Source organism: Longimicrobium sp. (assembly GCF_036399255.1).
In the GTDB taxonomy this organism is placed as follows: Bacteria; Gemmatimonadota; Gemmatimonadetes; order Longimicrobiales; family Longimicrobiaceae; genus Longimicrobium.
In genome coordinates this window covers 1-41,877 of record NZ_DASWNM010000138.1, presented here as the reverse complement: position 1 = coordinate 41,877, position 41,877 = coordinate 1, and the positions used below count along the sequence as shown (strand labels likewise).

At 69.5% G+C, this 41,877-nt stretch carries 36 protein-coding genes, 2 rRNA genes and 1 pseudogene; 12 read left to right on the top strand and 27 right to left on the bottom strand.

Features of this window, described 5'->3' with window-relative positions:
• Window positions 1-247: 247 nt before the first annotated feature.
• Together VGC13_RS25680 and VGC13_RS25675 are read right to left on the bottom strand one after the other, a co-directional pair.
• Window positions 248-1,645 carry a S8/S53 family peptidase gene (locus tag VGC13_RS25680; protein WP_331128174.1) on the bottom strand — a complete coding sequence of 466 codons (1,398 nt, stop codon included), beginning with the start codon at window positions 1,643-1,645 and terminating at the stop codon, window positions 248-250.
• Between the two features lie 346 nt (window positions 1,646-1,991).
• Entirely contained in the window at window positions 1,992-3,254 is a 1,263-nt protein-coding gene (locus VGC13_RS25675; RefSeq protein ID WP_331128173.1) for a P1 family peptidase, read from the bottom strand.
• Between the two features lie 351 nt (window positions 3,255-3,605).
• Between VGC13_RS25675 and VGC13_RS25670 the strand changes: the two genes are divergently transcribed.
• Window positions 3,606-4,409, top strand: a complete 804-nt coding sequence (locus VGC13_RS25670) for a DUF3800 domain-containing protein (RefSeq protein ID WP_331128172.1) — start codon at window positions 3,606-3,608, stop codon at window positions 4,407-4,409.
• Between the two features lie 199 nt (window positions 4,410-4,608).
• Here VGC13_RS25670 and VGC13_RS25665 read toward each other — a convergent pair whose 3' ends face one another.
• Entirely contained in the window at window positions 4,609-5,778 is a 1,170-nt protein-coding gene (locus tag VGC13_RS25665) for an acyl-CoA dehydrogenase (protein ID WP_331128171.1), read from the bottom strand.
• Between the two features lie 285 nt (window positions 5,779-6,063).
• On the opposite strand from VGC13_RS25665, the gene VGC13_RS25660 reads away from it, so the two are divergent.
• The 3 genes from VGC13_RS25660 (at window position 6,064) to VGC13_RS25650 (ending at window position 8,632) form a co-directional block, all read left to right on the top strand.
• On the top strand, window positions 6,064-7,242 hold the full coding sequence (locus VGC13_RS25660; protein ID WP_331128170.1) for a hypothetical protein: 1,179 nt from the start codon (window positions 6,064-6,066) through the stop codon (window positions 7,240-7,242).
• Window positions 7,243-7,490: 248 nt separating this feature from the next.
• The gene (locus tag VGC13_RS25655) at window positions 7,491-8,135 is read left to right on the top strand and encodes a type 1 glutamine amidotransferase family protein (protein ID WP_331128169.1); all 645 of its coding nucleotides are present in this window, start codon (window positions 7,491-7,493) and stop codon (window positions 8,133-8,135) included.
• Window positions 8,132-8,632 (top strand): MarR family winged helix-turn-helix transcriptional regulator, encoded by a 501-nt coding sequence (locus VGC13_RS25650; protein ID WP_331128168.1) that lies wholly within the window; start codon window positions 8,132-8,134, stop codon window positions 8,630-8,632. Before VGC13_RS25655 ends, VGC13_RS25650 begins: the two co-directional genes overlap by 4 nt.
• 560 nt (window positions 8,633-9,192) lie before the next feature.
• Here the strand turns inward: VGC13_RS25650 and VGC13_RS25645 are convergent.
• Window positions 9,193-9,531, bottom strand: a complete 339-nt coding sequence (locus VGC13_RS25645) for a hypothetical protein (protein WP_331128167.1) — start codon at window positions 9,529-9,531, stop codon at window positions 9,193-9,195.
• A gap of 538 nt (window positions 9,532-10,069) precedes the next feature.
• On the opposite strand from VGC13_RS25645, the gene VGC13_RS25640 reads away from it, so the two are divergent.
• Complete coding sequence (locus tag VGC13_RS25640) at window positions 10,070-12,475, top strand: aldehyde dehydrogenase family protein (RefSeq protein ID WP_331128166.1); 2,406 nt, start codon at window positions 10,070-10,072, stop codon at window positions 12,473-12,475.
• Window positions 12,476-12,616: 141 nt separating this feature from the next.
• On the opposite strand, the gene VGC13_RS25635 is transcribed toward VGC13_RS25640, so the two are convergent.
• From VGC13_RS25635 to VGC13_RS25615, 6 genes and pseudogenes are all read right to left on the bottom strand, one after another.
• On the bottom strand, window positions 12,617-13,030 hold the full coding sequence (locus VGC13_RS25635; RefSeq protein ID WP_331128165.1) for a type II toxin-antitoxin system death-on-curing family toxin: 414 nt from the start codon (window positions 13,028-13,030) through the stop codon (window positions 12,617-12,619).
• On the bottom strand, window positions 13,027-13,236 hold the full coding sequence (locus VGC13_RS25630; protein ID WP_331128164.1) for an AbrB/MazE/SpoVT family DNA-binding domain-containing protein: 210 nt from the start codon (window positions 13,234-13,236) through the stop codon (window positions 13,027-13,029). Before VGC13_RS25630 ends, VGC13_RS25635 begins: the two co-directional genes overlap by 4 nt.
• Window positions 13,237-13,449: 213 nt before the next feature.
• Window positions 13,450-13,947 (bottom strand): SH3 domain-containing protein, encoded by a 498-nt coding sequence (locus VGC13_RS25625; protein WP_331128163.1) that lies wholly within the window; start codon window positions 13,945-13,947, stop codon window positions 13,450-13,452.
• Window positions 13,948-14,052: 105 nt separating this feature from the next.
• Window positions 14,053-14,199: pseudogene (locus tag VGC13_RS33545) on the bottom strand (DUF4236 domain-containing protein); the annotation flags it as partial.
• 246 nt (window positions 14,200-14,445) lie between these two features.
• Entirely contained in the window at window positions 14,446-14,754 is a 309-nt protein-coding gene (locus tag VGC13_RS25620) for a DUF971 domain-containing protein (RefSeq protein ID WP_331128162.1), read from the bottom strand.
• Entirely contained in the window at window positions 14,751-15,905 is a 1,155-nt protein-coding gene (locus VGC13_RS25615; RefSeq protein WP_331128161.1) for a DUF2911 domain-containing protein, read from the bottom strand. The genes VGC13_RS25620 and VGC13_RS25615 overlap by 4 nt, the downstream gene beginning before the upstream one ends.
• Window positions 15,906-16,061: 156 nt before the next feature.
• Between VGC13_RS25615 and VGC13_RS25610 the strand changes: the two genes are divergently transcribed.
• A complete protein-coding gene (locus tag VGC13_RS25610; protein WP_331128160.1) occupies window positions 16,062-16,442 on the top strand; it encodes a hypothetical protein in 381 nt (126 codons plus the stop codon).
• 676 nt (window positions 16,443-17,118) lie between these two features.
• Here the strand turns inward: VGC13_RS25610 and VGC13_RS25605 are convergent.
• From VGC13_RS25605 to VGC13_RS25575, 7 genes are all read right to left on the bottom strand, one after another.
• Entirely contained in the window at window positions 17,119-18,030 is a 912-nt protein-coding gene (locus VGC13_RS25605) for an alpha/beta hydrolase (protein WP_331128159.1), read from the bottom strand.
• Window positions 18,031-18,063: 33 nt separating this feature from the next.
• The gene (locus VGC13_RS25600) at window positions 18,064-18,654 is read right to left on the bottom strand and encodes a TetR/AcrR family transcriptional regulator (protein ID WP_331128158.1); all 591 of its coding nucleotides are present in this window, start codon (window positions 18,652-18,654) and stop codon (window positions 18,064-18,066) included.
• A gap of 506 nt (window positions 18,655-19,160) precedes the next feature.
• Complete coding sequence (locus tag VGC13_RS25595; protein WP_331128157.1) at window positions 19,161-20,420, bottom strand: PDZ domain-containing protein; 1,260 nt, start codon at window positions 20,418-20,420, stop codon at window positions 19,161-19,163.
• Window positions 20,421-20,546: 126 nt separating this feature from the next.
• Window positions 20,547-21,116, bottom strand: a complete 570-nt coding sequence (locus tag VGC13_RS25590) for a hypothetical protein (protein WP_331128156.1) — start codon at window positions 21,114-21,116, stop codon at window positions 20,547-20,549.
• Entirely contained in the window at window positions 21,103-21,642 is a 540-nt protein-coding gene (locus VGC13_RS25585) for an RNA polymerase sigma factor (protein ID WP_331128155.1), read from the bottom strand. The genes VGC13_RS25590 and VGC13_RS25585 overlap by 14 nt, the downstream gene beginning before the upstream one ends.
• An 833-nt stretch (window positions 21,643-22,475) precedes the next feature.
• Window positions 22,476-23,243, bottom strand: a complete 768-nt coding sequence (locus tag VGC13_RS25580; RefSeq protein WP_331128154.1) for a hypothetical protein — start codon at window positions 23,241-23,243, stop codon at window positions 22,476-22,478.
• The gene (locus tag VGC13_RS25575) at window positions 23,243-24,370 is read right to left on the bottom strand and encodes an endonuclease/exonuclease/phosphatase family protein (protein ID WP_331128153.1); all 1,128 of its coding nucleotides are present in this window, start codon (window positions 24,368-24,370) and stop codon (window positions 23,243-23,245) included. Before VGC13_RS25575 ends, VGC13_RS25580 begins: the two co-directional genes overlap by 1 nt.
• A gap of 175 nt (window positions 24,371-24,545) precedes the next feature.
• Between VGC13_RS25575 and VGC13_RS25570 the strand changes: the two genes are divergently transcribed.
• Together VGC13_RS25570 and VGC13_RS25565 are read left to right on the top strand one after the other, a co-directional pair.
• Window positions 24,546-24,998 (top strand): DUF6174 domain-containing protein, encoded by a 453-nt coding sequence (locus VGC13_RS25570; RefSeq protein WP_331128152.1) that lies wholly within the window; start codon window positions 24,546-24,548, stop codon window positions 24,996-24,998.
• Between the two features lie 54 nt (window positions 24,999-25,052).
• On the top strand, window positions 25,053-25,505 hold the full coding sequence (locus VGC13_RS25565; protein WP_331128151.1) for a DUF6174 domain-containing protein: 453 nt from the start codon (window positions 25,053-25,055) through the stop codon (window positions 25,503-25,505).
• Between the two features lie 244 nt (window positions 25,506-25,749).
• Here VGC13_RS25565 and VGC13_RS25560 read toward each other — a convergent pair whose 3' ends face one another.
• The 5 genes from VGC13_RS25560 to VGC13_RS25540 form a co-directional block, all read right to left on the bottom strand.
• A complete protein-coding gene (locus tag VGC13_RS25560) occupies window positions 25,750-26,580 on the bottom strand; it encodes an ABC transporter ATP-binding protein (RefSeq protein ID WP_331128150.1) in 831 nt (276 codons plus the stop codon).
• 5 nt (window positions 26,581-26,585) lie between these two features.
• Window positions 26,586-27,371, bottom strand: a complete 786-nt coding sequence (locus tag VGC13_RS25555) for a hypothetical protein (RefSeq protein ID WP_331128149.1) — start codon at window positions 27,369-27,371, stop codon at window positions 26,586-26,588.
• 127 nt (window positions 27,372-27,498) lie between these two features.
• A complete protein-coding gene (locus tag VGC13_RS25550; protein WP_331128148.1) occupies window positions 27,499-29,319 on the bottom strand; it encodes an OmpA family protein in 1,821 nt (606 codons plus the stop codon).
• An 83-nt stretch (window positions 29,320-29,402) separates the two neighbouring features.
• A complete protein-coding gene (locus VGC13_RS25545; RefSeq protein WP_331128147.1) occupies window positions 29,403-30,449 on the bottom strand; it encodes a hypothetical protein in 1,047 nt (348 codons plus the stop codon).
• Between the two features lie 6 nt (window positions 30,450-30,455).
• Entirely contained in the window at window positions 30,456-31,163 is a 708-nt protein-coding gene (locus tag VGC13_RS25540; RefSeq protein WP_331128146.1) for a hypothetical protein, read from the bottom strand.
• Between the two features lie 1,324 nt (window positions 31,164-32,487).
• Between VGC13_RS25540 and VGC13_RS25535 the strand changes: the two genes are divergently transcribed.
• The 3 genes from VGC13_RS25535 (at window position 32,488) to VGC13_RS25525 (ending at window position 36,911) form a co-directional block, all read left to right on the top strand.
• A complete protein-coding gene (locus VGC13_RS25535; protein ID WP_331128145.1) occupies window positions 32,488-34,290 on the top strand; it encodes a stage II sporulation protein M in 1,803 nt (600 codons plus the stop codon).
• 81 nt (window positions 34,291-34,371) lie between these two features.
• Window positions 34,372-35,031 (top strand): carbonate dehydratase, encoded by a 660-nt coding sequence (gene can, locus VGC13_RS25530; protein WP_331128144.1) that lies wholly within the window; start codon window positions 34,372-34,374, stop codon window positions 35,029-35,031.
• A 926-nt stretch (window positions 35,032-35,957) separates the two neighbouring features.
• Window positions 35,958-36,911 carry a ring-cleaving dioxygenase gene (locus tag VGC13_RS25525; protein ID WP_331128143.1) on the top strand — a complete coding sequence of 318 codons (954 nt, stop codon included), beginning with the start codon at window positions 35,958-35,960 and terminating at the stop codon, window positions 36,909-36,911.
• A gap of 114 nt (window positions 36,912-37,025) precedes the next feature.
• Here the strand turns inward: VGC13_RS25525 and VGC13_RS25520 are convergent, their stop codons facing one another.
• Both VGC13_RS25520 and VGC13_RS25515 read right to left on the bottom strand, forming a co-directional pair.
• A complete protein-coding gene (locus tag VGC13_RS25520; RefSeq protein WP_331128142.1) occupies window positions 37,026-38,369 on the bottom strand; it encodes a sensor domain-containing diguanylate cyclase in 1,344 nt (447 codons plus the stop codon).
• A 301-nt stretch (window positions 38,370-38,670) separates the two neighbouring features.
• Window positions 38,671-39,774: an ATP-dependent 6-phosphofructokinase gene (locus tag VGC13_RS25515; protein ID WP_331128141.1), complete on the bottom strand. Its 1,104-nt coding sequence runs from the start codon at window positions 39,772-39,774 to the stop codon at window positions 38,671-38,673.
• Between the two features lie 173 nt (window positions 39,775-39,947).
• On the opposite strand from VGC13_RS25515, the gene VGC13_RS25510 reads away from it, so the two are divergent.
• Window positions 39,948-40,244, top strand: a complete 297-nt coding sequence (locus tag VGC13_RS25510; RefSeq protein ID WP_331128175.1) for a metal-sulfur cluster assembly factor — start codon at window positions 39,948-39,950, stop codon at window positions 40,242-40,244.
• 147 nt (window positions 40,245-40,391) lie between these two features.
• Here the strand turns inward: VGC13_RS25510 and VGC13_RS25505 are convergent, their stop codons facing one another.
• The 3 genes from VGC13_RS25505 to VGC13_RS25495 all read right to left on the bottom strand — a co-directional run.
• Window positions 40,392-40,895: a plastocyanin/azurin family copper-binding protein gene (locus tag VGC13_RS25505; protein WP_331128140.1), complete on the bottom strand. Its 504-nt coding sequence runs from the start codon at window positions 40,893-40,895 to the stop codon at window positions 40,392-40,394.
• A gap of 335 nt (window positions 40,896-41,230) precedes the next feature.
• Window positions 41,231-41,347 (bottom strand): 5S ribosomal RNA (rrf, locus tag VGC13_RS25500).
• A 129-nt stretch (window positions 41,348-41,476) separates the two neighbouring features.
• Window positions 41,477-41,877, bottom strand: a 23S ribosomal RNA gene (locus VGC13_RS25495); the annotation flags it as partial.

Genomic DNA, 41,877 nt, shown 5'->3' with positions numbered 1-41,877 from the left:
GCCTTCCGTGGTGGATTGCCCGACAGGAGTGCGGGAGTGCGGGAGTGCGGGAGTGCGGGAGTGCGGGAGTGCGGGAGTGCGGGAGTGCGGGAGTGCGGAAGGGAACCCCACAGCGGGCGCACGGAAAGATCCGTGCGCCCGCTGATGCGTTCAGGGGAAAGGCGTCGTGGCTGCCTGCTGTAACCTGTCCCCTGTAACCTGTCCCCTGTAACCTGTAACCTGTAACCTGTAACCTGTAACCTATCTTCTAGTATCCGCGCACGGCCTTGAGCGCGTTCATCAGGCCGTATCCCTGCTCGGAGTGGCGAGACGGATAGAACGACGCCGTCTGCTGCAGGCGCGCGCGCACCTGGTCGCGGGTCATGGTGGGGTTGCGGCTCCACACCAGCGCCGCGATGCCGCCCGCGACCGCCGTGGCGTTGCTGCTGCCGCCCATCCCCACGATGTCGGCCGTGTAGCGGCCGGTGCTGGGCACGTCCAGGTACGAGGTAAGCTCCACGTCGCTGCCGCGGTGAATGCCGCAGGGCACGCCGCCGCCGGGGTAGGTGATGCCCGTCACCGCCACCACCTCCGGCATGTCCGCCGGGAAGATGACGTTGCTGTCCAGGATGCCGTCGCCGCAGCCGCTGGTGCCCGCGGCGCCAAAGAACAGCACCTGCCGGCCGTAGTGCCAGTACTCGATCTCGTCCGACACCTGCCACAGCCAGTTGAGCGACTCCCACGCCATCACGATGACCTGCGCGCCCTGCTGGTTGGCCAGGCGCACGCTGGCCGCGGCGTCGCTGCTGTTGACCGCCGCCACGCCGCTGGCGTGCCGCACGCTCACCAGGCTGGCGCGGTAGGCGATGCCGGCCACGTTGCGCCCGTCCCACGGCGCGGCGATGATGCCGGCCATGCGGGTGCCGTGGCCGCAGTCGTCGTACACGCTGGGCTGCGACGAGATCTTCTGCAGGGTCAGCGTGCGGCCCGTGCTGGAGCCGGACGTGAAGGTGGTGGTGAACTGCCCCTGCCCCGACGAGATGCCCGAGTCGATGAGGCCCACCTTGATCCCCGAGCCGCTGCTGTAGCTCCACGCGGCGGGAATGTTCATCCCCGTGAACTTTTGCGAGTACACGTCGCCGGTGCTGGTGTACTGGCGGTCGCCCGTCCACGCGCTTCCCCAGCCGCACCCCCCCACGCCCGCGAACGGCGAAACTTCCTGCGCGACGATCACCGGTTCCACGTAGTCCACGAACGGCAGCCGGCGGATGGAAGCCAGCGCGGCCTGGTCGCTCAGGCGCACCTCGAGCCGCGGCAGAAGCTCGTCAGCCGCCAGCAGCTGCACGCCGCGCTGCGCCAGCACGGCCGCGCGCCCCTGCGCCTTCTGGTTGCCGTCCACCAGGATCCTGCCCTTCCACACGCCGCGCGCCGAGCCGGGCACCTTGAGCCCCACCGCCACGCGCCCCTCCGAGGCCTGCACGTACGACCACAGCTCCGCGTCGCTCTTCTCGATGAAGGTGCCGGGGCGCTGCTGCTGGCGGGTGGGAATCTGCTCGCCGGCGCTGGCCAGCGCGGGGTCCAGGTCGGGTCCGGACGGCGAGCCGTCGGAGCAGGCGGCCAGCGCGGCCAGCGCGAGCGCCGCCGGGGTGATGCGACGGATGGGCATGGACGTCCTCGGAACATGGAGGAAGAAAATACGACGCGCGGTCCGTGACGTGGACCCGCGCCGTGGAAGCAGCATATGTAGGGATGAGCGCATAAAGAGTAATCAAGATCCCTTCCCGCCGCAAGTTAGGCGACATCGCATCCGAGTGGAATTGATCCGTGATCGTTCACTCCTGCACGCATCGTTCATCACGGAATGAACATTCATTCATGTTCACGCGATGAGCAGAAGCAGCTCCGTGGCACCCGAGCAAAGTTGAACCAGTTAAACTGGCCCAGAGGCAGAAGAAAAATGGCCCCGGCCGGATTGCTCCGGCCGGGGCGGATGGCTCGTGCGGGTCCGCGCTTCAGTCGCGGATGCGGTGGTGGCGGCGCATCACTTCGACCAGGCGGTCGTGGGGAAGGGCGTGGACGCGAAAGCCGTCGGCGCCGGTCATGGTGGCGGCGGCGAGCATGGCGTTCAGGATGGCTTCCTCGGTGGCGTAGGCGGTGGCGGAGAAGAACGGGTTGATCTCCTCGTTGCTGAGCATCCGCAGCGTCCCGACACCCTCCGATACCGACGCGCCACGGTTGGCGGTGGAGAAGGCGAGAAAGATGTCGCCCGACGAGTTCTCGCCAAAGCCGCCCATCCGCCCCACCCCCAGCGACACGCGCGTGGCCATCCGCTTGAGCTGGTGCGGCAGCAGCGGCGCGTCCGTGGCCACCACGACGATGATGGAGCCCAGCCCCTCGCGCGGCGGCGCCACGTCACCGGCCGCGGACGCCGGGTCGCCGGCGCAGGCGGGCACCCCGGCCAGCCAGGGGCGCGACGCACGCTGGCCGCCGGCCATGCAGGGGCGCAGGTCCGTGATGGCCTCGCCCACCGGGACGCCGTCCACGCGAAACGGGCGCCGGCCGCCGTAGTTGCACTGCACCAGCACGCCCACCGTGTAGACGGAGTCGCCCACCGTCACCCGCCGCGACGCGGTGCCGATGCCGCCCTTGAACTGGTGGCAGATCATCCCCGTGCCGCCACCCACGTTCCCCTCCGGCACGCGCCCGCCGCGCGCGGAGTCCAGGGCGGCGAACACGTGCTCCGGCCGCACGTGAAAGCCAAGGTCGTCGTTCAGCGCGCCGTCGAACGTCTCCGCCACCACCGGAAGGGCAAAGATGGGCGCGCGGCCGTTGCGCGACATCCAGTCGATGGTGGCGTCGCGCACCACGCCCACGCTGTGGGTGTTGGTGATGAGCACGGGCCCCTCCAGCACGCCGGATTCCTGGATCCAGGTGGTGCCCGTCATCTCGCCGTTGCCGTTGAGGGTGAACCAGGCGGCGAAGACGCTGTCCGGCCCGGCGTGCCCGCGCGGCAGGATGGCCGTCACCCCCGTGCGCACCGGCCCCTGCCCCCGCACCAGCCGCCCGTCGCCCTGGATGAGCGTGGTGTGCCCCACCTGCAGCCCCGCCACGTCCGTGATGGCGTTCAGCGGCCCCGGCGTCCCCGGCAGCTGGATGCCCAGGTCGCGCGCGCGGGCCCGCTCCTGCGCATCCGCCGGCGACGCGGCCGCGAGTGAGGCGGCAAAAAGAGTAAGTAGATACAGAGTACGGCGCGCGCGCATCGGAATCGTCTTCATCTTGTGAAGCGCGGGTGGGATGGGAAGATCCTCGTCGGGCGTTCGGAGAAATCGGTCGCGTCCAGAATAGCGAAGGGGCACCCGGCCAGCCAGCCGGGTGCCCCTCTCGTCCCAGGTTGCCAGGGTCGCGCTCTTGACCGATACATCAGACCTCGGTAAATTCATGGTCGAGACGCGATCGCTTTTGGATTGCTCTCCTTTCCGAAGGTCCACCTTTCGAGGTGGGCCTTCGTGCTTAGGGGTTGTTGCTGAGCGGTCCGGGGCTTGCCAGCTCCTCACCTTGAGACGCGACCCGCAGCATCGGTTGCTCTCCATTCCAAAGGCCCGCCTCGCGCGGGTCTTTGTGTTTCTATGCTCTACTTCGCCTACGTCGACGAGTTTGGCCACGTCGGTCCCTACGTGGCGCGATCCGATCCGCACCACAAAACGAACCCGGTATTCGGGTTCGGCGGATTCCTCCTGCCCGCCACCGCGGTTCGTGACTTCGGCGAGTTCTTTCTCAAGCTGAAGCGATCTCTCCTCGGCCCGGAGATGAAGGGGCGAGGAGCGACGGATGCCGTCACGTGGGAGAAAAAGGGGTCCACGCTCTACACCACCAGGAACTACGACAACTACCGCAAGTCCCTCACTGGCGCAACGTTCCGCCTGCTGAACCGGATCACGCAGTTTGGAGGACACGCGGTGTACGTGGGGGCCTGCAAGGACGCACTGCCCGAAGTTCACGATTCCAAGGCCCTTTATCGTAGCACGTTCGAACTTTTGCTACGCCGACTCGACGCCTTCGGTGCTTCGGTGGGGGCGCAGGTCCTGGTGATCATGGACGAACACGAGGATCGAGACGCGCTTCTGGACCAAGCGGCGCGGATGATGTACTACGATGCAGAGCGCCTCCAGCACCTGCTCGAACCGCCGTATCAGGTCGAAAGTCACCGCTACTTGACCGTTCAGTGCGCCGATTGGATCTGCGGTCTCATCGGTCGCTTCGGTGCCTACCGAGCCCAACCGGAAGACTTCGCCGAGTTCAAGTGGGCTGAGGCGAAGTTCGCGCCCCGCGTGGACCGCATGGCCATCTGCAAAGAGCTACCACTCCTGATTCCCGAGACAGACATCGAAGAGATGCCCTCGTTGCTCGTGAACGACGGGACGGACGAGTAGGCTCGACGTCGCGTTCCGTGAATATGTTACCCAAGGCCGACTCTTGCCTGTCAACCTCCCCTCCCCTGTGGCTAAAGCTCGGTTCCTTGTCGCCAAAATCCCGGTAGAAATCCCCCCCCACAAGCCACGCACTGCCCTGAAAAAGTTCGCCGCCCGGGCGAGGCACCCGGGCGGCGTTCTCGTGCGGAATCGTCCAGACCTACTTCATCAGGTTCTTGGCGATGGTCTGCAGCTGCATGTTGCTGGTGCCCTCGTAGATCGTGCCGATCTTGCTGTCGCGGTAGAACTTCTCGACCGGGTACTCGCGGGTGAAGCCGTAGCCGCCAAACAGGTCGATGGCCATGCTGGCGATGCGCTGCGCAACCTGGCTGCTGAACAGCTTGGCCATCGCGGCCTCCTGCAGGAAGGGCTGGCCGGCGTCCTTCAGGCGGGCGGCGTTGTACACCAGCAGCCGCGCGGCCTCGAGCTCCGTGGCCATCTGCCCGATTTGGAACTGCACGCCCTGGAAGTCACCGATGCGCTTGCCGAACTGCTCGCGCTCCTGCACGTACTTCACGGTGGCGTCCAGCGCGCCCTGCCCGATCCCGATCATCTGCGCGCCGATGCCGATGCGGCCCTCGTTCAGCGTCTCGATGGCGGTCTTGTATCCCTTGCCCACCTCGCCCAGCACGTTCTCGGCGGGGACAAAGACATCCTGCAGGATGAGCTCGGTGGTGCTGGAGGCGCGGATGCCCAGCTTGTCCTCCTTCTTGCCCACGGAGAACCCTTCGAAGCTCTTCTCCACCACGAACGCGGTGATCCCCTTGTAGCCCGCCGACGGGTTGGCGTTGGCGAAGACGATGAACACCTCGGCCTCGCCGCCGTTGGTAATCCACAGCTTCTGGCCCGTCAGGCGAAAGCCGCCGTCGGCTTGCACCGCGCGCGTGGCAAGCGCGAAGGCGTCGCTGCCGGAGCCCGCCTCGGAGAGCGCGTAGGCGCCCACCTTTTCGCTGGCCAGCTGGGGAAGGTACTTGGCCTTGATCTCTTCGCTGCCCCAGCGCAGGAAGGCGTTGTTGACCAGCGTGTTCTGCACGTCGACGAACACGCCCACGCTGGCGTCCACGCGGCTCAGCTCTTCGACCACCAGCGCGGCGGTGAAGAATGAGGCGCCGGTGCCGCCCAGCTCTTCGGGTACCTCGATGCCCATCAGCCCCAGCTCGAAGAACTGCGGGATGAGCTCGGGGTCCATCTGCTGCTTCTCGTCCATCGCGTTCACGCGCGGACGCACGTCCTCTTCCGCGAACTGGCGCACCGCGTCGCGGAACATCAGCTCGTCTTCGCTGAGCGCCGTGAGCGGGGCTCCGGCAGCCGGCAGTTCGACAGTCGCCATCGGTCTCAAAGCTCTGGATATGGGATGGGGCGCGCCGCCGTCCGGGCCGCGCAACCCGGCAATATGGCACGGGTTGCGAAGGGCGGAAAGGTGGCGGGTGAGGAGGATGATCGCCGCGCCGCCCACGCGTGCGGGAAGGCCGCTGGGGGATGATCCGGGCCAAAGCTGAAACACCGGCACGGCGGGTGCGTGCGAAACCATCGCGTGTGCATGACGTAGTCGGCAGGGGCGCAGGCAGCGCGCAGGCGCTCCCCCACTTTTTCGCTCAGCACGGGAGACGGACCAATGGACAACAACCCTTACGGCGGCCCCGGCGATTCTTCAGGCGGCGCGGGCTCTACGGGTGGCACGGGTGGTGGCGGGGCGGGAGGGGCCGGCGGCTTCGGCAGCGGGTCCGCCGGCGGAACGGGCGGGTCCAGCGGGTTCGGCTCCACCGGCGGCTCGACGGGAGGCTTCGGCTCCGGCACCGGCGGATCGACCGGCGGCACCGGGACGGGCGGGACGACGGGCGGCTCCACGGGAACCGGCGGATCCACCGGCGGAACCGGCGGTGGCGACGCGTTCGGCTCGGCGGGGACGGGTGGATCCACCGGCGGCTCGACCGGCACCGGCGGCACGGGTGGATCGACCGGCACGGGTGGATCGACCGGCACGGGCGGATCGGGGACCGGGGGCGACAGCCCGTTCGAGGAGCTGAACTCGCGCATCGAGGCGGTGCTGGGCGACCTGCGTCCGCGCGTGAAGCAGATGTTCCAGGACGTGGAGTCGCGGGTGGAGGGCGTGGTGGAGGAGTTGAAGCCGCGCATCCAGGACGCGCGCGACCGCGCCAAGCCCAAGGTGGACGAGTTCATGGCCGACGTGCAGCCGCGCATCGACTCGCTGCTCTCGCGCATCCAGGGTGCGCTGGACGGCATCCGCAAGGAGTTCGACGACCGCCGCGGCGGCGGTGAGGGCGGATCGTCCGGCACCGGCGGATCGGGCGGAACCGGCACCACCGGCGGCGCCCTCGGTTCCGGCACCGGCGGCACCGGGACCGGCGGATCGGGCAGCACCGGCGGCGGGTTCGGCGGCGGCTCGACGGGCGGCTCCGGGGTGGGTGGCTCCGGCCTCGGCGGATCGGGGCTGGGTGACAGCGGCACCGGACCGGGCGTCGGCGGCTCCGGACTCGGTGGATCGAGCGGCGGTTCGGGCCTTGGCGGCACCAGCGGCGGGTCCGGGCTGGGCGGGTCGAGTGGCGGATCGGGCCTCGGTGGATCGGGGACGGGCGGCTCCGGGACCGGCGGGACGGGCTTCGGGGCGAGCGGCGCGTCCGGCGGCGGCATGTCCGCGGGCGGCTCGTGGCCGGCGATGACGGAAGACACCAAGCGCGCCGACCCGCCGATGGAGCACGGCGGCGGATCGCGCCAGGGTGAGTCGCCGCCGAACACCGGCTTCCGCGACCCCAGCAATCCGTCGGGCTTCTAAACCCGCGGACGGCATCGCACGATGAAGCGCGCCGGGCACCTGCCCGGCGCGCTTCCGTTTTGCAGCACCGGCCGCGCAGATACTCCGCGCACCGCACCTGAAACGGAGGATGGGGAGGACCGCGGGGAGACCGTCTGCAACGGCGTGTCGTGGGAATATTGACAGCATTCTGTCATTCGAATATCTTCCCCGTGCATTGACAGCACCCTGTCATTCGGTGTTGGACCCATCCACCGGGAGCGATGACCATGGAACAGCAGACGGTGCACCTCTTCGTCCTGGACATGATGGCCGACTGGGAGTACGGCTATGCGGTCGCGGGGATCAACCAGCCGATGTTCCAGCTGAACCCCGGCCGCTTCACCATCCGCACGGTGGGCGCCACGCGCGACCCGGTCCGGACAATGGGCGGCCTGACCATCGTCCCCGACATGCAGCTGGCCGATCTGCGGCCGGAGGAGAGCGCAATGCTCATCCTTCCCGGCTCCACCGCGTGGGAACAGGGCGCGCACGCGGATGCCATCGACAAGGCCCGCGCCTTTCTGGACGCCGGTGTCCCTGTGGCAGCCATCTGCGGCGCGACGTGGGGGCTGGCCAACGCCGGCCTGCTGAACGCGCGCCCGCACACCAGCAACGCGCCCGAGTTCCTGTCGGCGATTCCGGGATATGGGGGCGGCGGGCACTACGTGGACGCGCCCGCGCACGCCGACGCGCACCTGATCACGGCCAGCGGCACCGCGCCCGTCGACTTTGCACGCGCCATCTTCGAGCAGCTGGGGCTGTACGCACCGCCGGTGCTGGACGCGTGGTACACACTTTACAAGCACGGCGACGCGTCCGGCTTCTACGCGCTCATGGCCGAGGGCGCGCCGGCCCAGGGCGCCGCGGCGTGAGCCGGCTGGACGAGGCGCGCCGGGCGGACCAGGCGCGCTCCGCCGCCGGGGATGCGCTGACGGACCTGGTGATCCGCACGTTCCGGCTGAACGGACTGTTCTTGGCCGTCGCGGAAGAGATGGCGCGCCCGGCGGGGCTCACGGCCGCGCGGTGGCAGGTGCTGGGCGCGGTTCTGCGCGAGCCGCTCACCGTCAGCGACGCCGCGCGGGCGATGGGGCTCACCCGGCAGAGCGTGCAGCGGCTGGCCGACGCGCTGGTGCACGACGGGATGGCGGAGTACGTCGACAACCCGCGCCACCGCCGCGCCAAGCTGCTGCGCCCCACGCAAGCGGGATGGGACGCCATCGACGTCATCCGCCCGCTGCAGCACGCCTTTACGCACCAGGTGACGGAGCGGATGGAGGCCGGCGAGCTGCGCCAGGCCGTCGCCCTCATGGACCGGCTGATCGCCAGGCTGGAAGACGATCCGTGGCGGCCGGAGGATCGGACAGGTTGAGCGGCCCTGGGCGATGATGCGCGGAGAGGCCGCTACAGGCGGGAGGGCGCGAATGAAGATCGCTGTCATTCTGAGGAAGGCGCCGCGCATGGCCGTCTTCACGCACCATCGCCTGTGCGCCGACCGAAGAATCTCCTTCGGGAACGGGGGCCCACGCGCCGAACCAACCGTAGCCGTCTGGATCGTGCGCCATCCGGCAGATTCTCCGGTCGGCGCACAGGGGATGGTGCAACCGGAAAGGATTGGACACGCGCCTCAACGTGTGACTTCCTGAGGGAGGCGCCGCACCTGACCCGCTGCTACGAAGAAACCTGGCGCCGACCGAAGGATCTAGCCGGCAGTACGAATGGGCTGGATCGCAGCTCGGGATCTGGCCCCGTCGTGTCCGAGAGTAGATCCTTCGGTCGCGCGCAACCGATTCCGTTCTTCGGCTTTCCGTGTGCGCTCCCTCAGGAAGTCACGCGCTTGCGTGAGAAACTCGGCTTGGGGGAACACGAACGGCCCCGTCTGCTCGCGAGACGGGGCCGTTCGTGTCGTCGCGACCTGGCCGCAGAGACGGATCAGGTGACGCGGAACGCGGCGAGCGCCTGGCCCTTGTTGGCGCCCTGCGTGACCGCGACGGCGATGTCGTACTCGCCGGCCTTCCACTGGTACGTGCCGGTGGGGACCAGGTCGATGCGGTAGAACCCCGGCAGCGAGCCAGCCGCCAGCCGCACCACGTTCACCAGCGCGCCGAACGGCGCCACGATCATCGCGTCTACCTTCACGTTCGCGGCGGTCAGCCCGGTCACCGGCTCGCCGTTGGCGTCCGTCACCGAAAGCAGCACCGACGACTCGTCGCGGTCACCGGGATCAGCAATGCGCTCGTTGCCAAGCGCCTGTACGACCAGACGTGCCATGCTTCCTCCAGATGGATGGGGATCTTGAACGGCCGCGGGGACGCGGCCGGGCAGGTGCGGACGGCACGGGGCCGTCACGCGCCGCCGTCTGGCAGAGGCCGGGCCACGCGGCACCATCACGCGTAAGCAGATGCGATATTCATAGTTGCTCCACCAACTGCGCATCCGGCGTCCCTGTAAACGACCCCAAGACGCGAGACGTACGCGCCTCACCTGGGACGCGGATGGCACGGCCGGGCTTCTGATCCGTCGGACGGCACCGCACGACGAAGCGGCGCGCACGTCGTCCGGCGCGCCTGATTCCATCCAGTTGTCCCACCATAAATCCAGCGGAGTCGCCGGGAGCAAACTCGGTTGACTCCGTTGACTCCGTGTGAGGCCATTCTTTTCATCATCCGCCGCACCAGAATCGGCCACGCGCGCGAGCGATCCGCCGCGCATCATGCGCAAACGGCGGCGGGTGCGTAGATTGGGCGGCAGGCGCGCGCGCACGGGAGCGCGGGCGAAAGCACGACCCCTCAAACTTCCCGCGGCACCCATGAGCATCGCCGAGATCTTCGAGACCATGGAATACGGCCCCGCCCCCGAAAGCGCCTCGCCCGCCGTGCGGTGGCTCGAGGAGCGGGGGCGCACCTTCGGGCACTTCATCGGCGGCGAGTGGCGCGACCCGGCGGAGGGCGAGTGGTTCGACACCGAGAACCCCGCCACCAACAAGCCGCTCGCGCGCATTGCCCAGGGCGGCCGCGCCGACGTGGAGGCGGCCGTGCGCGCCGCGCGCGAGGCGCTCCCCGCGTGGCAGGCGCTCGACGGCCACGCGCGCGCCCGGTACCTGTACGCGCTGGCGCGGCACATCCAGCGGCACTCGCGGCTGTTCGCCGTGCTGGAGACGATGGACAATGGCAAGCCCATCCGCGAGTCGCGCGACATCGACATCCCCCTGGTCGCCCGCCACTTCTACCACCACGCCGGCTGGGCGCAGCTGATGGACGCCGAGATGCCCGGCTACAAGGGGATCGGCGTCGTCGGGCAGATCATCCCCTGGAACTTCCCGCTGCTGATGATGGCGTGGAAGATCGCGCCGGCGCTGGCGATGGGGAACACGGTGGTGCTCAAGCCGGCCGAGTTCACCTCGCTGACGGCGCTGCTGTTCGCCGAGGTGTGCCGCGACGCGGGGCTGCCGCCGGGCGTGGTGAACATCGTCACCGGCGACGGGCGCACGGGCGCGGCCATCGTGGAGCACCCGGACGTCGACAAGATCGCCTTCACGGGATCGACCGACGTGGGCCGCATCATCCGCGTGGCCACGGCGGGGACCGGCAAGAAGCTGTCGCTGGAGCTGGGTGGCAAGTCGCCCTTCATCGTCTTCGACGACGCGGACCTGGAAAGCGTGGTCGAGGGCGTGGTCGACGCCATCTGGTTCAACCAGGGGCAGGTGTGCTGCGCCGGCAGCCGCATCCTGGCGCAGGAAGGAATCGCCGAAAAGCTGACGCAGCGGCTGCGGGAGCGGATGGAGACGCTGCGCGTGGGCGACCCCATGGACAAGGCGGTCGACATCGGCGCCATCGTGGCCCCGGTGCAGCTGCAGAAGATCGCGGAGCTGGTGCAGCAGGGGCGCGACGAGGGGGCGACGATGTGGCAGCCCTCGTGGAGCTGCCCGCAGGAGGGGTGCTTCTTTCCCCCCACGCTGTTCACCGACGTGGCGCCTTCGTCCACGGTGGCGCAGGTGGAGATCTTTGGCCCCGTGGTGGTGCTGATGACCTTCCGCACCCCGGCCGAGGCGGTGGCGCTGGCCAACAACACGCCGTACGGCCTGGCCGCCAGCGTGTGGACGGAGAGCATCAACCTGGCGCTGGACGTCGCCCCGAAGGTGCAGGCGGGGACGGTGTGGATCAACAGCACCAACCTGTTCGACGCCGGCGCCGGCTTCGGTGGATACAAGGAAAGCGGCTTTGGGCGCGAGGGCGGCAAGGAAGGGCTGTGGGAGTACGTAAAGCCCCGCTGGGAAGCGGAGGCCAGGAACGGCTCCGTTTCGCGGAAGGACGACCGCAAGGCCAAGGCGCCGAAGCAGGAGAAGGCGCGCAACGGCGGGCCCGCGCTGCCGCCCATCGACCGCACGGCCAAGCTGTACATCGGCGGCAAGCAGGCGCGGCCCGACAGCGGGTACTCGATGCCGGTGACCGGCGCGGGCGAGCGGCTGCTGGGCGACGTGGGGCTGGGCAACCGCAAGGACGTGCGCAACGCGGTCGAGGCGGCGCACAACGCCGCGGGGTGGGCTAAGGGGACGGCCCACAACCGCGCGCAGGTGGTCTACTACCTGGCCGAGAACCTGGCCGCCCGCGCCGACGAGTTCGCCCGCCGCATCGCGCAGATGACGGGCGACGAGGCCGGCGCCGAGCGCGAGGTGGAGGCCAGCATCCGGCGCCTGTACACCTACGGCGCCTGGGCCGACAAGTACGACGGGCTGGTACACGCCGCGCCCATGCGCAACGTGACGCTGGCGATGAACGAGCCCATCGGCGTCATCGGCATCGCCTGCCCCGACGCGGCGCCGCTGCTGGGCTTCGTGAGCGCCATCGCGCCGGCCATTGCCATGGGCAACGCGGTGGTGGCCATCCCCAGCGAGCGCTGGCCGCTGGCGGCGACGGACTTCTACCAGGTGCTCGACACCAGCGACGTGCCCGGCGGCGTGGTGAACATCGTCACCGGCAAGCGCGACGAGCTGGCCGAAACGCTGGCCGCGCACGACGACGTGGACGCCATGTGGTACTTTGGCACCGCCGAGGGAAGCACCATGGTGGAGCGCCTGTCCGCCGGCAACATGAAGCGCACCTTCGTCAGCTACGGCCGCGAGCGCGACTGGTACGACGGCGAGCAGGGCGAAGGCCGCGAGTTCCTGCGCCAGGCCACCCACGTCAAGAACATCTGGGTGCCGTACGGGGAGTAGGTAGCGCCTGCATGTTTGCCCTGATTACACTGTGTAATCAGGGAAGAGGACGAAGCTCCGCGCGGTGGGGAACGAACAAGGGCCGAAGCACATCGCTTCGGCCCCTGTCGTTTTCAGCCCCGCGGCCTGTTCAACCCCCAGTTACGGCATCCTGGGTGCTGCCCACAGGCGCAGCCACTCCGCGATGTCGTCCTCGCCTTGCTCACCCGCCGCAAGCCCTACCATGAAGCTGACGACCTCGGGCTCGGGAGCATCAAACACCCATCCGTTCCATTCCAGGAACGTGATCATCGCGACGAAGGAGACCCGCTTGTTGCCGTCGACGTAGCCGTGGTTCGTCGCGAGTCCATACCCGTACGCCGCCGCCAGCGCACAAAAGTCGCGTTCGTCAGCGAAGTCCCACTTGTGGCGAGGCCTCATCAGGACCGACTCGATCAGTCCCGAGTCCCGAACGCCGGGCGCTCCACCAAAGTGCACGATCTGATTCTGCTGGATGTAGTCGACCAACCTGCGCTCCAGCCACTTTGGTTCGCGCTGGGAGCCGGCGGTGGTCACTTCGCCAGTTCCTTCAGCGCATTACGGTACCTCTTCGTGATGCGGTCGGAGATCATCATTGCCTCAGCGAAATCGGGATCGTAGGGCGTGATCAGAATTCCGGCATCGGTGTCTACCGCGAACACCCGGTCGCCCGCCTCGATCTGATGCCGATCGAGCATCGTCTTCGGCAGAGTGGCGGAAGCAGAGCCGCCCACCTTCTGCATCTTGATCTCCTTGTGCATACTTCCTCAATCGACAAGTTCAGCATCGTACGAAGTGAGTTAGCATACATACAAAAGTTATACCCGTCAAGCAGCAGACCCAGCCGCACTCAGGAGCGCCTTCACACCAGGCCCCAAGGAAAGGCTGTGCACCGCATCGGCCGGGTTCGGATCATCCCGAACAACCCATCTCGCCCAGGATGCCGAACTGACTGCTCAGTTGCAGTACGACCGGTCCACGTATCGCTTGCGTCCGGAACCGGAGTACGTGTAGCAGCCGCCGCGTGGGCCAGTGTAGTAGCCGCGGGAAGCCGAGCTTGACCTCCGTGACCCACCGCCGCTGCCCGCCGACCCGCTGCCGCTGGTATACGTAGTGGGCGCCTGCCGCTGCACCAGTTCGCTCGCACGGTACACGTACCCCTCCGGCGAGCCCGCGCTGTACAGGCGCGCCCAGCCGGTTGCGTCCTTGGGACCCAGCTGCACGTAGTCGCCACTGCGCAGCGTGCGGACTTTCGCGGCACCGTTGTCGGGCTGCGCGCGCACGTTCAGCGCGCCGTGGATGTAAAACCACTCCCGCGTCTCGGTCGTCGTGGGCGCGCTGTAGGAAGGCGTGCGATAGGAGGGTGTGCTGTACGAAGCCGGGTAGCGATCAGGTGAGGATGGATTGTCGGGGCCCATGCACATGCCCACGAGCACCAGCATGAAGAATCCCATGCATCCCGCGCCCATACATCCTCCTGACTGCGCAGCGCCGCTGTTCGGCGCGCCCCCGCCACTCCCGGTGGCGCCGCCGCTTAGCCGTTGAGCGAATGAAATTCCGGTGCCCGGGATTCCTGCCGTCGCCCGCGTGCCACGCCTGCCTATGTTCAGGCTGGCGCCCCGCCCTCCCAGTGTGGTGCTGACCCCGCTCCGCGAGAGGTTGATGCGCACGCCGGGCGCGAGCCTGATGGATTTTCGAAATCGCATGATTGTTCCTGGAGAACGATGAACTGTTTGCGAGATCGTGGAGCCATGCCTCTCCGGCACGATCCCGACGCTCGATTCCACTGTCGGATTCGCCGACGCAAATTCACATCGTGCACATTGTTGGATGCAGAGAGGGCCGGCACCCGCGCGGGTGCCGGCCCTCCCCTTTTTGTTCGCGGAGGCGGACGGCGTGACTTCGTTGCCGCGATTTCGATCGCGCCCGCGGGGCGGGCGACGAACGACGCGTCAGGTGCCCAGGGCGATGTCGCGCAGAAAGTCGAACGGGTAGATGCCCGTCTTGTGGCCGTCGCTCCAGTCGAAGCGCAGCGCGTACTCGCCCACGTACTCCACCGAGAGCGGGTGCACGTCCATTGGGACCGTGGCGGGGTTCAGGATGGGGCGGTGCGTCATCTCCTCGACGCAGCCCGCGCACGGGCACATCAGCCGCAGGTAGCGCGGCGGGTAGTCCGACACCGCGCCGTCCTTCCAGCGGATGCGCAGCTGCGACCCGTCTTCCGTGGGCCCCACCTCCACCGGCGTGGTCTCGTCGCTCACGGCGCCACCGTAAAGGGCACCATCACCCGCGTGTCGGCCCACTCCATGGCGAGCACCGCGCCCTCGCCGCAGCTGGACTCGTCGAAGCGCATGGTGAACTGCTCCACCGGCTCGCCCCCCGTGCGCCGCGCCGTAACCGGGATGCGCGCCAGGTCCTGCGCGGGGTCGTACACCGTCCCCCACTGCCCCGTCTGCCGGTTGATGATGAGCGTCCACCCGTCCGGCCCCGGAACGGTCCACAACGTGTAGCTCCCCGCCGGCACCCGCGTGCCGCCCACCACCAGGTCGCGGCTGGTGCGAAAGTGCGTGGCCTCGTTGGCGCCCGTGCGCCACACCTGCCCGGCCGGCGTGAGGATCGCCAGCGTCCGCCCGCGCAGCGACGGGCGTCCGTACGCCACCGACACGTCCGCACCATCCACCATCATCCCCACCGAATCGCGCGGCGACAGGCTGCCCATCTGCTGTCCCGACTGGTCGCGCCGCGCCCAGCCGGCCGCGATGGCGTTCACGTCCAGCGAGGCGACCCGCTCCACGTCGGCCTTGAAGGTGCTCTCCGGGCTGCGCGCGCCCAGCACCCGCCCCTGCGCGTCGACGCGGGCGCGCGCCACGCCGCTCCCCGAGCGGATGAGCACCGAGTCGGCGCCGCGGCGGATGAAGCTGACCGTCCCCGTCTGCCGCGCGCCCGCCTGCACCACCGGCACCGCGGCCGAGTCCACGTTGCGCGCCCGGGCCGCCCGGATCACCGGTTCCGCCAGCGCGTACGAGTTGCCGATCCAGGGATACGCCTCGGCCGTGGCCGCCACCCGCCCCTCGCGCACCGTATCGCCCCGCTGGATGCGCCAGTCCGCGCTGTCGGTGCCCATGACGATGGTGAGCGTCTGAGGCAGCAGCTCCGGCGCGGAGGGGATGCGCGTCGTCATCTCCAGCTGGGCGATGGTGCCGTCCGGGCGCAGCGTGGCCGTGTAGCTGCGCACCGAGGTGCGGGGCGTGCGGGCGACCATGGTGCCTTCGATGCGGCCGGCCGTGCGCGTGAACTGCTCCACCACCACGGTGTCGCGCCCCAGGCGCAGAACGAAGCCGCCGCTCTCCTGCGCGGCGGCGGGGAGGGCGGCCAGCGAGAGCGCGGCCAGTGCGGCGAATGTCCTGATCAAGACCGGGGCTCCGGTGCGTACGGTTGCGGACGGGGTCCAGCATGGTTAGAGGAACAAAGTGCCCGTGCCGCGGCGAGCGGACAAGGGCGCGGCCCGCCGGTTGCACGCGCCGGGGCGTTCCGGGTGAATCTTGAGGGCACGCGCAGGGGAGGATGGATGGCGTACGGGGTGATCCAGTTCGTTGAGGCGGGGCGGCGGGTGGCGACGCTGGTGCGCACGGAGCACGGCCAGCCCACGGGGGCGGACGGGGTGATGGACGTGCTGGCCGCGTTCATCGAGGAAACCTCCCCGAAGCTGCTGCGGCAGGGCTCGCCCGGCGCGCTGTACATGGCGGAGCTGTTCACCGCCCGCGAGGTGCAGGCGGGGCGGCCCATCCGCGTGCTGGGCGGCAACGGCGAGCTGGGGATCACGGTGGCCGAGGTGGAGGCGCTGACGGGCCGGGGTTTCTTCTACGACATCGCCATCGGCCCCGAGGGAGACCGCAGTCCGCCGACGCTGCACATGACGCCGCTGTCCGAGCCGCCGAGGAAGGGGTGAACGGGTGAACGGGTGAACGGGTGAACGGGTGAACGGGTGAACGGGATGATTATGGGATCATGCTCGTTGGAATCCTAATCCGGTAACGTGCGTCCACCCACTGGAGCGAATGAATTCGCCGCTGGAAAATCGCAAAGTCCGCCTTCGCGGACTCGGCGGCCCGGCTATATGCGGCGCCCGAAGCACCTGCGCGTCCGCAACCCGGCGATCACCGAATCAGATCCGCAATGGGCATAGTCCCTATCGTCCCTACTCCGGACTGTCATTCCGAGGGAGCGCCGCACGATCCTGTCCCCACTCACCACAGCCCGCGCGCGACCGAGGAATCTACTGTCAGGATCCTCGGAACCCGATGGACGCACGGCACTGGCGGCAACCGCCGTTTGGCCGGGCCGAGTGCCTCGACGAAACGCGCGGAAGTTCGGCCAGTAGATTCCTCGGTCGCGCGCCGGTTTGTCACGACGGAAGGCCCTCGTTGGCGCTCCCTCGGAATGACAATCTGAGGCGTGCCGACGAAGAAGCCCCGCGTAGCTTGCGGGGCTTTCCGCGTTCCAGCCGCGGGTTTACCCGCTCGAGTCCAGGGCTGGCCGGATCACTTCCTCACTTCCTCACTTCCTCACTTCCTCACTTCCTCACTTCCGCACTTCCGCACTTCCGCACTTCCGCACTTCCGCACTCACGCACTCATCCGCTCGGCTTGGCGCGGGAGGGCGTGGATGAAGTCCGTCGCGGCGGAGAGGATGCGGTCGTCGCGAAGGAGGCGGTTGTGGCCAAGGCCGTCGGCGGGGAGCAGGCGGCAGCCGGGCCACGCGTCGGCGATGGCCTGGGCGTGCGCCCACGGCACCTCGCGGTCCGCGGGATCGTGCACCACCATCGCGGGAATGCGCAGGTGCTTTACCGCCCAGCGCGCATCCAGCGACCGCGGCTCGCGCCCCACCATCTCCGTGATGTGCCGCATCATCCCCTCCACCCGCGCGGCCGGCAGCCCGATCGCCGCGCTGAACCGGTCCGCGAACATCGCCGGGCCGATCACCGGCGCCAGAAGCACGGCACCGCGCACGTCCATTCCCTGCTCCGCCAGCGCAATCGCCACCGTCGCCCCGCCGAACGAGTGCCCGGCAAGGGCGTGGATCGGCCCCACGGCCGCGGCGACGGCGCGCATCGCACGAAGCCACTCCACCAGGTTGGTCTGCCGCCCCGCGGACCGGCCGTGCGCGGGAAAGTCGAACAGCACCGCACGGTAGCCCGCCCGCTGCAGCCGCTCCGCCAGCGGCACCATGTCCGCCGCCGTGCCGCCCCATCCGTGCGCCAGCAGCACCGTCGGCCCGCTTCCCCAGCTCCATCCCTCCACCCGCATCTCCCCGTCGCGCACCGTGATCGCGAACCGCCCCGCCTCCGCATCCTCCATCACCGGCCCACGCCTTCGCGCGCGCGGCGGCGTAAGGAACAGTGATGCGGCCCGCCGCTCCGCCGCCCGCGGCGCCACCGCCGACGCCACGCGAAAGCCCAGGCGCAGGGCCCGCAGGCCCAGCGGTTCAGCACGAACGTTCGTGCTTTTATTGGATGATGCGGATGCGGTGCTGGTCATCGTCCTTCTCCTGCGTTCAGGTGGATGATGCGCTCAGGCGCGCGCGGCGGTGACCAGCGCGTCGAAGGCGGTGCGGACGTGGATCTCGGCCTGGGGGTCGTTCAACAGGCGACGGGCGTGGTAGTAGCCCAGCACCAGGCCCAGCTGCTGAAAGGCGAAGAGCTGGGGATTCAGGTCCGCGCGAAAGTGGCCGGCTTCCACCGCGAGGCGCGCGGCCTTGGCGAGCGCGTCCAGCCACTGCTGCTGCCAGTCGACCAGCGCGTCGCGCGCGGGGCCGGGGCGGTCGTCCAGCTCCGCCGCCGCGTGCATGAACACGCAGCCGCCCGGCAGGCTCTCGTGGCGCTCCCACACCAGCCAGTGCTCAAAGAGGCTGCGCACGCGCGGCTCGCCCCGCGGCTGCGCCATCGCCGGCTTCACCACGATCTCCACGAAGCGGGCGGAGGCGGCCTCGAGCACGTCCAGCTGCAGCGCCTCCTTGCTGGCGAAGTGCGCGAACAGGCCGCTCTTGGACATCCCCACGTCCGTGGCCAGGCGGCCCAGGCTGATCCCCTCCAGCCCCTCCACGCTCGCCGTGCGCAACGCGCTCTCGATGATGCGATCCTTCGTCGCGGCTCCCTTGCTCATGGCTCGCAGTGTACGACCGATCGTGCTTTTACGCAAGAGGGATGTGATCGAGCGGTGCACGACGAGGGCGGGCACCCGTGGATGGGGGCGGGCGGAGGCGCGCACGGAGGCCACGGGCTAAAGCCCGCGGCTAAAAAGGCCATAAGCCCCGTCTCGGCTCGCTGCGCTCGCCGAACGGGGCTTCACCTGCTCGGGTCCGGAAGGGCCGGCCCACGGGAGGCCCAGGCGCGCACCGAACCCTCCGTCTCCACCACAGCCGCCAGTCCGCGAAGGCGGCCTTCGTGTGGTCGTTGCAGCGAATTCATTCGCCATTGCAACGGGGCTTCACCTGCTCGGGTCCAGACGGGCCGGCCCGCCGAGAGGCTCGGGCGCGCACGGCACCCTCCATCTCCACCACAGCCGCCAGTCCGCGAAGGCGGCCTTCGTGTGGTCGTTGCAGCGAATTCATTCGCCATTGCAGGCCTTCGACCGATTTTCTCTACGAGTGAACGCGATCGGCGATCAGCTCAAGACCGGTCGGGCTGGATGCGGACCGTGATGTCGGCGCTGCGGATGACCATCTCGCCCGTGCGGGGGTCGGTGCTCACGTTCACGGGGGCGCCGCGGACCTCCACGTGCGATCCGCCCACGCTCCCCGAGTAGCGCAGCCGCTGGTCGCCGCCGCCCGGGGCGGCGGGCGCGCGGCCGGCGTCGGGGCGGCGGAGGGCCGCCATGGAGGCGTTGTGCGCCACGCCGCCGCGGGTGTACGTCCACCGCACCTGCTGTCCGGGCTGAATGGCGCCGAACCGCCGCCACCCTTCCTGCGTGGTGATGGCCGCGCCGTCCACGTGCGTCAGCCGGTCGCCGCGGCGCATGCCGGCGCGCGCGGCGGGGGTGCCGGGCTCCACGTTCACCACCGTGGGCTGCTCGCGAAAGCGGAACGCCGACCGCCCGTTCTCCGCGTGCACGCCGCAGTCGTTGCACCGGATGCCGAACCCGAACCACCCGTCCGGCATGATCTCCGGCGGTGGTGGCGGCGGCGCGGGCGGGCGCGGCGGGGCCGGAGGCGCCGGGGGTGTGGCGTTCCGCGGCGGCTGCGGAGGCGTCGGCGGACGGCCCGGATACGTCGGACGCTGTGCGGCCGGCGGTGCAGGCGGGCGCGGAGGCGCCACGGGATGCGACTCAGCCGGGGGCGCCGGCGCACGGCCCGCGCTGGGCGGCCGGGGCGGCGCAGGCGGACGCTGCGCGGCCGGAGGTGCCGGTGCACGGCCGGCCGAGGGCGGACGCGGCGGCGCCGGCGGGCGGCCCGGTGCCGGAGGTGCCGGCGGACGGCTGGCCGCGGGCGGACGCGGAGGCGCGGGGGGCGTGGGCGCGCGCTGGCAGCGGATGCCGGCGACCACCGTCACGTCCTGCACCCGCCCGTCGCGGCGCACGGAGAGCCGCACGCGGTCGCCGGGGTCGATGGCGGAATAGCGCCGCCCGCCGTCCGCCGTGGTAATCAGCTGCCCATCGATCGCCACGATCACGTCGCCGTCGCGCAGGCGGCCGGCGCCGGGCCCGTTGCCGCGCACCGACTGGATGGTCGGCTCGCCGCTGAACTCCAGGCGCGGGCGCTCGTTGTCGCGGTGCGAGAACGAGATCGGCCCGCGCAGCTGCTCGAAGCCCAGGTCCGCCGCCCGCATCCCCCGTCCGTTGTCGCACGGCGTTCCCACCTGCGCCGCCGCCGGCGCCGCGCCCATCATCGCCGCCACCAGCGCGGCGGTCGTGAGTCTGTATCGTGTAGTCATGGGAGTCATCCCCGGAGAAAAGTGTCGAGTGCCAAAGGTCGAGTACCTAGTACCTAGTACCTAGTACTTGGTGGAGAAGCCGCTGCAGTGCGTGTTACTGGGCACTAGGCACCAAGTACTTCTTTTTCAAAACCACACCACCCGCTGCTTGTCGCCCGCGCCGGCGGCGCGGGCCGAGTCGGCGCGCTGAAAGCCGGCCATCACCGCGCCCGCGATGGGATCGTCCGGGGCGATCCGCACCAGCTCGTCGGCGGCGGCGCGCAGCATCTTGGTCGCCACCTCGCGGCCCTCCTTGGGCGCCGCCTGGCCGCTGTCGGACATGGCGGCCAGTTGCCCCAGCGCCTGCACGTACGCCGAGCCCGTCTGCTGGACGAGGAGCGCGGCCTGGCGCTCGTTCTGCGCCTGGACGGCCTGCACCACCTCCTGCGTGGCGCGCGTGCCCATCCACTGCCCCATGGCCAGGCCGCTGGCGAACAGCGCAATGCTGGCCGCCACCGCGCCGCCCAGCCACGCCCGGGGAATGCGGCGGACGCGTCCGTCCGCCCGCGCCGTCTCGATCATCCCCCGCTGCCGCAGCGCGTTGACCGTGCGCTCCTCCAGCAGGCGGCCGGGGTCCCGCTCCCGCGGCAGCGCGTTCAGCGCCTTGCGAAGCTCGGGCGTCATCCCCTCGTCCTCCATCCCGTCATGCGTGCTCATGGCTTTCTTCCTTCACCGGCTCCAGCATTCGCCGGAGCGCCCTTCGTGCATGGGAGAGCTGGCTTTTGGACGTGCCGGGGGCGATCCCCAGCCGCTCGCCGATCTCGTCGTGCGTGTAGCCCTCCACGTCGTGCAGCACCAGCACCGACCGGTAGCCCGACGGCAGCAGCGCAATCGCGCGCTCCAGGTCGATGCGCTCGCCGTGGTGGGGCGGCGGGCGCCAGGGCTCGGCCGCGTCGTCCAGCGGCTGCCACCGTCCCTGCTTGCGCAGCAGCCCCCGCGCAACGTTGATCCCGATCCCCGTAAGCCAGGTGCCGAACGCCGCCTCCCAGCGAAACCCGCCCAGCGCCTCCGTGGCGCGAATCCAGGTCTCCTGCACCACGTCTTCCGCGTCGTGCTCCGATCCCGCAAGGATGCGCAGCACCAGCTGGTACAGCCTCGGCGTATGCCGGGCGTACAGCTCACGGAAGGCCTGTTCATCCCCCCGGAGGAGCAGCGCCTGCGCGAGCGCTTGGTCGGGTACCACGGCGGCTTCGGCTCTCATGTGTGCTTGAGTGGCGCGGGACGCCCGGATGGTTGCATGGGAGTGCGGGAGTGCGGGAGTGCGGGAGTGCGGGAGTGCGGGAGTGGGGAACTACGGTGGATGTGGATCGCGCTGCGCCGGGGGTGCGTGACCGCTAACTCCAGCCGCACAACTCTGTCATTCCGAGGCCCGGCCACACCGACTCCTGCCTTTCGCGCCGCTGGGGGCTGGGCCGTGGAATCTACTCTCGGCCTCCTCGAACTCCGACGCGGCAGCCCGCTCCGCAGCCGCGGTCACGACACGACCGGACAGTGCCCGTGGCCGATGCGCACGTCGCCGGTGCCCGCGCGAGGGCCCTCACGTCCGCAAACGCGGAGCGCGACGACAATCCTCCGGTAGCCGAAAATAGATTCCTCAGTCGCGCACCGGGTTCTGCGGTACGGAGAGTATGCGCAGGCGCTCCTTCGGAATGACAGACTGGTGTGTGAGGCTGATCGTATTTCGAGACGCACCGAAGCGTCGGAGTCTCGTCCGTGCGCGCAGCGCCCATGGGGGTGAAGCCCCGCCGGGCGAGCTCCGCGAGCCCAGGGCGGGGCTTATGGCATTTCTAGCCCCGGGTTTCAACCCGGGGTGCTGGGGCGCGCGCGCCTTGCCTGGCGGACGTACCCGCCGAAGCGTCGGCGTCGCGCCCGTGCGCGCAGCGCCCAAGGGGGTGAAGCCCCGCCGGGCGAGCTCCGCGAGCCCAGGGCGGGGCTTATGGCATTTCTAGCCCCGGGTTTCAACCCGGGGCCTTAACCCGGGGTGCCTTAACCCGGGGTGCCTTAACCCGGGGCGCTTCAACCCGGGATGCCGCGGGGCACGCCGGAATCCCCCCTGCCCCGCGCCCGTCGGTCCCGCCGGCTCAGGTGCCAGGAGAGCACGGTGTACAGCAGAGGATACGAAAGCGAAAGCAGCAGCAGCCACCCCGGCACGTCCGGATAGTCCGGCACCATCGCCAGCATCAGCGCGAGCCACACGAACGCGCCCGCCAGCAGCGGCATCCGCCACGGCCGCGGCGCCAGGGTGGGGTAGATGAACCGCACCGGCAGCACCGTCAGCACCGCCAGCGCCACGATCATCACCGCGCTCACCACGGGCGCCAGCAGGCCGGCATAGAAGGCCACCACGTTCCAGTACGACGGGAACCCGCGAAAGAACCCGCCGCCCTCGTCCTTGGCCCCCGTGTTCGCGAATCCCATCAGCGACGCGATCAGCGCGGGGCCAATCCACAGCAGCCCGGGGTCCGGCAGCCACCCCATCCGCCACACCAGCAGCAGCGGCAGAAAGGTAAAGGTGATGTAGTCCACGATGTCGTCGATGGCGCGGCCGTCGATGTCGGGCGCCGTGCGCTTTACCTCCCACCGCCGCGCCAGAAAGCCGTCCGTTCCGTCCACGACCGTCGCCGCCGCAAAGAGCACGAAGACGATGCGCGGGTCCGGGCGCGGCGAAAAGATCTCCGCCGCCGCCAGCGCCGCCAGCAGGATCCCCGACGCCGTGTACAGGTGCACGGCGTATCCGCGCATCCGCTCCCCCGCCGTGGGGGGACGAGCATCCGCGGAAGCCATCACTCGCGGCCGGGACGGTCGTCGCCGGTGGCGGCGGCCTCGGCCTGCGCCTCGAGGCGCTCCCGGGCCCGCTCCTCGTCGCCGGGCTCCATCTCGGGCTCCGGCTGCGCGGCCTCCGCCTGCGGCTCGTAGCTCAGCTCCACCAGCATGGGAAAGTGGTCCGAGCCGATGCTGGGCAGCCGCTGCAGGTCCACCAGCCGAAAGTCGTTGCTGTGGAACACGTGGTCCAGCGGGTAGCGAAAGATGGGGTTCTTTGCGTTGTAGCTGTTGAAGAACCCCCGCCCGCGGCGCGGGTCCAGCAGCCCCGACAGGCGGATGAACAATTCGCTCGTGGGCGACCACGCCACGTCGTTCAGGTCGCCCGCCACGACGGTGGGCCGGTCCTCGTCGTCGCCGATGATCTTGCCCATGATGACCAGCTCCGCGTCGCGCGGGGTGCTGTCCTGGTCGCGGATGGGCTCCGGCGGGCGGGGGTGGATCCCGTGCAGCGACACCTGTACGCCGCCCGGAAGCTCCAGCACCGCGTGCATGGAGGGGATGTCGTCCTGCACCAGGAAGTCGCAGCGCGCCTCCCGCAGCGGCAGCCGCGAGAACAGCATCATCCCGTAGTAGTTCTCCTGCGGCTGGAACAGCGTGTGGGGATACGTGGCCTCCAGCGGCTTCAGCGCGCGCGCCCACGCCGCGTCGGTCTCCACCGCCAGCACCACGTCGGGCGCCGCGTCCTCGATGACCCGCAGCAGCCGGTCGTGCTGCGTGTTCTCCATCAGCACGTTGGTGATCAGCAGCCGGAACGACGGGTGCCGGCGCGTGTCCAGCGCCCGCCCCTTTACCGAGCCGATGCTGCTGCGCTGCACCTGGATGGGCGCGATCGGCGTGTACGGAAAGATCTTGTACGCCTGCCAGAGCGTCGTGGCCCCCGTGGCGGCCAGGAACGCCCACTCCAGCAGCTCGCCGTCAAAGAAGAGCAGCGCGTAGGCGACGGCCGCGGCGGCGGCCACCGCGGCGATCTGCAGCCGGGGAAAGTCCCACAGCCGCACGCTCCAGTGCGAGCCGGGAAACAGGCTCAGCGTGGTGAGAAGGGCCGCCAGCACCCCCAGACCGATGGTGACCCACTGCACGATGTGCATCAGACGGATGGGGCGAGAGTGGGACGGATGGCGTGAACACCTCCCGCTATGCGTACCGCGTGCCATTCACGGTTTGTCACGGCTTTTCCGGCGGCCCGCCGTCACACGCTCCCCCCGCCGGACGTTCTCCGGGCGACTCGAATGCGATGGGAACCCCTGCACTGGAGGCCGTATCATGAGACCGTCGATCCGGAAGTTCGCAGCCGCCGGCTGCGTCGCCATCCTGGCCGCCTGTGGCGACCCCACCGGGAGCGCGGGTGATCCCGCGGCGCTGTCGCGCGCCCTGGAGCGGTGGAGCGTGCAGGACATCGACGACTACCGCATGACGATCCGGCTGCAGGGTGGAATGCTCGCTGGCCACGCGCGCATCACCGTCCGGGACGGGCAGACGGTGTCGGTGCAGCCGCTGGCTCCCGATGAAGGGATGCCCCCCCGCTTCTTCGAGCACCTGGACACGGTCGACGAGCTGTTCGAAGTGCTGATCGACGCCCACAACGACGACGCGCACCGCATCGACGTCCAGTACCACCCCCAGCTGGGCGTGCCGATGGACGTCTACATCGATCCCGAACGGAACGCGATCGACGAAGAGCACGGCTTCAAGATCGAGGTGTTCGAGATCCTGTAGCCGCCTCGCGCCCCGGCGGGACCTCCATCACATCCTTCTCGTGGAGCACACCGAATGAAGCTGTCTCGTTTGAACGTGCTGGCCGCCGCGTCCGTCGCGCTGCTTGCCGCCTGCTCCGATCCCGCGGGGATCACGGGCGAGCGCTTCGAGCTGGAACGGGCCCGCCATCTCTGGGAAGACCGGGCGGTGGCAGACTACGACATGACCGTGTGGCTGACCGGCGCCTGGGTGACCGGCGGAGCAGAAATCCAGGTGCGCGGCGGCGTGCCCGTCTCCGTGCAGCCCGTAAGCGAGGGCAACCGGCTGCCGCCCGAGGCGTTCCGGGACTACGACACCGTCGAGGAATTGTTCGGCGTTCTGCGGCACGCCGTGGACGAGGGCGCAGACCGCATCGACGCGGAGTTCGACGCGCGCTACGGGGTGCCCGTGGACGTGTACGTGGACTATCGCGAAACCTGGGCGGACGACGAGCACGGCTTCACCGTCGAAGCGTTCGAGAGCCGGTAGATCATACCAGCTCCTGAAAAAGAATGATCGTACAGAGGAACAGAGTCAGACAGAGAAAAGCGAACTGAGATATCATCCCGGTTCCTCTGTCTGACTCTGTTCCTCTGTACCCATCATGGTGTTGTTTTGCCGGATCCGGTATCAAGCTCCGGCAACGATTTTTCTCACCCAGAGGCCGCAGAGGCCACAGAGGGATGCGTCCTCTGTGGCCTCTGGGTGAGAATCTTTTTGGGTGGACGCCGGATCAGAGCGTGTGAAAGCGCTCCTTGATGCGGTTCACCAGGTCGATGTAGCCGGGGCGCGAGCGGATGTCGGGGCGCCAGGCCAGGCCGCAGTCGATCAGGTCGATGGTCTCGATGATGCGCGCGCCGGGAATCACGTTCCCCGCCGCGTCGCGCTCGCGGCCCATCAGCCAGATGGTGTCGGACACCGCCACCGCCGCCGAGACGTCGTGCGTCACCACGATGATGGTGTTGTGCTCGTGCGTCTGGCTTACCTCCATGATCAGCTTCTGCACGTTCTCCTGCTGGATGACGTCGAGCCCGCTGAACGGCTCGTCCATCACCAGGTACAGCTCGGAGCACAGCAGCTGCTGCGCGATGGCCACGCGCTGCCGCTGGCCGCCGGAAAGCTGCATGGGAAACTTGTCGGCGTGCGCCGCCAGCCCGAAGCGCTCCAGGTACTTCATGGACGCCTCGCGCGCCTGGGCATCGTTCATCCCCGCCTGCCGCGCGGCGATCACCAGGTTGCCCAGCACCGAGCGGTGCTCGAAGAGCACGTAGTTCTGCGACACCACGCCCACCAGCCCCGGCGCCGCCGGCAGCGCCCGGTCGCCGATCCGTACCGTGCCCTTGTCGGGCTTCAGCAGCCCGGCCAGCACGTGGAACAGCGTGGTCTTGCCCACGCCCGACGGGCCCAGCAGCCCCACGACCTGCCCCTGGCTCATCCCCGGGCGAACCAGGTCGTGCACCTGCGCCGTCATGTCGCGCAGCACCGGCACGCCCCCGCGCGTCACGCTGATGTCCTGCAGGTCCAGCAGCACCCCGCCGCGCGAATACTCCATCACGTCGCTCATGGCCCCTACCTCCGCACGGTGGTGAGCGCCGCGTGCGGCACCACCGTGGCCTTGAGCCACGCCAGGAACGCGTCCTGAAAGAAGCCCGCGATCAGGAAGACGATCTGAACCGCGATGATGGCGGCCAGGTTGAAGTGCTTGTTCTGGTCCATCAGCAGGGCGCCGATGCCGCCTTCGCTGCGGCTGATCCCCTCCACCATCGTCAGCATCATCCACCCGATGGCCGCGTTCTGCCGCAGCACGTCCAGCGTGGCCCCCATCTGCCCCAGCACGATCACCTCCCACACCACCCGCCACTCGCCCATCCGCAGCGTGCGCGCGTGGTCCAGCTTCTCGCGCGGCACGCTCGCGACCACGTCCACCATCGACGTAAGGAAGAAGGCGCTGATGCCGAACACCAGCAGCGACACCTTCAGCGGCCGCCCGCCCCCCACCATCATCGTAAAGATGAAGGTAAGGCCCACCAGGCTCAGGAACCGCGCCCGGGTGAGCGCCATGATGAACGGCCGGATCCCCGCCACCACCGTCAGGTAAGCCAGCCCCAGGGAGAGAATCGTCGCGATCAGCAGCGACTGGGCGAACAGCCCCAGGCTGGTGGCCAGCTCGGCGATGAGCCCCTGCGTGGAGATCATCTCGCTCATGGCCTGGATCACCCGGCCGGGCTTGGGAAAGAACGCCGGCGCCACCATCCAAGCCAGCAGGATGATCACCGTCCACATGCCGGCGAGCATCAAATACGCGCTGCGCGGGACCCACTGGTTGGGGCGCAGCGCGGGACCGAGAGAAGCCATTTACGGGAGAGTCTGGGGGAAGTGCGAGAGTGCGAGAGTGCGAAAGTGCGAAAGTGCCTAGTACCGAGTGCCGAGTGCCGGTTGGGCAGCACTTGGCACTGGGCACTAGGCACTAGGCACTTCTATCTCAGCTGCCGATGACGATCTCCACGCGGCGGTTCGCGGCGCGGCCGGTGTCGGTGCGGTTGCTCTCCACCGGCTGCGTGCTGCCGTGCGCGAACACCCGCACGCGCCCCGGCGGGAAGGTGGACGCCGAACGGCGCTCCAGCCACTGCTTCACCGCGATGGCGCGGTCCTCGGACAGCTGCTGGTTGGCCGCCGGGTCACCCACGTTGTCGGTGTGGCCGTGCACCTCGACCGCCAGCGAGTTGATGGACAGCTCGTCGAACAGCTGCTGCAGCTGCTGCTCGGTCTGCGGCGTGATCTGGGCCGAGCCCGTGCCGAAGGTGAGCTGCACGTTGCGGCGGCCCACCACCCGCGTCACGCGGCTGTTGGAGTCGCTGAACGTCTGCGTCTCGGCCCGGCCGCCCGTGGTCCCCGTGGCGCCCGCCCGCGAGGCCACGGCGCGCAGGTAGCTCACGTCCACGATGCTGTCGTACGCGGGGACGCTGGGCACCAGGTCAGGGTACTGCTGCGTGACGATCTTGCCGAACACCGTGTAGGTGGCGCGAAAGCGGCTGGTCTCGGGCGAGGTGCCCTGCGCCAGGCCAAAGAGCAGCAGGTTGTCGGCCAGGTTGTTGGCCTTGCTGCCGCCCAGCTCCACGGGAATCCCCTGCTTGTCGGGCTCCGTGACGCCGCGGTAGTACTTGGCCCAGTACTCGGCGTCGGCGCCCTTCTCCTGGTAGATCTCCTGGCTGATCTCGGCCGCGCGGGCCAGCGCCTGCGGGTGCGCCAGCACCTGGTCGCCGCCCTGCGTAAACGCCGTCAGCAGCTTTTCCACCGTCTCGCGGTTCTGCTGGTTCCACTTGCGGATGCCGATGAGCACGTGCGGCATCTGCGAGCTGTACTCCTTGGTGCTGACGACGGAGACCAGCCCGCCCCGCTCGCGCGCCGCCGTCACGTCCGCCGGCGTCCAGGTGACGATGCCGTCGATGCACACGCGCTTGGTCTCACCCGTGCGGCGGCCTTCCTCGACCACCGGGCGCTCCTCGCAGTAGCCCGACACGTACTTTTCGGCCGCGTCCACGTAGCTGCTGGTGTTCACCCAGTTGACCGCGTTGGGGTCGTAGGTGCGCTCGTCGGGGTTGTTGGCGATGCCGTTGTCGCCCATGAAGCGCTGGGCGATGTTCCAGTCGCCGTCGCGCAGCACGCCCGCCACCAGCGCGCCCCGCATGCTCTGCGGGTTGTCGCGCCACTTCTGCGGCCCCATCAGCTTGTCCTCGCCGCGGCTGTAGCCGCAGCTGCCCACGATCTCGGCGCGGTACTCCGCCCCGAAGCTCTCGGTGAGCTGCGCGTTGAGCGCGGCCAGGAACGCGCCCGCGCCGTCGCCCATGATGCCGATGAAGTGAATGCCGTCGCGCGGCTGCGCCTGGCCGCTGTGCAGCCCCTGCGCAAGGCGCGTCAGCTGCGCCATCAGCTGGCTGTTGTCGTCCTGCCGGGTGATGTTGACCTTGATCCCCTGCTTCTCCATCAGCGAGCCCTTCGTCGTCACCGGGCCGCCGTTGGCGTACAGGCACCCCATCTGGCTGTTCCACGCCCAGAAGTTGATGCGCACCTCCGGCGCGCCGGGGAGCGCGGCGGGCTCGTCCGTGGGCAGGCCGGCGAAGGCCGCGTCGCTCTGGCTCTTTTCGGTGGCGGCGTCCAGCCCCTCCACCTTGTCGGGGACGAACGACTTGAGGATGCCGCGGCCGTAGCCGTTCTGCGCCGCGAAGCGCAGCCCCAGGCCCACGAGCAGGATGACGACCAGCCCGCCCAGAACGCGGACGGTCTTTTGACCGGTCGAAGTCAATCGCATGGATGGATCGCGAAGTGAGGGTCAGTGCTGCCGGCCGCGCGTGCGCGCGGCCGGTGGTGCGGACGCGTGGGTCGGCGCTATTGCTTGCGCACCTTGGTGCGCCAGCGGTCTTCGGGGGTGGCGCCCATCGGCGTTCCACCCGCGATGCCCGTGCTGAAGCCGGCCAGCGGGTCGCCCGCGCCCAGCGGGCGGGCGGGGGCCGGCGCCTCGGCGGCCTCGGCGGCGGTCACCTTCTTTTCGGCCTCGGCCAGCTGGGCCAGGCCGTCCTGGCGGAAGGCCATCTGGTTCAGGTCCACCGCGTGGTCGAAGTCGGTCAGGTCGATCAGGGTCTGCAGCTCGCCAAGGCGCTTCTCGTAGTCGTCGCGAATGCGGGCGGCGGCCATGTCGCGCACCTCCAGCAGGTCGCTGTCGCCAAAGATCCCCTGCGCCGCCGTCGTCGCCGCCGCCACCGACTTGGTGATGGTGTGCTTGTCGGCCAGCTGGTTGGCCTCGTCCTCGGCGGTCTGGATGTGGTAGTTGGCCCGCTTGAGCACGCGCTGCAGAAGGCCCTCGATGTTCTCCATCTGGCCCTTCATCGAGTTGTACTCCTCGATGTCGCGCGAGCGGCGCGCCGCGATCTCGGCGTGCGCGTTCAGCCCGTCGTCATCGCCCGTCCCCTTGGCGGCCGCGGCCAGCTTGAGCGCCTGCTGACGCTCCTTCTCGCTCTTGGCGATCTTGGCCTCCAGCATGCGCCGCACGCCCACCAGCCGCCCCAGGCGGTCCTGGATGATGGCGCGGCGCTCCTTCATCTGCTTGACGAAGGCGTGCAGGATGGCGACCGGGTCCAGCTCCACGAAGTTGCCGGTGACCCAGCGCGAGATCATCTGCAGGCCGTAGAACAGCAGGGTGCGGGGGCGGTCCCACACGAACACCACGCAGTAGGCCAGCGCCAGCGCGCCCAGCAGGAAGCTGAGGTACAGCGTGTTCTCGGCCAGCTGGATGAGCGTCGGCAGCGCCTGGATGAAGCCCCAGCCCAGCACGGCGCCCAGGCCCGCCAGGATGCCCATGCCCACCTTGCCCTCGGGGCGCTTCCAGAAGGAGCGCCGGCCGGACGGCTGGGTGCTGCCGGGGGAAAGCTCGCTCATGTGCCGTTACCGCGGGTTGGGGGTGATGAACGGGGCAATGCGCGCGCGCTCGGACGCCAGCTCGGCCTCTACCACGGCGTACGAGGCGGCGAACCGCGCGGCGTTGGTGTCGATGGCGGTGCGCGCCTCGGCGATGGACTTTTCCAGCTCGGCGCGGGTGGCCTCCAGCTGCCGGATCTCTTCGGCCTTCTTGATGATCTCGGCCTTGGCGGCGTCGATGCGCTTTTGCGTGGCGCCGATGGTGTGGTCCGTCTCGTCCTGCACGGCCTTGTCGAACGCCTTGCGCTCGCCGGCCAGGATGCCCAGCCGGTCCTCGATGGCCTCGGCCACCTGCTGCGGCGTCACGCCGTGGCTGGCCTGCGCGGCCGAAAGCGCCAGCTGCGCCCGCTGGTTGGGGTCGGCGATGGCGGACAGCGCCGAGTACAGCGCCTGGAACTGCGTGTACGCGGTCTTCTTGCTGGCCTGCACCGACGCGTGCAGCTGCTGCACGAACTCCGGGTCCACGCCCGCCGCCTCCATGGCGGCGGCCGACGGCGCGGCGACGGGGGCAGCCGCCATGGCCGGGGCGGAGGGCGCGGCCCCGGACGGGCGCGGCGGGGCGCGGCGCGGGTCGTCGGCGGGGGCCTCGACCTCGTTGCCGTCCTCGTCCAGCTCCACGAAGGTCCCCAGGGCGTCTCGCCCCACGTCCTTGAGCTTGTCGAAAAGGTCCTTCATCGGTGTCTTGCCGCGGCCTGGGCCGCTTGACGGGGGTGGGGGATCGGGCCGGGTGAACCGTCCGGAGCCCCGCGGGAACGCGATGCGGGCGGTTGCCGCAAGCGGTGCGTTCGGTACGGGTTACGCCGGCCGGGAGTTTCGTTCTGCTGGAATCCGGGCGTCGGGCGGAGGACCGGCTGCGGAATGCGGTATCGCGAGGAGGTCCCCGGAAAGGAACGGGCGCGAGGGCCCGCCCCGGCGCAACGCGGCGCCCCGCTCCTCCACCGGCCCGCGGGGCGGGTGGCCGGAGCGGTAAGTTTGCGGACCGCTGGATTTTATATGACCGCCGCCGCCGGGGCAAGCCTTTCCGCCCCAAAAGGGCGGGATTCCGGATTCGGCGGAACGGAGGGCGGGGCGGGAAATCGGCGGATGGATGGGAGCGGTTCGAACGGCTGCCGGCGCGTCGGCGGGGCGCCCCCTCCGGGCTCGCATTACTCGCCCACCTCCCCCAAAACTGCTGGGGGAGGTTGGGTGGGGGCTGTCCGCGGAGCGGTTCAGAAGATTGGGCGCGGGATGGTGGGTGCCCCCCTCCCCAGCCCTCCCCCGCAAACTGCGCGGGGAGGGTGACGCGACCCACAGGATTTCCGGAGCGGGATCGAATTCTCCCCTCTCCCGAGGAACGAGGGGAGAGGGGGCCCCCGGTCGGCGCAGTCAGGCCTTCGTCGCCGAGCCGCGATCCATCTGCCACACCACCCTCCCCCAGCAGTTTTGGGGGAGGTGGCGAGCCTAAGCGAGCCGGCGGGGGCGCCCGCCGCTCGCGCCCAACCCCGCCGCAGCGCGATCGGATTCTCCCCTCTCCGCGAGGAACGAGCGGGGAGGGGCCGGAGGAGGGCCCCCCACCGGCGCCAGATCGATGCCCTGTCGTCGAGCCTCCATCCCCTGCCCTACCCCAACCTCCCCCAGCAGTTTTGGGGGAGGTGGCGAGCCTAAGCGAGCCGGAGGGGGCGCCCGCCGCTCGCGCAGAGCTCAGCCACCGCGGGATCGACGTCTCCTCTCCCCTCATGCAGTTTATGGGGGAGAGGCCGGGAGAGGGGGGCGCCCGCCCCTCGCGCCGAAGCCCAGCCACCGCGGGATCGAATTCTCCCCTCTCCGTGAGGAACGAACGGGGAGGGGCCGGGGGAGGGGCACCCCGGCCGGCGCAGTTCGATGCCCTTCGTCGAGCCGCGATCCCTCGCCCCCCGCCGTTCTCGCCATCCTCCCCGCCCGCGGCTACATTGTCCCCCGGACCACCCCCGCGGCACCCTCGCCCGACATCAGGCACTTCCCTTCATCCCGCGTTGCCATCATGACGCAGACCGCGCAGCCGCTGGCGGACCGGCAGCACGACGTCGAAACGCCCGAGCACGTGGCCATCGGCTACCAGCTGGCGGACCTGGGCTCGCGCTTTACGGCGCTGCTGCTGGACTGGGCGCTCATCATGACGGGCCAGCTGGGGATCTGGCTGGGGCTGTACGCGCTGGCCAGCATCACCGGGCTCCGCAACGCCGTCACGGGGGTGGGGCTGGGCATCACCATCCTCATCAGCTTCGTGCTGACGTGGGGCTACTTCGTCTTCTACGAGGGGCTGCGCGACGGGCAGACGCCGGGGAAGCGGTACATGGGGATCCGGGTGGTGCACGACGGCGGCTACCCCGTCACCGTCCGCGGCGCGGCGGTGCGCAACCTGATGCGCGTCATCGACATCCAGCCCGCCCCGTCCTTTGCCCTGGGCGGCCTGGCGATGATGCTGCATCCGCAGACCAAGCGCCTGGGCGACCTGGCCGCCGGCACCGTCGTCGTCCGCGACCGTACGGGCCAGGCGATCCCCGAAGAGTCCAAGGCGCCCGCCGCCCTGGCGCTGGGCCGCCCCCGCCTGGGCGACGAGGAGTTCGCCGCGCTGGAGATGTACGTCGCCCGCCGCGCCGCGCTGGACGGCGCCGTGCGGGCGGAGCTGTCGCGCAAGCTGATGGCCCGCGTGGAGCGCCACTTCGAGGAAGACGCGCGGCGCTGGCAGAGCAGCCCCGACGCCTACCTGTCGCTGGTGCACGACGAAGAGATGGCGCGGCGGCAGGCGGCCGGCGGCGGCGGGCGCGCGGGAACGGCGCAGGCCACGGCGCTGGTGCGGCGGCAGCGGCGCGAGTGGGACGAGTACCAGGCGCTGCTGGACGAGGCCCGCACCCGCGGGCTGGACCAGCTGGGCGAGGCCAAGGTGTCGCGCTTCGCCACGCTGTACCGCGAGATGGCGGCGGACCTGGCGCGGGCGCGCACGTACGGCGCCTCGCCGGAGCTGCTGTACACCATGGAGCGGCTGGTGGGCTTTGGCCACAACCTGCTGTACCGGACGCCCACCCGCTCGTGGCGCCGCTTTCGCGCGTTCGTGGGCGGCGGGTTCGCGGCGCTGGTGCGGCGGCGGTGGAAGCCCATCCTGGCCGCCAGCATCCTCTTCTACCTCCCGGCGCTGCTCACCTTTGCGGCGGTGCGGCGCGACCCGGCGCTCACGGCGCAGCTGCTGGGGGCGGGGATGATCTCGCGGGTGGAAGAGGCCGCTGAAAAGGAGCGCAGGGGCGAGGGATACGCGGAGGTGCCGGAGGTGTTCATGCCGGCGATGGCGACCGGCCTGATCCGCAACAACGTGCAGGTCACCTTTCTGGCCTTTGCCGGCGGCATCCTGGCGGGGCTGGGGACGGTTTGGATCGTGGTGATGAACGGGGTAATGCTGGGCTCCGTGGCCGCCGCCTTCGCCAACCAGGGGCAGAGCCTGCACCTGTGGACCTTCGTGCTTCCCCACGGCGTCATCGAGCTCACCGCCATCTGCATCGCCGGCGGCGCGGGGCTGTGGATGGGAAGCGCGTTCCTGCTCCCCGGCCGGCGGACGCGAAGCGAGGTGCTGGTGACGCGGGGGCGCGAGGCGGTGTCGCTCATCGGCGGCACGGCCATCATGCTGGTGATCGCCGGCACCATCGAGGGCTTCATCTCGCCGTCGCAGCTGCCGCGCGAGGCCAAGCTGGGGTGCGCGGCGGTGTTCGCGATGGCGATGGTGGCCTACTTCGTGTTCGCGGGGCGCGGGGTGGAAGACCGCGAGGCCGCGGAGCACGCCGGCGACCGCTGACCCCGCGCGCCGGAGGCGCAGGCGTTGTATGTTGTGCGCCGTTCCCGCTGGATTTGAAAACGGATCGATCCCCCGAACACCATGCGCGTGCTGAAGCATCTGTTCGAAAACAACCGCGCCTGGTCGCGCCGCATGACCGAGGCCGACCCGGAGTTCTTTACCCGCCTGATGGAGCAGCAGGCGCCGGCCCACCTGTGGATCGGCTGCTCCGACAGCCGCGTCCCCGCCAACGAGATCGTGGGCCTGGCGCCGGGCGAGCTGTTCGTGCACCGCAACGTGGCCAACGTGGTGGTGCACACCGACCTCAACTGCCTCTCCGTGCTGCAGTTCGCGGTGGACGTGCTGCGGGTGCGCGACGTGATGGTGGTGGGGCACTACGGGTGCGGCGGCGTGCGGGCCGCGCTCGAGGGCACCAAGGTGGGGCTGGCCGACAACTGGCTGCGCCACGTGCAGGACGTGCGCGACAAGCACGCGCAGCAGCTGATGGAGATCGACGACGCCTCCATGCGGCTGGACCGCCTGTGCGAGCTGAACGTCATCGAGCAGGTGAACAACGTCTGCCAGACCACGGTGGTGCAGGACGCGTGGGCGCGCGGGCAGGAGCTGGCGATTCACGGGTGGATCTACCGCCTGCAGGACGGCCTGCTGCACGACCTGCGCATGTGCGTCACCTGCGCGGACGACCTGGCGGCGGACTACGCCTCCGCGCTCCACAAGCTGGTGCTGGAGGGCGCGGTCTGACGGTGCCGCCGAACCGCTCGCCGCAATGGATGTCCTGAGGGGGTGGTGCTGAACCTCGCCCCGAGAATGACTTCCTGAGGGAGGCGCCGCTCCTCAATCTGCGGGTACGGAAAAGCCATGGCGCCGACCGAAGGACCTCGCCAGCAGAACGACGGGGCGGGTCCCGTGCCCTGATCTGGCCCCTGCGCCACCGAAACGAGGTCCTTCGGTCGCGCGCGGGCGGTTGTGTGGCTTCTGATTCTCCGTGGTGCGCTCCCTCAGGAAGTCACCGCTTCGTTGTGAGTTCAAGGGCTTAGCGACACCCTCTGTGAGCGTGTTTAAGAATCCGACGCTGCGCATCCAGGCAGATCCACCAGCGCTGTCATTCCGAGGCCCGGCCACGCCGTAGCCTGCTTTCACACCAGAGGTTGCAGGGCCGAGGAATCTACTTTCGGATTGCTGGAGGGCAGACGCGGTAGCCGTGCCTGCTTCGCGGCTATGACACGGGCGGACAGGGCCAGTGCCGGAGCGGTACAGCGGGGCACCAGCAGCAGACAGTAGATTTCTCAGTCGGCGCGCAGGATTTCGGGCGAGCCGATCGTGCGGTGTGGCGCCTCCTTCGAAATGACATGCGGGCGCGAGCGCAGGGATTCTTAAACACACTCTGAGGGAGGCGCCGCTCCGCAAAGTCAGGCGCTTGCGTCAGGACTCGGAAGTTTGAACACCCTCTCAGGAAGTCACGGCTTCTTTTGCCTGCCTGAGAGGTTCAGGCGACGGGCCACGTGGAGGACGCGGAGAAACGATGGAGGCCGGGCACGCACCCTTGCCCGCTTCGCTATCTTCTCCGGGTCCTCTCTTTTCGTCCCGGACGGAGGGAGAGATTTCCGGCGCCGCGGTGGGCTTTCTGCATCGTCCCCCCGCCGCACCCTGACCGACGGAGCGAGAGCATGGAATTCACGGGAATCCACCACCTGACCGCCGTATCGTCCAGGATCAGCGAGAACTACCGGTTCTACACGCAGGTGATGGGGATGCGGCTGGTAAAGCGCAGCGTGAACCAGGACGACGTGAGCGCCTACCACCTGTTCTACGCCGACGCGGTGGGCTCGCCGGGCACCGACCTCACCTTCTTCGACTGGAAGGTGCCGCCGGAGAAGCGCGGCACGCACAGCATCATCCGCACGACGCTTCGGGTGAACGGGCAGGCGGCGCTGGAGTGGTGGAACGAGCACCTGCGCGGCGCCGGCGTGGCCACCGAGGGGATCCACGAGCTGGACGGCCGGCTTACGCTGCGCTTCGAGGACCCCGAGGGGCAGCGGCTGGCGCTGGTGGACGACGGCGGCGCGGGCGACCCGCCCACCCCGTGGGACCGCAGCCCCGTTCCGCCCGAGCACCAGGTGCGCGGCCTGGGCCCCATCGTCATGAGCGTTCCCGAGCTGCGGATGACGGACATGGTGCTCACGGGGGTGACCAACATGCGCCCCGTGCGCCGGTACGCCGACCCCGACAACCCGCGCAACACCGTGCACGTGTACGAGATGGGCGCGGGCGGACCGCACGCCGAGCTGCACGTGGCGGTGCAGCCGGAGCTGCCGGTGGTGCGCCCCGGGGCCGGCGGCGTGCACCACGTGGCCTTTCGCACCCCGGACGAGGAGCAGTACCACGCCTGGGGGCGGCGGCTGAACGAGCTGGGCGTGCGCAACAGCGGCGAGGTGGACCGCTACTACTTCCGCAGCCTGTACTTTCGCGAGCCCAACGGCGTCCTGTTCGAGATCGCCACCGACGGCCCCGGCTTCGCGGTGGACGAGGACGCCGCCACGCTGGGCGAGTCCGTAGTGCTGCCCCCCTTCCTGGAGCCCCGCCGCGCCGCCATCGTCGCCGGCCTCAAGCCGATCGACTGACTTCCCCAAATACGGAAAAACAACAGATCAGGGTACAGAGGAACAGAGTCAGACAGAGGTCCATCTTCTCTGTCTGACTCTGTTCCTCTGTACCCTTGTTCTTTTGCTGGAACGTCAGGCCTGCTCGACGCGGTTGCGGCCGTTGGTCTTGGCCTGGTACAGCGCGCGGTCCGCGGCGCGGATCAGGTCGGGAATGGTCTCGGCGTCGTCGGGAAAGCAGGCCACGCCAAAGCTGGCCGTCAGCGTGCGCGGCACCTCGGCGTTGGGCGGCAGCGACTCCACCAGCATCCGCAGCCGCTCCGCCAGCCGCAGCCCCTCGTCCTTGGGCGTCTCGGGAAAGATCAGCGCGAACTCCTCGCCGCCGTGGCGGCAGGCGCTGTCCGTTGTCCGGAAGGTGTGGCGCACCGCGCGGCCAATGCGCTGCAGCGCGTGGTCGCCCACCTCGTGCCCGAAGTCGTCGTTGATGCGCTTGAAGTGGTCGATGTCCAGCAGCACCAGCGACAGCGGCCGCTTGTAGCGCTTGCCGCGCGCCACCTCCACCGCCAGGATCTCGTCGAAGCCGCGCCGGTTGTGGCACCCCGTCAGCGGGTCGATGGTGGCCTGCGCGCGCAGCCGGTCCAGCAGCTCCGCGTTGCGCAGCGCGATGGCCGACGAGTCCGCCAGCGCCCGCAGCAGCGCCAGGTCGTGCGCCTCGTACGGGGCCTCCGTCATCCGCCGGCCCAGGATCAGCAGCCCCGCGTCGCCCTCGCCAAAGTCCAGCGGCGCCACCACCGCCACCTCGGCCGGCACGTGGTCGCGGATCTCGGCGTCCTCCGGCGGAATGACCGGCGGCTGGCCGGGGGCCGCGATGGCCCGCACCACCCGCGAGGGGATGGCGTACGCCACCGACTCGCCGCGCAGCGAGCGCACCGCCCGGCAGGTGTACTGCTCGCCGTCGGTGTGGTACAGCGCCGCCCACCAGGCAAAGAACACCTCGCCCACCGAGTCCAGCACCAGCCGCTCCGTCTCTTCCGCGCCGCGGACCACCGCCAGCGTGCGCGCCACCTGCTGCAGCGCCCCCAGGTGAAAGCGCAGCTGGTCCAGCTCCAGCGCCTGCCCCGCGCGCTGCGCGTGCAGGCTCCACACCCGCGCCACCTGCTGCACCAGCGCGTCGCGCGACTCCTGCGGCCACGACTGCACCGTTCCGCCGCACAGCAGCTCCCCCTCGCCCCCGGGCGCGCCAAAGCGCGCCACGGACGCCAGCCCCTCGCGCGGGTCGCCCACGCCCAGGGGCACCGGGCGGGTGGGCACCTCCAGCCGCACCGCGTCGCCGGTCAGCATGCGCACCGCCTCCACGCACCCCTGCGCCGCCTGCTCGGGCGTGCCCAGCAGGGGAACGGACGCAAACGCCAGCGTCACCGTCGCGGGGTCGGGAGCGTGCCCCTCGCGGGGCGGGCGCGGGTGCGCCGGCGCTGCCATCGATGTGTGCATGGAGGAGGAGCGAAGGGTCCGGAACCCGGGGGGCGCCCGGCAGGATGTGGCCGACTGCTACGAGAAACGGTTGCAATATAGCATGGAGTGCTCCGCTACAGACAGACCCGCAGGGCGAGAACGGGGCCGCGCCGCGCGGATTCGGCCACTCCGGCACCCATTTATCCGCAAACTCCGCCGTTTCCCGCACTTGCATCCGCGCTCCACCGCCCCGCCGCCCCCCGCGCGGGCCGAGCGGTGCTCGGACGCACCGGCGGGGAACGCATGATGTCGTGCAGAATGCGCCGGCTCAGTCGCCGAAGCTCACCCCCAGCTGGCGGGCCGTCATCACCAGCTCCGAATCGGGCGCCACGCGCTTGATGTCGTGCACCGCGTCGCCCAGGGGCACGGCGCGGATGCGGTTCCCCTGCAGCGCCACCATCGTCCCCAGGCTCCCTTCGCGGATGCAGCGCACCGCCGCCGCGCCAAAGCGCAGGGCCAGGTTGCGGTCGTAGGCAATGGGCTCGCCGCCGCGCTGGATGTGGCCCAGCACCAGCGTGCGCGTTTCCTTTCCCGTCGCCGCGGCGATCTGGTCGCCCAGCTGGTCGGCCACGCCCCGGTAGCGCCCCGTGGCGTCCGCGTACGACTCGCCCTCCACCGACACCGCGCCCTCGGCCACCACGATGATGCTGAAGCGGCGCCGCTGCGCGTCGCGCTCGCGCACCTTTTCGGCGATGCGGTTCACGTCGTAGGGGATCTCGGGGATCAGGATGACGTCGGCGCCGCCGGCCAGCCCCGACTCCAGCGCGATCCACCCCGTGTGGCGCCCCATCAGCTGCACGATCATCACGCGCTGGTGCGCCTCGGCCGTGCTGTGCAGCCGGCCGATGGCGTCGGTGGCCACCTCCACCGCCGTCTGAAAGCCGAAGGTGACGTCGGTGGCGCTCAGGTCGTTGTCGATGGTCTTGGGCACGCCGATCACCGGCAGCCCCTTCTGGTACAGCGCGTGGGCAATGTTCAGCGACCCGTCGCCGCCGATGGCGATCAGCGCGTCGATCTCCTGCTCGCGGAACTTCTGGATGATCTCGCCGGAGCGGTCCACCGTGCCCCAGGTGCCGTCCGGCTGCCGCACCTCGAGCCCGAACGGGTTGCCGCGCGTGGTGGTGCCCAGGATGGTGCCGCCCAGGTGGGTAATGCCGCGCACCGCCTGCGCCGTCAGCGGGAACACCCCCGCCTCGCCGTCCACCTCGCCCTCCAGCAGCCCCATGTAGCCGCGGCGAATCCCCAGCACCTCCCACCCCTCGTTGAGCGCCGACAGGGTGGCGGCGCGGATGACGGCGTTGAGTCCCGGGGCGTCTCCGCCGCCGGTGTTGATGGCGATGCGGCGGACCCGCGGCTGGCTGCGTTCGGTCATCGTCCCCTGGGGCTGCGTGAGTGCTCCGTCATAGCGCCGGAGCGCCAAAGATACCGCCGCCCCCCGGGCCTGCAAGCAGGGCGCCGCGGGTTGACGCGACCGCCCGGCGTGGGTATGGTCCGGGGCTGCGCGGCGCCACGCCGCGGGCGATTCAAAAACCGAGGAGTGCCGTGATGGTAGCCGAAGCCGACGTGAAGAAGGCCCTGCGCAAGGTCAAGGACCCGGAGCTGAACCTGGACCTGGTGGTGCTGGGGCTGATCTACGATATCCGGATCGATGGCGGAAAGGTGGAGGTATCGATGTCGCTCACCTCGCCCATGTGCCCCGTGGCGGGCGAGCTGCTGAACCAGGCGCGCGAAGCCGTGGAGTCCGTTCCCGGCGTGGAGCACGCCGAGGTGGAGCTCACGTTCTCACCCCCCTGGAGCGCCGACCGCATCAACCCCACCATCCGCGCCGCGCTGGGCCTGTAGGGAAGAGCTTCACGGTTCAAGTACCCAGGTTCAAGGACCGCCCGGCTGGACTTGAACTTGGCACTTGGCACTGGGCACTTGATCCTGAAAAAGGGAGCCGCCCCTGCCGGGACGGCTCCCTTCCTGTATCCGATCGATCGGGACGGCTTACTGGACCGTGATCGAGCCGGTCATTCCCATCATCGAGTGCGGGACGCACACGTAGTTGTAGGTGCCGGGGGCCATGTCGACCTTGAGCTCGAAGCTCTGGCCGGCCTGCGTGTACATGGGGCTGTCGGCGGGGGGCGTAAAGCCGCCCGGGTTGCCCTGCGCCATGGTGAACGACACGTTGTGCACCGCCTGGCCGTCGGCCATCACCCACTTGATCACGTCGCCCTTCTTGACCGTGAGCGTCTTGGGCTGGAACTCGCCCGAAGCGCCGCCCTGCGTGGTGACCATGCGCACCTCGTGCACCTGGCCGCCCGCGTCGGGCGTAACCGGGGCGCCCGCCGCGGGCGCGGCCGGCGTGGCCGACGGGGTGGTGGTCACGGTGGGGGTGCCCGACGCCGCGGTGTTTTCCGTGGTGGTGGCAGCCTGCTCGGTCTCGTCCCCGCCGCCGCAGGCGGCCGCGAGCGCCAGAAGGCCCAGAATGGGCAGCTTGCGAATGGACATCTTCAATCCGTCTCCATGAGTTGGTGATCCTTTGCGCCGGCCCCTTCCGGGGCTCTGAGCACGCCGTGAATCTACCATTGCGTAACCCCCGCCACAATACACATTTCGCGCGTCCGGAGGTCGGAAAAGCGCTGATCCCGTACACGCAGGATGTGGTGAAATCCCCTACAGATGAAAAGCGTTTTGGGTACAGAGGAACAGAGGTACAGAGGAAAGGCGTTCCTCTGTATTCTCTGTTCCTCTGTACCCCTTGCCGTTCTTCCTGGCGGATACGCCGGAAACGACAAACGCCCGCTCCGATCACGAATGATCGAAGCGGGCGTTTGTGCAAAATAGGCCGGCGGCGCCGTACTCTCCCACCGGGTGGCCCCGGCAGTACCATCCGCGCAGCGGGTTTTCACTTCCGAGTTCGGGATGGGATCGGGTGGATCCCCCGCGCCATAGCCACCGGCCATAAAGGTCGGGTAAGGCTGGGTAGAAGAAGCTGGAGCTTCTGAAAAGGCTCCGGCCCTGTCGAAGAGCCCTGCATGTGTGCAGGCTCTTTGCTGTCTTTAGCAGCTCTGGTGGACCGGCAAATAGAACCGGTCAAGCCGCACGGGCCCTTAGTACGGCTCGGCTGTAGCGCTCACGCGCCCTGCACCTGCCGCCTATCAACGTGGTGGTCTCCCACGGCCCTTCAGGGGGATCTGGTCCCCGGGAAGATTCATCTCTGGAGGGGCTTCCCACTTAGATGCATTCAGCGGTTATCCCTTCCCGACGTAGCTACCCGGCACTGCCACTGGCGTGACAACCGGTACACCAGAGGTCGGTCCGTCCCGGTCCTCTCGTACTAAGGACGGCTTCCATCAATCTTCCAACGCCCACGACGGATACAGACCGAACTGTCTCACGACGTTCTGAACCCAGCTCGCGTACCGCTTTAACCGGCGAACAGCCGGACCCTTGGGACCTTCTCCAGCCCCAGGATGCGATGAGCCGACAT

Excerpts from the sequence above, each read along its gene's own strand:
- VGC13_RS25590 (WP_331128156.1), bottom strand. The coding sequence starts at position 21,116 with ATGAGCACGCATGACGGGATGGAGGACGAGGGGATGACGCCCGAGCTT.
- VGC13_RS25680 (WP_331128174.1), bottom strand. The coding sequence starts at position 1,645 with ATGCCCATCCGTCGCATCACCCCGGCGGCGCTCGCGCTGGCCGCGCTG.
- VGC13_RS25525 (WP_331128143.1), top strand. The coding sequence starts at position 35,958 with ATGGAATTCACGGGAATCCACCACCTGACCGCCGTATCGTCCAGGATC.
- VGC13_RS25510 (WP_331128175.1), top strand. The coding sequence starts at position 39,948 with ATGGTAGCCGAAGCCGACGTGAAGAAGGCCCTGCGCAAGGTCAAGGAC.
- VGC13_RS25660 (WP_331128170.1), top strand. The coding sequence starts at position 6,064 with ATGGACAACAACCCTTACGGCGGCCCCGGCGATTCTTCAGGCGGCGCG.
- VGC13_RS25580 (WP_331128154.1), bottom strand. The coding sequence starts at position 23,243 with ATGGCTTCCGCGGATGCTCGTCCCCCCACGGCGGGGGAGCGGATGCGC.
- VGC13_RS25665 (WP_331128171.1), bottom strand. The coding sequence starts at position 5,778 with ATGGCGACTGTCGAACTGCCGGCTGCCGGAGCCCCGCTCACGGCGCTC.
- VGC13_RS25625 (WP_331128163.1), bottom strand. The coding sequence starts at position 13,947 with ATGGGATTCTTCATGCTGGTGCTCGTGGGCATGTGCATGGGCCCCGAC.
- VGC13_RS25655 (WP_331128169.1), top strand. The coding sequence starts at position 7,491 with ATGGAACAGCAGACGGTGCACCTCTTCGTCCTGGACATGATGGCCGAC.
- VGC13_RS25675 (WP_331128173.1), bottom strand. The coding sequence starts at position 3,254 with ATGAAGACGATTCCGATGCGCGCGCGCCGTACTCTGTATCTACTTACT.
- VGC13_RS25540 (WP_331128146.1), bottom strand. The coding sequence starts at position 31,163 with ATGAAGGACCTTTTCGACAAGCTCAAGGACGTGGGGCGAGACGCCCTG.
- VGC13_RS25560 (WP_331128150.1), bottom strand. The coding sequence starts at position 26,580 with ATGAGCGACGTGATGGAGTATTCGCGCGGCGGGGTGCTGCTGGACCTG.
- VGC13_RS25670 (WP_331128172.1), top strand. The coding sequence starts at position 3,606 with ATGCTCTACTTCGCCTACGTCGACGAGTTTGGCCACGTCGGTCCCTAC.
- VGC13_RS25600 (WP_331128158.1), bottom strand. The coding sequence starts at position 18,654 with ATGAGCAAGGGAGCCGCGACGAAGGATCGCATCATCGAGAGCGCGTTG.
- VGC13_RS25575 (WP_331128153.1), bottom strand. The coding sequence starts at position 24,370 with ATGCACATCGTGCAGTGGGTCACCATCGGTCTGGGGGTGCTGGCGGCC.
- VGC13_RS25545 (WP_331128147.1), bottom strand. The coding sequence starts at position 30,449 with ATGAGCGAGCTTTCCCCCGGCAGCACCCAGCCGTCCGGCCGGCGCTCC.
- VGC13_RS25515 (WP_331128141.1), bottom strand. The coding sequence starts at position 39,774 with ATGACCGAACGCAGCCAGCCGCGGGTCCGCCGCATCGCCATCAACACC.
- VGC13_RS25645 (WP_331128167.1), bottom strand. The coding sequence starts at position 9,531 with ATGGCACGTCTGGTCGTACAGGCGCTTGGCAACGAGCGCATTGCTGAT.
- VGC13_RS25630 (WP_331128164.1), bottom strand. The coding sequence starts at position 13,236 with ATGCAGAAGGTGGGCGGCTCTGCTTCCGCCACTCTGCCGAAGACGATG.
- VGC13_RS25535 (WP_331128145.1), top strand. The coding sequence starts at position 32,488 with ATGACGCAGACCGCGCAGCCGCTGGCGGACCGGCAGCACGACGTCGAA.
- VGC13_RS25520 (WP_331128142.1), bottom strand. The coding sequence starts at position 38,369 with ATGGCAGCGCCGGCGCACCCGCGCCCGCCCCGCGAGGGGCACGCTCCC.
- VGC13_RS25505 (WP_331128140.1), bottom strand. The coding sequence starts at position 40,895 with ATGTCCATTCGCAAGCTGCCCATTCTGGGCCTTCTGGCGCTCGCGGCC.
- VGC13_RS25610 (WP_331128160.1), top strand. The coding sequence starts at position 16,062 with ATGGCGTACGGGGTGATCCAGTTCGTTGAGGCGGGGCGGCGGGTGGCG.
- VGC13_RS25595 (WP_331128157.1), bottom strand. The coding sequence starts at position 20,420 with ATGACTACACGATACAGACTCACGACCGCCGCGCTGGTGGCGGCGATG.
- VGC13_RS25640 (WP_331128166.1), top strand. The coding sequence starts at position 10,070 with ATGAGCATCGCCGAGATCTTCGAGACCATGGAATACGGCCCCGCCCCC.
- VGC13_RS25570 (WP_331128152.1), top strand. The coding sequence starts at position 24,546 with ATGAGACCGTCGATCCGGAAGTTCGCAGCCGCCGGCTGCGTCGCCATC.
- can (WP_331128144.1), top strand. The coding sequence starts at position 34,372 with ATGCGCGTGCTGAAGCATCTGTTCGAAAACAACCGCGCCTGGTCGCGC.
- VGC13_RS25605 (WP_331128159.1), bottom strand. The coding sequence starts at position 18,030 with ATGACCAGCACCGCATCCGCATCATCCAATAAAAGCACGAACGTTCGT.
- VGC13_RS25555 (WP_331128149.1), bottom strand. The coding sequence starts at position 27,371 with ATGGCTTCTCTCGGTCCCGCGCTGCGCCCCAACCAGTGGGTCCCGCGC.
- VGC13_RS25565 (WP_331128151.1), top strand. The coding sequence starts at position 25,053 with ATGAAGCTGTCTCGTTTGAACGTGCTGGCCGCCGCGTCCGTCGCGCTG.